The sequence below is a fragment of the Flavobacterium sp. IMCC34852 genome (genome assembly GCF_030643905.1).
GTDB classification, from domain to species: domain Bacteria; phylum Bacteroidota; class Bacteroidia; order Flavobacteriales; family Flavobacteriaceae; genus Flavobacterium; species Flavobacterium rivulicola.
This window is the reverse complement of the sequence record NZ_CP121446.1, coordinates 576,714-634,384: the sequence shown is the minus strand read 5'-3', so window position 1 is coordinate 634,384 and position 57,671 is coordinate 576,714. Positions and strand designations below refer to the sequence as shown.

The window sequence follows — 57,671 nt, the reverse complement described above, 5'->3', positions numbered from 1 at the left end:
CTTCGAACAAATAATAAGGCGTTAAATCTTGTCCGCCACCGAACCAAGAATTAATCACGCTGCCATTATCATCGTACATTTCGAAGTAGCGCCAGTTGGCATGTACTGTAGGTACCATCGGACTTTTTGGATGAATGACCAAACTCAATCCGCAAGCGAAAAAATCAGCTTCGCCAACGCCGAACATTTTTTGCATGGTATCCGGCAATTTGCCGTGAACAGCTGAAATGTTGACACCACCTTTTTCAAAAACTTTTCCGTTTTCGATAACACGTGTTCTTCCGCCGCCGCCTTCCGGTCGTTGCCAAAGGTCCTCGCGGAATTTAGCCTCGCCATCGACTGCTTCTAAAGCTGAAGTGATTTGGTCTTGGAGTTGAAGTATGTATTGATAGAATTTGTCTTTCATTTTGTTAGCTTTTAGCTAAAAGCTGTCAGCCGACAGCTATTTATATTCTTTCACCGCTTCTACAAAAGCTTTAGCGTGATCAACCGGAATGTTAGGTAAAATGCCGTGACCTAAATTTACAATGTAATTGTCTTTACCGAATTCGTCTATCATTTCGTGCACCATTTTTTTGATGGTTGGTATAGGCGATAACAATCGGCTTGGGTCGAAATTTCCTTGTAAAGTGATTTTTCCTCCTGTTAAATAGCGGGCATTTCTTGGCGAGCAAGTCCAGTCAACTCCCAATGCTGAAGCTTTGGATTTCGCCATGTCATTAAGTGCAAACCAACAGCCTTTTCCGAATACAATTACTTTGGTGTCTTCGGCTAGAGCTTCAACGATTTGGTTGATGTATTTCCACGAGAACTCTTGATAATCTACCGGTGATAACATGCCGCCCCAAGAATCAAAAATCTGAATGGCGTTACAACCCGCTTTTACTTTTTCTTTTAAATATAAAATCGTGGTGTCTGTGATTTTTTGTAATAAAGTATGTGCTGCAACCGGGTTGGAGAAACAAAAACCTTTAGCCGTATCAAAACTTTTCGAGCCTTTTCCTTCTACCGCGTAACAGAAAATCGTCCATGGAGAACCGGCAAAACCGATCAATGGCACCTCATCGTTTAGCATTTCTTTGGTGAGTTTTACGGCATCCATCACGTAACCCAAGGTTTCATGGATGTTCGGCACAAAAACCTGATTGACTTGTTCCATCGTACGAATCGGGTTGGGAATGATTGGTCCCAAATTGTCTTTCAATTCCACATGAATTCCCATCGCTCTGGGCACTACCAAAATATCCGAGAACAAAATCGCGGCATCCGGTTTTACAATTCTGATAGGTTGAACCGTGATTTCGGCCGCTAATTCCGGGGTTTCACAACGGGTAAAGAAATCGTATTTGTCGCGTAAAGCTCTGAACTCAGGCAAATATCTTCCGGCTTGTCTCATCATCCAAACCGGTGGACGTTCTACAGTTTCATTGTTTAGAGCGCGAAGGAATAAATCGTTTTTAATCATAATGGTTGTTTGGTTTTGGCGGTGGCCAAATTATATTTTGTTAAAAAATTCTATGCTTTTAATAATGGTACTTTCAATATTGGGCTGATTGGCTATGATTACTTTATTGGTAATTCCTCTCAAAGCCTTGGCTGTGGTACCACCGATACTAAAGCAAACTTCATCTCGGATGGTATTGGTTTTCAAAAAACTTTGCACTCCCGACGGACTGAAAAATAAAATTCCGTTCAAATCATCGGCGGCTTTGTGTGGCGTTAGAACGGTTTCATAAACTTCAATTTCTTCAAAAACCACTTCGGCCAATTGTAAGGAATCGGGTAAAATATCCCTTCTCAAATTCCCGCAAAAGAACGTAAAACTGCTTTTTAAATATTGGTTACAAATGATTGAAGCCAATTCCGAAGCATAATCTGAACTTACGATTACTTCAAAACCGTTTTGTTCCAACAATGCTCTGGTTTTTTCGCCTACACAGAAACACTTTCGGGTCTTGATTTCGGCTATCCTTTCATTCTCTAAAACACTTTCTACCGCATTCTGACTGGTAAAAATTAAATAGTCATTGATGTCTTTTAAATGGAAAGATTTGTTCACCACCTTGATAAAATCAGCTTCTTCAACTGCGAAATTCGCACTCAACAACAATTGCTTTTGGTTATCCGAAAGCTTTTTGGTTGACAATAGGCGAATTTGAGTTTCCATCTTTTATGCTTTAGGTTTGAGCTGTTTTTTGATTTCCGCCATCAATGCACTTCCTCCGTTTTCCAGTATTTCTTGGGCCGAATGAAAGCCTAATTTTTTCCATTCCGAAATGTCCACTGCTTTTTTGATTTCAAATTTTTGTTTTCCATCCAGTGAAAGCAAACATCCGTGAAATGTTATCGTATCATCATGCTGATTGTATTGGGCCAAAGCGCCTATAGGTGCGGTACATCCGCCTTCCAAGGTTCTTAAAAACTGTCTTTCTATATAAGTACAAATTTCGGTTTCAATATCATTTAATTGTGAAACGGCATCAATGGTAAAATTGTCATTCCCCATAGCAACCACAACCATTGCCCCTTGCGCCGGAGCCGGAATCATCCAGTCGAGATTGATAAACGTATCCGGTTTTAGATTGATTCTTTCTAAACCAGCCGCCGCGAAAACCGCTCCACTCCAATCATTATCCTGCAGCTTTTGCATACGCGTATTCACATTACCGCGTAAATCTACTACGGTATGATTGGGATATTTATTTAACCATTGCGCTTGTCGGCGTAAACTTCCGGTGGCAATGGTGGCTTTTTCGTTTAAAAAATCGAGTTGGCCTTTGTGCACCAAAATATCCAAGACATTGGCTCTTTCTAAAACGGCAGCTTGTACAATTCCGGTTGGCAAAGCCGTTGGTACATCTTTCATCGAATGAACGGCTATATCTACATCGCCGTTAATCATGGCGATGTCAAGGGTTTTGGTAAAAATGCCGGTGATTCCTAATTCGTAAAGCGGTTTGTCTAAAATGATGTCTCCTTGTGATTTTACCGCTATAATTTCGGTTTTATACCCTAAATCGTTGAGTTTTTTTTGAACGGTGTGGGCTTGCCAAAGGGCGAGTTCGCTGTCGCGAGTTCCTATTCTGATTGTTTTGGCCATTTTATTTAGAAGAGGTTTCTATCTGAAAAATTTTCTCAATCCATTCAATACTTTCATCTACCATGGTGTTGTCATCTTTTAAATGATTGGCAAAATGATTGGTGATTTTTTGGATGATACGGGCGCTGATTAATTCAGCTTGTTCTTCGTCGAAGTTGGCTATTTTTTTGCGCTGTACATTCAACTCTCCGTCTTTGATAGAATTGAGTTTTTCCTTTAAAGCATGTATGGTTGGAGCAAACTTACGTTGCTTGGTCCAGGCGATGAACTCCTCTTTGATTTCCTCAATGATGGCTTCGGCAGCCGGAATGTGTTTTTTACGGTTTTCCAACGTTTCATCGGTCATTTGCGATAAATGATCCATGTGGACTAAGCTAACGCCTTGAACATTCTGAACATTTTCGTTGACGTTTTTCGGGATGGACAAATCCAAAATCAACAAGGGTTTTTTCAAATTCAAAATCGCTTTGTCTACCGTTGGATTTTGTGCGCCGGTGGCTACGACTAACACATCGGCTTTTTGGATTTCTAACTGTAAATCGACGTAATCTTTCACAATTACATCTAACTTTCTCGCCAATCGTTCGGCTTTGTCTTTGGTACGATTGATTAAAGTAATTTGCTCGTGCTTGGTATGTTTGACCAAATTTTCACAAGTATTTCTACCGATTTTTCCAGTGCCAAAAAGCAGAATATTTTTGTTGGCGATGTCTTCTACATTATTAAAAATGTAACGCACGGCTGCAAAAGAGACCGAAGTGGCACCTGAAGAAATTTCAGTTTCATTCTTGATGCGTTTGCTGGCCTGAATCACAGCATTCACCAATCGCTCCATAAAAGCGTTAGCCAAATGACGGTTTTTGCTTTCTACAAAAGCCGATTTGATTTGACTGATGATCTCAAAATCACCTAAAATCTGACTGTCTAAACCGGTTCCAACACGAAACATATGGGAAACGGCTTCTTGATTTTTATAAACATAAGCGACCTTTTGGAAATCTTCTACGGTGCCTTGACTGTTTTCACAAAGTAATTTGATAAGTTGGAAAGGATGTTGGGCGAAACCGTAAATTTCGGTACGGTTGCACGTTGAAGTTACAATGAGTGCTTCAATACCTTCGGTTTGCGCTTGGCTTAAAACGTTACTTTTGGCGTTATCATCTAAGCTGAATTTACCTCTCATTTCGGCATCGGCTTTTTTATAACTTAAGCCTACCGCGTAAAAAGTACTGTGCTTGGATATGTTTCCGTGTTCCATAAATTGCTCTTTCCCTAAAAGTGAAACAAAGTTATTGCTATCGATTTTATAAAAGTAACGCTAAAAGAACTTTTTATGTCGCTCAATGTTATTTTTAAACTCATTTGTCTTTTTATCGTTATTTCTTTTAAATTTGTAGTGAAATCAAGTGCTCAGAACTGCTTTATGTAGACTCATTCTAAATAACATTTTGATTTCGCTTCCAAAACATATACGAAAAAATATCGCTATGGGTTCTAAAGAAGAAATAAAAATTGACGACGAGTTCATTTTGATTCGTTTTCAAAACGACACCGAGGAAATCACAACCTTTGAAAGGCCTGTGACCATGGGCTTAATTCAATTTCATTTTGGGTTAAAAGGCAGCGCGAAATTTATTTTCAACAAAGGCAATTATACGCTCGATTTGAAAGAGGAAAAATGTTTGCTTTTTTACAATCCGGAGAAAGAGTTGCCGTTGCATGTGGAAATCGAACCCAAATCGTGGTTGATTACGATTTTAGTTTCCATCAAAAAATTCCACGGTCTGTTTACCGATGACGCGGAACACATTCCTTTTTTAAGTAAAGAAAACAAAGACCGCAAATATTATAATGAAAGTGATATCAGTCCGTCAATGGCGATTGTATTGAACCAAATGTTCCATTACAATTTAAATCCGTCCATTAAAAATCTATATTATAAAGGAAAAGGCTATGAATTGTTGAGTTTGTTTTTTAACCGCAATGACGATCCGAATGCTGAGCAATGTCCGTTTTTAATCGATGAAGAAAACGTCTTGAAAATCAAAAAGGCCAAAGAAATCATCATTGCCAATATGGCCGAACCACCGAGTTTAGATGAATTGGCGAATCAAGTAGGTTTAACATTAAAAAAACTCAAAATGGGTTTCAAGCAAATTTACGGCGATACGGTTTACGGGTTTTTATTCGATTACAAAATGGATTATGCTCGTCAGTTACTGGATTCCGGTTCTTATAATGTAAATGAAGTCGGGCTCAAAATCGGCTACAGTACCGGCAGTCATTTCATCGCGGCTTTTAAAAAGAAATTTGCCACTACGCCCAAAAAATATTTAATGAGTTTACAAGCCAATACCTAATCGGATTGATTTCGTATATCTCATTATCGATAAAGAATTTAACAACCCAAAGTCAAAAAAAGAAGTTTCATTACTTTTATAAAAAAAATAAAATTGCCAAAATGAAAGGAGTATTATTAGTCAACCTAGGATCACCGGAAAGTCCAACCCCAAAAGATGTAAAGCCTTATTTAGATGAATTTTTAATGGATAAATACGTGATTGATGTGCCGTATTTGTTAAGAGCGCTTTTGGTTCGCGGCATTATTTTACAAACCCGACCGAAAAAATCGGCGGAAGCTTACAGCCAGATATGGACCGATGAAGGTTCGCCGCTGATTGTGATTTCTAAAAAAATGCACCAAAAAGTATCAAAATTAGTTGATGTTCCCGTGGCTTTGGCCATGCGTTACGGTTCTATGACGATTCAAAAAGGCTTGCAAGAGTTAAAGGACAAAGGCGTAACCGAAGTAATGTTGTTGGCTTTGTATCCGCAATATGCGATGGCTTCGACTACAACCATTTGGGCTTTAGCCGATGAATTGCAACAAAAGCATTTCCCGGAAATGACCATCACCAAAGTGCCTGCTTTTTACAACAAACCCGATTTTATCCAAGCTTTAGCCAACTCGATTAAGAAACATTTGGAAGGCTTTGAATATGATCATTTATTGTTTTCTTACCACGGGATTCCGAAACGTCATATTCGCAAGACTGATGTAACCAAATCCCATTGTACTATCGATAATAAATGCTGCATAACACCATCGCCGGCGCATGAATTTTGCTATCGCCACCAATGTTATGAAACGACTCGACAAGTGGTTGAATTACTCGGAATTCCGGAAGATAAATACAGCCAAACCTTTCAATCCCGTTTGGCCGGTGACAAATGGTTAACGCCTTATACCGATGTTGAAATCAATAAAATGCCAAAGAAAGGAATCAAAAAATTAGCGGTTGTAACACCGGCATTCGTCTCCGATTGTTTAGAAACTTTGGAAGAAATAGCCATGCGTGCCCATGAAGAATTCAAAGAAAACGGAGGAGAAGAATTCTTTGCCGTGCCATGTTTGAATGATGAAGATGAATGGTGTCAAGTCGTGGCGAATTGGGTAAAAGATTGGAGTAAATAATTGTTTACATGGAACTCTACAATTACATTAAATCATTACACCTCATCTTTGTGATCACTTGGTTTGCAGGTTTGTTTTACATTGTTCGCTTGTTTGTGTACCAAATTGAAGCCAACGACAAGCCTTCTCCCGAGCGGGAAATCTTACTCAAGCAATACAAAATTATGACCTATCGCCTTTGGTATATCATCACTTGGCCGAGTGCAGTTTTGGCAACAATTTTTGCTTTGTGGTTGTTACATTTAATGCCTGAATGGATACAGATGCCTTGGATGCAAGTCAAATTGGGTTTTGTGGTTTTATTGTTTGCCTATCATTTCAAATGCCATCAAATTTATAATCAGTTACAAAATAACGAATTCAAATACAACTCCAACTTTATGCGACTGTGGAATGAAGGCGCTACTATTATCCTTTTTGCGGTAGTTTTTTTAGTAATTTTAAAAAACGCTTTCAACTGGATTTACGGCGTGGTCGGTATCGTTTTATTTTCGGTGCTGATTATGCTGGGCTTTAAATTTTATAAAAGAATAAGAGAAAAAAAGTAATTAGTGACTAGTAATTAGTGATTGGCTCAAAGAATGCTTTTACTAATTACTAATCTCTAATTACCAATCACTGAATCAATGCTAAACATCAAACTATCAATGCTTTCCCTTCGCACCAGGATTTTCCTGTCGATGATTATATTGATATTGATTGCCTCGATTTTGATGGCTTCTATTTCGATTATTCAATTTAAGAATGAAGCCAAAGATTACCATCAAGAGCGTTTAGACCGAAAAGAGTTTGCCATCAAAGAACATATCAATTATGTCCTTTCCACTACAACTTATCCGTTGACGCCCGAAAATTTGAAGTTGATTTTTAAAGACAAAATTCACGAGCTTTCGGATATTCACAATTTGGAAATCAATATTTATTCACTCGAAGGAAAATTGGTTAAATCTTCCAAATCTTCTTTTTCCGTTGACAAAGTAGCACCGCCTATTCCGAATTACATTCTCAAACTCGTTCAGTCTTCTGTCGACAAAAGATATGTGGATATCAAGAACATTGACGGTGTAAAAAACCGTTCTTCTTATAGTCAAATCAAAGACGATAAATTCAAACCACTCGGTATTTTGAATATTCCTTATGTAGAAGACGATGGGTTTTATGAAACCGAATTGCGCGAATTTTTATTGCGATTGAGTCAGGTGTATTCCTTTATGTTAGTCATTGCGTTTGCTTTGGCTTATTTCTTGGCGAGTTACATTACCAAATCGCTGAAAACCATCTCAGATAAAATCAACGAAACGAGTTTGAACCAAAAGAACGAGAAAATCGTCATTGAAGCCAACAGCAAGGAAATCAACTCTTTGATTAATGCTTATAATCAAATGGTAGACAAATTAGAAGAAAGTGCCAGCATGTTGGCCCAAAGTGAACGTGAACAGGCTTGGCGTGAAATGGCGAAACAAGTGGCACACGAAATCAAAAACCCGTTGACGCCAATGCGTTTGACGGTACAAAGTTTCCAGCGAAAATTTGACCCGAATGACCCGGAGTTAAAACAAAAACTGAATGACTATTCCAAAACACTGATTCAGCAGATTGATACCATGAGTGCTGTGGCTTCGGCATTTTCTAACTTTGCTTCTATGCCGGCGCAGCAAAATGAGACCTTGAATGTGGTAGAAGTGGTAGAATTTTCATTAGATATTTTTAATGAAGATTTTATTGCCTTCGAAAGCAATTCCGAAGAAATTATTACTGTAATGGATAGAACCCAACTTATCCGTATTATCACTAATTTGGTCAAAAATGCCATTCAGGCCATACCGGAAGAGCAAGCAGAAAAAGCTATTTTGGTTTCTGTTAATGAAGAAGAAGACAACGTAATCATTTCGGTTAAAGACAATGGAATCGGTATTGATGCCGATAACACAGAACATATTTTTGAACCTAAATTCACCACCAAAACAAGCGGTATGGGATTGGGATTGGGAATTATCAAAAACATCATCGAAAATTACAAAGGAACTATTACTTTTGAAACCGAACCGGAAAAAGGCTCAACTTTTATGGTGTCGCTTCCTATTGTTAAATAAAATACACAACCTATGAACTTTGAAAACATAATCGTTGCCACAGACAACGGCATCGGACAAATTACTATCAACCGTCCTTCAAAATTAAATGCTTTGAACAAAGCTACTATTCAAGAATTGCATGATGCTTTTGAGGACTTGGAAAACAATTCAGAAGTAAGAGTGATTATCATTACCGGTGAAGGCGAAAAAGCTTTTGTGGCCGGTGCTGATATTTCGGAATTTGCTAATTTCTCTATTGAAGAAGGTGCGCAATTGGCCGCTCAAGGACAAGAATTATTGTTTGACTTTGTAGAAAAATTGAAAACGCCTGTCATTGCAGCCGTCAATGGTTTTGCGCTTGGTGGCGGATTGGAATTGGCGATGGCTTGTCATTTCAGAGTGGCTTCCGACAATGCCAAAATGGGATTGCCTGAAGTATCATTAGGCGTAATTCCCGGTTATGGCGGAACGCAACGTTTGCCTCAATTGGTTGGAAAAGGACGCGCTATGGAAATGATTATGACTGCTGGAATGATTGATGCAGAAACAGGAAAATCATATGGTTTAGTCAATCACGTTGTCCCTCAAGCCGAATTATTAGAATTCACCAAAGGCATTGCCGGCAAAATAATGCGTAATTCACCGAATGCTATCGGCAAAGCAATCAAAGCGATTAATGCCAATTACAAACACGATGTTGACGGTTATGATGTAGAAATCAGAAATTTTGGTAAATGCTTTGGCACCGAAGATTTTAAAGAAGGCACCACAGCATTTTTAGAAAAGAGAAAGGCTTCATTTACCGGAAAATAATTTTAGTGTTCGGTTTTTTACTGCTTACTAAAAACTGACCACTGACCACTACTTTTCTCCTTCCCATTCGGCATAAAACTGCGACAGGAAGCTTTCCATATATTGGTGTCGGGCTTCCGCTAATTTTTTGCCGGTTGGCGTATTCATTTTGTCTTTCAACAACAATAACTTTTCATAGAAATGATTCAACGTTGGTGAGTCTGAATTCTTGTATTCTTCTTTGGTCATGTTCAGTTTGGGTTGAATCGCCGGATTGTAAAGTGCACGGTTTTTGAATCCTCCATAATTAAAACATCTGGCAATACCTATTGCACCAATCGCATCCAATCTATCAGCATCTTGAACTATTTCGAGTTCAATAGAACAAAATTTCTTTTCGAAGTTTCCGCCTTTAAACGAAATATTTTCGATAATATTTATCACATGAACAATCGTTGCTTCATCAACCTTTTCGGATTCTAAAAAAGTACGAGCGGTTTTCGGACCAACAGTTTCATCTCCATCATGGAATTTACTATCGGCAATATCGTGGAGTAACGCGCCCAGTTTAACTACAGTCAAATCACAAGCCTCTTCTTGGGCAATCCGTAAAGCATTTTTATAAACGCGTTCAATGTGAAACCAGTCATGGCCACCTTCAGCATTTTCAAGTTGTTGCTTTACAAAAAGGATGGTTTTATCAATTACAGACATTTGTTTTTGGAGTTAAAAAAATCCTTTCTTTTCGGAAAGGATTATATTTTATTTATCGGGATAAAGCGGGTTCAACCCATTTGAAAATTTTGGTTTCATCCGGCAACACTAATCTTTCTGAAATCTTGGCCATGCGGTCGGGCAATTTCATCAAATAATCTCTTGCTTTTTCCGCTTCGGCTGTTAGATTAGTAATCTTGTCTATCTCCCATTTTTCGGTTAATTTTCTCAAGATATCCACATAATCTGCTGCTGTGTAGACCCCGATTTTTTGAGCCGAATTAGAAAATTCTTCAAAAGCAGTACTTATTTTTTCTCCTGATTCTCTCAAGAAAACGGCCGGCATGGTGATTTTTTGTTTCATCATGTATTGAAAAGCCAGCATCATTTCACTAGGGTCTACTTTGAAAATTTGGTTTACAAATTCCGAATAAGCATGGTGGTGACGCATTTCGTCTCCGGCAATCATTTTGCACAACTTGGATAATTTTTTGTCGCCGTATTGTTTGGCAATTTGCGAAACGCGATTGTGCGAAATATAAGTTGCCAATTCCTGGAAACTGGTGTAAACAAAGTTCTTATAAGGATCTCTGCCGGTTCCTATGTCAAAACCATCATTGATTAAGTGATGTGTTGTCATTTCCACTTCTCGCATGTTTACTCTTCCGGATAAGTACAAGTATTTATTCAACAAATCACCGTGACGGTTTTCTTCACCGGTCCATTGGCGAACCCATTTTGACCAACCGTTTCTTTCTACATTGTCAACGCCTTCAACATCCATCAACCACGCTTCATAGGTTGGCAATGCTTCTTCGGTAATGGTATCTCCTACCAAAACTACCCAAAAATCATACGGTAAATCTTTAGCTATTTCTCTTAATTCTTTTAATTCATCAAAGAAATGTTCACTTTCTGAATTGGGAAGAAGGTCTGACGGTTGCCATATTTTTTCGACCGGAATTAAGAAATCATCGACAAACTTATCGACATCTTTTTCCAGAAATTGCATCACTTCCAGTCTTACATTTTTTTGAGGCATTGTTTAATTTTTTATAGATTGTATTATTGTTTGTTCTGTTTTTTGCATTAATTCTTCAAATGAAAAATCTTTGACGGCCATGGGTTCATGAATGATAAATTGCAAACTATTCCCTAAACCCATTGGGAAAGCACCAAATTTAACCATTTTCCATGAATTATTAATGGTAATGGGCACAACATAAGCAGACGGAGCGTATTTACATAAGATTTTTAACCCACTTTGAGCAAACTCTTTTGGCTTTCCGTTTTTACTTCGTGTTCCTTCCGGAAAAATAACAGCTGATCTTTTGTGTTTTTCAATATATTCAGATAAGCCTTTGATGACAGGAATAGCTTGTTTCGGATCTTTTCTGTCAATCAAAATAGATCCACCATTTCTTAAATTATAAGAAACACTCGGAATCCCTTTACCTAATTCTTTTTTGCTGACAAACTTGGCATGAAATCTTCTCAGATACCAAATGATTCCGATAATATCAAACAAACTTTGGTGATTGGCTACAAAAATAATCGGAACGCCTTTCGGAATGATTTCTTTGTTTTCAAAAGTATAAGTAGTTCCTAAAATATTGGTGCATTTGGTTAAGAAAAAATTCAAATAGTCTACGCTTTTCTTGTGCGCTTGATAGCCGAAAACATTGAAACAAACCCACTGAATAGGGTGAAAAATGACCAGTGTCAATCCGAAACACAAATAGTAAATCACTGAAATCGGGTACGATATAAGTTTTTCCATACGGTAAAAAATTGTAGACAAAAGTAAGTAAAAATCAAAGCATGAAGCACACTTCAGAATCAAAAACATTATATAATTTTCAGAAAATAGACACTTTTAGTGTACTTGTTAAGTATCAAACTTTTCTACCTTTGAAAACAGAGCATCACAAGAAGCATAATTTGTTCAAAACTCCTCCTTGTTGAATCTTATAACATTAAAAAAAGCGTTATTTTTATGCCACTAAATTTTTAAAAAATGAGTTCAGAAAAAGAAGCCAAATTAAAAGCGTTACAACTAACCCTTGATAAATTAGACAAAGCCTACGGTAAAGGAACCGTGATGAAAATGGGCGATAAAGCGGTTGAAGAAGTTGAAGTTATTCCTTCCGGTTCATTGGGATTGGATTTAGCCTTAGGAGTAAACGGCTATCCGAAAGGAAGAGTCATTGAAATATACGGTCCGGAATCTTCGGGTAAAACAACCCTGACCTTACACGCCATTGCCGAAGCCCAAAAAGCCGGAGGTATTGCGGCATTTATAGATGCAGAACATGCTTTTGACAGACATTATGCAGAAAAGTTAGGGGTTGACATTGAAAACTTAATCATTTCCCAACCCGATAACGGAGAACAAGCCTTAGAAATTGCAGAAAATTTAATTCGCTCCGGAGCTATAGACATTGTGGTAGTTGACTCGGTTGCCGCACTAACTCCGAAAAGTGAAATTGAAGGCGAAATGGGTGATTCTAAAATGGGATTACACGCGCGTTTGATGTCACAAGCTTTGAGAAAATTAACCGGAACCATCAGCAAAACCAACTGTACGGTTTTCTTTATCAACCAGTTGAGAGAGAAAATCGGAGTAATGTTCGGAAATCCGGAAACCACTACCGGTGGAAATGCTTTGAAATTTTATGCTTCCGTTCGTTTGGATATTCGTCGTTCGTCACAAATTAAAGATGGTGAAAACGTAATCGGAAACAGAACCAAAGTCAAAGTGGTTAAAAACAAAGTAGCACCACCTTTCAAAACGGCAGAATTTGATATCATGTACGGAGAAGGCGTTTCTAAAACCGGTGAAATATTAGACTTGGCCGTTGAATTTGAAATCATTAAAAAAGCCGGCTCTTGGTTTAGTTATGGTGATACCAAACTCGGACAAGGTCGAGATGCTGTCAAAGTTTTAATCAAAGACAATCCGGAATTAGCCGATGAATTAGAACAAAAAATCAAAGAAGTCATTAAAGAAAATAATGCCTAAAACAAAAAACGTCTCGATAAAAAACCGAGGCGTTTTTTTATTAATTTAACGCAACCTTTTTAAAGTACATTCATCTTACCCAAAAATTAACTTTATTATGAAAAGAATACTTTTTCTTTTAGTCTCATTTTTTTTATTCAATTCTTGTTCGCCGGAGGATGGTCCTAATTATAGTTATGAGTTAAGACCGATAGTAAGTGTTGATATCCCGAGTGAATTTACATTAGGAGGAGTCTATACTATTACACTGCACTACAATAGGCCTACTACTTGTCATTATTATAATGCAATTTCCTACCACAAATACCTTAACGAAAGAACCATAGCGGTTGAAACCGCCAAAGAAGAAAGAAATGACTGTACAGCAACCCCAAATGATGTTTCAACTTGCTCTTTCGATTTCCAAGTAACCAGTAATGGCTCCTATGTTTTTAAGTTTTGGCAAGGAAAAGACGAACAAGGAAACGATATTTATTTAGAATACGAAATACCGGTACTCGAATAGAACACAACAATCAATTTTTGAAAATTGGATTTAAATCAACTCATAAATGATTGCAAAAACAATGATAGAAAAGCACAAGAACAGTTATATAGAATGTATTCGCCAAAACTGTTTGCTGTATGCTTAAAGTATTCGCGCAATTATACTGAGGCTCAAGACAATTTGCAAGACGGGTTTTTACTGATTTTTAATAAAATTGAACAGTTTTCGTTCAAAGGTTCTTTTGAGGGTTGGCTAAAGCGAATAATGATTAATAACGTGTTACAGCAATACCGAAGCCAAACTTTTTTGAGTTTAGTGAATGAAGATGTAACCGAGGATTTTGAGGTTGAAGTTGAGGACGATTATATTTCTATGGATTATTTGTTAAAAATCATTCAAGAATTGCCCGACAGATACCGATTGGTTTTCAACCTTTATGTAATCGATGGATATTCCCATGCTGATATCGCTGAAATGCTGACCATCAATATCGGTACCTCAAAATCAAACTTGGCACGAGCCAGAATGATTTTAAAAGAAAAAATAGAACAACACAAAAACGAAGAAGCCAAAAAGCTTCCTTCTGCAAAATGAATGATAAAAAGAACATAGACAGACTTTTTCAAGAAAAGTTCAAAGATTATGAAGTCAGCCCTGCTGATGATCTTTGGGGCAATATTGAAGCAAAGCTAGCCGATAAAAAACGCAAAAGAGTAATTCCGTTTTGGTGGAAACTTTCCGGCGTGGCGGTGGCAATCCTCATAGGAATACTACTGACCCAAAACTTTTTTAACAATGATGTTCCCCAAACAAATTCAGTAGTCAATCAAGAGAATTCTAAACAAAATCGTGGGAATAGCGATTTGGAAAAAGGTATTCCAAGCAAAATGGAAAACACTACCGAAGGGGTAACTACTCAAGAAAGTCAAAGCAATCACGTTTTAAAAACAGATAACACTGATGAGGCTCCGACTACCAATTCAAAACAACGAAAATTGGATAGAAACATCTATTCATCGCCTATCGTAAACCATTCAAAAACGACTGTAGCTCAAGGAAAATCAGCTAAAAATAGCGCTTCTAAAAACAAAATAGCTTCAGAAAAAAGCAAGTCTTCAGTTGCAGAGAACATTTTTGTAAAACATGAAACGCCGGTTACGGTGAGCAAAGAGACTTCCAGCCAAACCATTGCTAAAAATGGAATTGCTCAAACTGACAATAATGATTCTAAATCAAAGGAAACCAATACAATTGCAGTTACAAAAGAAATCAATCTTGAAGCGCTAAAAGGTGATAATAATACTATAATCGCTGACAAAGAAGTTGAAAGTAAGGTTAATGACACAACCAATAACAAAAATCAAGAGAATAATCCTTTGGAAGAATTGCTGGCTGAAAAAGAAAAAAAATCTAAACAAGAATCTAAACAAAATAGGTGGCAACTTACCTCAAATGTTGCTCCTATTTTTTTAGGTTCAATTTCAAATGGTTCACCCATTGATTCAACTCTTGTGAACAATTCCAAAACCTATAATACAAGTGTTGGTTTTGGTCTTGGCGTAAGCTACGCCGTCAATTCAAAATTGACTATAAGAACAGGTTTGAACAAATTAAACATGAATTACAACACCAATAATGTATTTTATTATGCCACTATGCAAACGCGATATTTGTCGGGCTTAAGTCCAACCGGTGCCGGTTATACTTTGCAAGTGGAAAGTGCAGTTCCTTCCAATTCTCCGGCAGCTCTTATGCCTTCTGAAAATGATCTTTTGGCATTTGAGGAAGCTATTGTTCACAAAAATGAAGGATACATTCACCAAGAAATGGGCTTTTTAGAAATGCCGTTGGAAATGTCTTATGCCATTGTTGAGAAACGTTTTGGTTTAAAAATTATCAGTGGTTTCAGTACTTTATTTCTACAAGACAATTCCATCTCCATTGTTTCCAACAACCGAACAACTGTTTTGGGTAGAGCCAATAATTTGAATTCGGTTCATTTTAGTACCAATATCGGTTTGGGAATCAAATATGGCTTTATGAAGTCTTTTGAACTTAATGTAGAGCCAACCTTCAAATACCAATTAAATACCTTCCGCGCAGATGACGGAAATTTCAAACCTTACGTGTTTGGCATTTACAGCGGAATAAGTTATAAATTCTAGTTTGTGATTGTTTAAAAATTAGTTAAGTGGTGTTATTGCTTTCGAGTAATAACTAAAAAGAGTTCCGATCCCGAAGCTTCGGGAGGAACTCTTTTTTATTTTAAATCTTCTTCTAAATCTTCTTCTAAATCTTTTAAAAGTAAAGCCCTGACATTGCTTTTTAATGCTTTTTTATAATCTGCCGTTTGATTTTTGGTGTCAAAAAAACGATGCACTTTTGCCCTCATCAATCCGGGACTTCCGCTGAAAAAGGTATAAGAAAAAAGTCTTTTATTATCATAAAAAGTCATAGGAACAATGGGAATTTCGTGTTCAATGGCCAAGCGGAAAGCGCCATCCTTAAATTCATCCAAAACCACACTCTCCTCGGGAACGCCGCCTTCAGGAAAAATGCAAATACTTACGCCTTGATTTAATCTTTTTTGGGCACGCCCAAAAACCGCCATTCTACTTTTAGAACTGCTTCGATCCACCAAAATACAAGTTCTTTTATAGAAAAACCCAAATAACGGAATCTTAGCCAATTCTTTTTTCCCCACAAATACAAAGGGATTTTTAACTATAGAAAGCATCAACATGATATCGGTCATCGAAGTATGATTGGCTACAAACATATAACTTTTACCTTGCTGCGGTTCTTCTTCAAAGGTTACTTTGACCCGAAAACCCATCCCGAAAAGAATAAATTTAGCCCAAATTCTGGCCATCACAAAAAAATACGCATACCATTTTTCCGAAAGAATAGAAACAAACAAAAACGGAAACATGACGATGATGGGAATGGCCATCAAAATGTAAAACCAAATGCGGTAAAGCGTCCAAAAAACAATTTTCAATGCTCTCATGTGGTCAAATGTAATGAAAGGTATGCAATTTTTAATACAAAGGTTTAACTTTGCGATTAGAAAAAAATTAAAGATGTCAAAAATATTAACCGGAATTCAAAGTACAGGAACGCCACATTTGGGAAACCTTTTAGGCGCTATATTACCTGCTATTGAGTTGTCAGAAAACCCAAGCAACGAATCGTTTCTTTTTATTGCCGATTTACATTCGGTGACCCAAATTAAAAATGGTGATGAACTTCGCCAAAACACTTACAGCACAGCAGCTGTATGGCTAGCTTGCGGATTGGATGTGAATAAAGTGATTTTTTACCGTCAAAGCGATGTGCCGCAAACGGCTGAATTGTCTTGGTACTTGAGTTGCTTTTTCCCGTTCCAAAGGTTAACCTTAGCGCATTCTTTTAAAGATAAAGCCGACCGATTGGAAGATGTAAATGCCGGTTTGTTTTCCTATCCGATGTTGATGGCAGCCGATATTTTGTTGTATGATGCCGAATTTGTTCCGGTAGGGAAAGACCAAATGCAGCATATTGAAATTACCCGCGACGTAGCGGCTCGCTTTAACCATCAAATGGGAGAAACTTTTGTTCTTCCGGAAGGCAAAGTTCAAGAAGAAACCATGTATGTTCCGGGAACAGATGGTCATAAAATGAGTAAATCTCGAGGCAATCTCATCAATATATTCCTCGAAGATAAAGCGTTGCGCAAACAAATCATGAGCATCGAAACCGATAGTACGCCATTGGAAGACCCAAAGAATCCGGATACTTGTAAAATATTTGCCCTTTATAAATTGGTAGCCAATGCGGCGCAAATTGCCGAAATGAAAGTAAAGTATGCCAATGCCAATCGTGACTTTGGTTACGGCCATGCCAAACAAGCTTTGTTTGAATTGATCTGTGAACGATTCAAAACCGAAAGAGAAAAATATAACTACTACATGAATAATCAAGCTGAAGTAGATGCTTTACTCAAATTAGGCGCCACTAAAGCCGGGAAAATTGCGGATGGTGTTTTGCAAAAAGTAAGAACCAAACTGGGATTTGAATAACTTAGTCCTCTATCAAACCGCCGTTTTTGTAGTTTAGTTTGACATCGTTTTCAAAAATATGATCTTCTGCTAAAATGGCTTTGGCCCTTGGAGCCAATTCACTGAAACGGTATTCTACAACCGAACCGCCTCTAACAAATAAATGGTTGCTTTCCGTTTGGAAAGTAGCCAATTTTTTTCCCAAATAAACATTAAAAATGGTCTTGGCTTCTTCGCTATTGAAGTTAACATAAAGAAAATCACCTGCTTTTATGTAATGAGCGGTTCGTGGAATTTTGATGCTGTCATATAATACCGCGTTTTCTAATAACAACATGTCATAATCGCTACTGTTTTGTATTCTGATGTTGTTACCGCTTTCGCCTGTGGGCTGGTTTTCGTAGAAGGTTTCAAAAGGGTTTTGCCCGGTTTTAATATCACTGATTTTGGTCAATCGCTTGATTTGATCTTGATTATAATCGACTAAAAAAGTGCGAAAACTGTCAATTTTAAACTTCATGTCAGTATAATAACGGTCTAACTTTCTAGGCTCAGATTCGGTTTCATAATCATCATAATTCTCGTAATCGTCATACTGATTATTCATTTCAGAAATATCGCTGATAAAAAGAGAAACTCTTATCAATATAAACAATCCTACTACGGCATAAATCCAATAATATTTCTTTCGGTTAACCGCAAAAGGTTTGTAATTGATCTCGGCACTTTCTTTTAAGGTTCCTATGTTTTTTGAAAGCTGATCGTCAAGCGCATCATAATTTTTCATTGCGGTAAAAGTCTGCTTTGCCAATTCAGAAGTCTTATCTGCCATATACATATTCATTACCGTGGTAAAAAATAGTTTGATTTTTTCTTCCAACTCTTCGTTTTTTAAACCATTCAGGAAGATAAAGAAATGGGCATCTTTGACGTAAAGTATTTTCGAAAAATCGCCAAATGGTGGCTTTAAAGTCCGATTGGCTAAATCGAGTTTTTCTTTGGCAAAAAAGTAAATTAGATTTGCCATTTCATCCGGCAAGAACTCATGCGCTTCAACCAATAATGCTATCTCCTGAAACTCATTGGCCTGAATTTTATCCAAAACAAACGGATTGAGCTCTTCAATCAAAAATGTTTGAATAAAAGCTTTAATCGCAGTGGTATCTTGCACCTCAACTGCGGTTGGAAACTGTTTTTTGGAATAATTTTTTTGGGCAAAAAAGTTAAACAACGCACGGTTATTCATCACCGCCTGAAATGGTTGAGCATGCTTTTTCAAAGCTTTAAAAAACTGAGCAATGGAGTGGTCCGTCAAATTGGAATGGTTTAGTTTTTCTTGTTCCAATCTGCTTTCCATTTCGGTAAAATCTGCTTTAGTCAATGACCCAAATTGGGTTACATCAACAGACAATAGTGTAGCTATTTGAATAATATTCATAGTTGTTTTTTAAATTGCTTCAAACAATTTTCCGGGCAAAGGTCTTATAATTCCTTTTAATTCCATGGTCAGGAGAATTGAAGAAAGTTTAAAAATAGGAAAATCGCAATCGAGAGCCACAATGTCAAGCAACTGTTTTCCATTTTGCTGCAAGTAATCATAAATTTTTTGTTCCTCAAAATCCAAAGACACAAAAAGTTGTTTTTGAATCACTTTATGGTCTTTTTGTGTCGGCGGATGAATTTCCCAGTTCAAACCGTAAACCAAATCGGCCGCTGACGTAATCAAATTGGCACGCTGGGTTTTGATTAAATCATTGCATCCCTGACTGTATTTATCGGTAGTTCTTCCGGGAACCGCAAATACATCTCGGTTATAATCATTGGCCATATTGGCTGTGATTAGCGAACCTCCTTTTTCGGCACTTTCAATCACAATTGTAGCTTCACTCATACCGGCTACGATTCGATTTCGTTTGACAAAATTTTCTTTATCGGGATTGGAATGGCTCCAAAACTCTGTTAGAAATCCGCCGTTTTGTTCCATTTTTGCGACGTGTTTTTTATGGGTTTTGGGGTAAATTTGGGTCAACCCATGTGCCAAAACACCTATGGTTTGCAAATCGTACTCCATTGCTGCTTGATGCGCTACTATATCTACACCATAAGCAAAACCACTAACAACTACCGGGTTAAAAATGGCTAAATCTTCTATGAGTTTTTTGCAAAATTCTGTCCCGTAAGCCGTAATTTGTCTTGTTCCGACAATGCTAATCATTTTGCGGTTTTGAAAATCAAAATTCCCGGAAGCAAAAAGCAAAACCGGTCCGTCAACGCAATGTTTTAAACGGTCCGGATAATCGTTATCTTGAAAATACAAAACTTTAGTATTTTCGTTTTGGAGGTATGTCAATTCTTGTTCGGCTTTCTCAAAAACAGTTTTGTCTTTTAGGTTTTTAATTAAAACCTCTCCAACGCCGTCAATTGCTTTTAACTCTTTTAGTTTGGCCTTAAAAACATTTTCTGCTGAACCACAGTGATTTATCAGTTTTTTGGCCACAATATCACCTACGCCATCAACGCGTAAAAGAGCCAAAAGGTGAAAAAGTTCGATTGTATTCATATCAATAAATTACTACAAAACTAAATATTTTTCTTTTGGATTGTTAATAAAATTTGTGAATAATTTTTTGATAGTACTATTGTTTCTCTAAATTTGTTGACATGAAGATTGAACCTTACATTTCCCAATTATTATATCGTTATCAGTGCGTTACTGTTCCCGGATTTGGTGCTTTTTTGACCGAATACCAGTCGGCGCAATTGGATGAAAGCGCTCATTCGTTTTATCCGCCAAAAAAAATGATTTCGTTCAATCCATTTATCAAAAACAATGACGGTTTATTGGCCAACCATTTGGCACAAACCGAAAAAATAGCCTATGAAATAGCGGTGAACGTTATTCAAAATGAAGTGTCTGAATGGAAAAACAAAATTCAGGAATTGGGTCGTTTTTCGGTAAAAAATATAGGCGAATTCACCTTGAATGCTGAAAAAAATTTAGTGTTTATTCCGGCTGATCAAGTCAACTACCTTAAAGAATCTTTTGGTTTGAGTTCGTTTGTTTCTCCGGCAGTAAAACGCGAAGAGTACAAACAAGTCATTGAAACCTTAGAAGAAAAAGCACCTATTGCCTTTACTCCGGAAAAGAGAAAAAGCTACAAAGCCTTAAAGTTTGCAGCTGTTTTTACCCTTTCTTTAGGTTTAACCGGCGCTTTAGGTTACAAATTATATGACAATTATTTGACCCAAATCGAGCGAGAAACTTTATTGGTACAATCGAACGTTCAGAAAAAAATCAATCAAAAAATACAAGAAGCGACTTTCTTTATTGAAAATCCGTTACCTAGTGTGACCTTGACCGTACCGAATCAAAAAATGCCCTACCATGTAGTAGCCGGTGTTTTCAGAATCGAAAGCAATGCAGAGAATGCTTACCAATCTTTACTGAAATTAGGTTTTAAAGCCAAAAGACTGCCTGCCAACAAACACGGCATGTTCCCGGTGCTTTACGGAAGTTTTTCCTCCTATACCGATGCGCAGGACACTATGAAAGACATCAAAAAATTAGACAATAAAGACGCTTGGTTGCTGATAGAAGAGTTATAAAAAAGTCCCGAGAAATCGGGATTTTTTGTTTTCAGTAATTACCTTTGCAAAAAAAAACATGACACCTAAACATCCTTCCGATTCCTTAACGGTTTTAACCGATTTAGTGTTGCCTAGCGAAACCAATCCTTTGAATAATCTTTTTGGCGGTGAATTATTGGCTCGTATGGACAGAGCCGCTAGTATAGCAGCCCGCAGACATTCTCGAAGAATTGTGGTAACGGCTTCGGTAAATCACGTGGCATTTAATCGTGCGATTCCTCTAGGAAGTGTTGTTACTGTTGAGGCCAAAGTATCCAGAGCGTTTAATTCATCCATGGAGATTTTTATTGATGTTTGGATTGAAGACAGAGAATCTGGAAACAGAACAAAGGCTAACGAGGCCATTTATACCTTTGTTGCCGTTGATGAAATGGGACATCCGGTGCCCGTACCGCAAATTGAGCCGGAAACAGAGTTGGAAAAATCTAGATTTGATGCAGCTCTTCGCAGAAAACAATTGAGCTTGGTCTTGGCCGGAAAAATGAATCCTCACGACGCCACAGAACTAAAAGCTTTATTTGTTTAACGGTCGTTTTTTATTCAAAAAAGCAGTATATTTCGAAAAATTCCGTACAATGAAAACCTCTCAACTTTGGTTGGGTTTTTTATGCCTTTTTGTGAATACTGTTGTGGCGCAAAAAGGGATTGATCCAACACCTGAAGACATTAGTAAAGCAAAACAATTAAGAGAAAAATATGCTAAAGACGATATTGCTATCCTGGAAAGTAGTGATTTTGTCAGTTTTGATTTGAACAAAAAGGACGGGAAAGTCATTGTCAATCATACGGCACGAGAGAACTTAATGAACATCAACCATCGTGCAGATATTCACAAATATGAGTTTTATGACAGTGAATCGAGCATTCAAACTTTTAGCTTGAAATACCGAAATGATAAGCCGGCACAGTTTAGCGTAACTGATGAATTTTACAAAGACAATGATTTGTTCTATAACGATGCCAAAGTAAAGTATATCGCTGTTGATTTCCCGGTTCAAGGGTACAATTACAAATACGAAATGGAGAAAAAATACGATGACGTAAAATATTTTACGGCCTTGTACTTCAATGATGAATACCCTATTTTAAAGAAAAAAATAGCCTTTGATATTCCGAATTGGCTTGAAGTTGAATTAAGAGAATTCAATTTTGAAGGACATAAAATCACCAAAACATCTACCCAAGAAGGCAATATTACTCACGTTACTTACACCTTTGACGAGGTTCCGGCCATTTATAAAGAAGAAGAAACACCGGGTAGAAGTTACCTCTATCCGCACATTTTAATTTTGGCCAAATCATTTACCAAAGACGGTGTTAAAACGCCTTTGTTCAGAGATTATAACGACTTATACAAATGGTATCGCTCATTGATTTTAATGATGAAAGACGACACCAACGTGCTCAAAGACAAAGTAGCCGAACTGACCGCCAATGCCAAATCCGATGAAGAAAAAATCAAAAATATCTATTATTGGGTTCAAGATAACATTCGATACATTGCCTTTGAAGATGGGATTGCCGGTTTCAAACCCGATGAATCCAACAATGTGTTCACCAAAAGATATGGCGATTGTAAAGGCATGGCCAATTTAATCAAACAAATGCTGAAACTAGCCGGTTTTGATGCGCGACTGACATGGATCGGAACCAAACATATTGCTTATGATTACCGAACGCCTTCTTTGGCAGTAGATAACCACATGATTTGCACTTTATTTCACAAAGGGAAAAAGATTTATCTTGATGGTACAGAAAAATTCAATTCTTTAGGTGACTATGCCGAGCGCATTCAAAACAAAGAAGTCATGATTGAAGACGGCGAAAAATGTATTATTGAAAAAGTACCGGGCGGAACGGCAGAGGCTAATAAAGAGCTCTTCAAAGCTACGCTCAGCATTGAAAATGAAACCATGATCGGCACTTGTAACAAAAGTTTTTTCGGCGAAAGCAAAACCCAATTTTTAAACATTTACAACAGCTTTGAAACCAATAAAAAGAAAGAACGCCTAGACGGATTTTTATCACGTCAAAACAAAAGCATCCAAGTAAAAGAGGTAAAAACCAGTGACTTTAAAGACCGCGATATTCCGTTGACGCTCGACTACGGCATTACCATTTCGAATAAAGTTTCCTCTTTTGACGATGAAATTTATGTCGATTTAGACTTTATGAATGAATATAAAAACTTCGAATTAAAAGACCGAAAAGTGGATTATGAGATGGATTACAAAACCAACTTCAATTCGCTCATAACTTTAAAAATTCCCGACGGTTATAAAGTGACCAAAATTCCTTCTAATCTTGTAATTAAAGAGCCCAATTTTGACATCAACATTAGTTTTGAAAACACCGGAAAGGAAATCGTTTATAAAAAAACATTCCTCTTCAAAAACGGCTGCATCAAGGCCAATGAAATTGAAAAATGGAATGATTTCAACAAAAAACTAATCGAAAATTACAACCAACAAATTACCTTATCCAAATAAAACCAAAGTCAAATGAGAGCCAAACTGTTATTGCTTTTGCTATTAGTTACCACTTCGATAGTAGCACAAGATAAAAAAGAAGTGAAAGAATTTTTTTGGGGCGCCAAAGATGAATTCAAAAAAGCCAATACAGTTCCCGATAAGTGGAAAAATGAATCGGCGGTTATCATTCACAAAAGAGAGCATTACAATTACCATAAGTTTGGTGCCAATGTTACTTACACTTCGGCCATTCGAAAAAGAATTAAGCTTCAAGACCAAGCAGCAGTAACTGAGTTTTCGCAGTTTTCTTATAAAACCAAATTCTATTCCAACAAAGCTTACGGTAGCGGATTTTGGCGCAGAGGAACCAATTTTATTGGTGTAAAAGTGGTTAAACCCGATGGAAAAGAAATTGAAATCGATGCTGAAAAAGAATCAAAGGAAGTTAACGGTGAACAAAAATTAGCCATTTCCAATTTGGAAGTTGGTGACATTATCGATTTTTATTTTTACAGCATTGAACCTTTCAAATCCGTTTATGATTACAGTTTTGAAGCGGTTGAAACACCTTTAGGCGATGTTTATCCAACGATGGATTTAAAGATTACGCTGGAAACCGAAAACGACTTCTTTGTCAACTTCAACACTTATAACGGAGCACCGGAATTGAAGCAAATACCAACCAAAAACAGTGGTGAAAGAAGTTATGAATTGGCCGAGAAAAACATCGAGAAAAATGAATTCCCGCGTTGGTTTTATCCTTTGGCAGAAATGCCTTGTTACAAGTTTCAGGTGATTTTTGCCCGCTCGGGGAAGTTTGAAAAATTAGCAGATGGTTTTTTATCTGAAAGTGAAAAAGAAATCAAGAAAACCGTCGCCAAACAAGACATTTACGACTATTACAACAAAAAGTTTGTCCCTAACGGAAATTTAGACCCTATCAAGGATTTCTTGAAAGGGAAAACATTTACCAGTGACGAAGAAAAGATTCGCGAAGTATATTATTTCTGTCGACACGAATATTATACCCGATATTTGGAAGCCTTTGTTGTTAATGAAGCCAAACTTTTTTATCCGTTTGAATATTACGGCTACAATCCGATATTCTTTAGTAGTGAAGAATCGTTTATCAATTACTTCATGTATTTCCTTAAAAAGAACGAAATTGATTATGACATTATCGTAGCAACGCCAAGATATAATGGTTCTATAGATGATTTGTTAATTCAAGGCAATGTGACCAAATTGATCCGAGTGAATACCAAAAATCCGGTGTATTTACAATATTTTTCGCCTTACACCAGCGCTGATCAAATTGATTATACTGTAGAAAATTCTAAAGCTTATGTGTTGGAAGTTTCTAAAGGGAAAAAAGTAACCGATGCCTCAACAGTTATGCTTCCTTCAAGTACTTATCAGGAAAACAGCTATAAAACCAAAACGACCTTAACGTTGGATAACTTTACCGGTTTTGCTGTAAAAAGAGAATCTTTTTATTTGGGTCATTTGAAAGAAAACGAACAAAAAGACAAGTTCAATTTCTATGATTATGTGTATGAAGATTACAAAAAGTACGGCACAACCCAGCTTTTGGAATACGTTAAAAACAAAAAGAAAAAAGAGCAATACACTAATGAGTTGAACGCTTTGGTCAACAAAATGAAGGACAACCAAAAGGAAGCCTTCGAAAAATCGACCGAAGAAGAATATGAGTTTGACGTTGACGATTACAAGTTTGAAATCAAAAGCACCGGTCGTTACGGCAAAAAATCGGCTTTGGAAACCGAAGAAACTTTTACGGTTAAAAATAATTTAATCAAAAAAGCGGGCGATAAATATTTGATAGAAATTGGCAAAATGTTGACTTCCCAAATTGAAATTGACCAAAAAGAGAAAGACCGAAAAAACAATATTTACATGGTTTATCCGCGTTCTTTTGAGAATGAAATTATTTTGGAAATTCCGGCCGGTTACAGCGTTTCCGGATTGGAAAAACTAAACAAGAAAGTAGAAAATGAAACCGGAGGATTTACGGCTACAGCTGAAGTAAAAGGAAATCAATTGGTCATCAAAACTTTTAAGTACTATAAAAACTACTATGAGACCAATGCCAATTGGAGCAAGATGATTGCTTTCTTAGATGCGGCATATCAATTTACTCAGGAAAAGATTTTATTAAAGAAAAACTAATGCTGAATATCATTCTAAACAAAAAACCGACTTAGTAAATTAAGTCGGTTTTTTTTATCTTGAAGATAACCAAGTGGTCGGATTAAAATAAGTGCTGTTTTGAGAAATCACAAACTTAAGAATGGTGCGTCCATCGGCATCGGTTCTTATCTTTCCGAGTACTTCTTTGGCCGAAACTTTATCTCCGGGTTTAACATTTACCGTGCTTAAATTTTGATAAAGCGTAAAGAAATCACCATGTCTTACCAAAACGGCTTTTTTAAGTGGTGTGACTTGTTGGATTTGAATTACTTCTCCCGAGAATACCGCTCTGGCCGAAGCGCCGCTTTCTGTTGAAATTTCAATACCGCTATTGTGAACTTCGATGGTTTTAAAAACCGGATGTGGTTGATTACCATAACCCAAACTCACAACGCCTTTTTCCACGGGCCAAGGCAATCGCCCTTTGTTGGCTTTAAAATTATCAGAAACTAATTTCCCTTCCGGGGTTAAAACGATATTAGTGGAAGACTCAATCGCTTTTTTCTCGGCGGCTGTAATTTTCGGATTGGCTTTGACATTGGCAGCAGCGGTTTTTTTATTGGCTGCCACAATCGCATCGCGAATCATCTTCTTAATTTGGGCATCTATCTTTTTAGTTTCGGCTTGTTTCTTTTTGATTTCTGCCGTGATTTTACCTTTCTCTTTTTTGATTTGATTGGCAATCTTTTCTTGCTCTTGCTTTTCTTTGACCAATTCCTGCTTTTCCTTTTCGTTCTCGGCTATCAGCTTTTCTTTTTCCGATTTTTGAGCGCCAATTTTTACATTGTAATCTTCGAGCTGTTTGGTTTTGCCTTTAATCTCTTCGCCTTGCATTTTGCGATAGCTTGCATATTGTTTCATATACTGCGCTCTTTTATAAGCCTGAAGGAAGTTTTGAGACGACAATAAGAACATGGCTCTGCTTTGTTCCGAACGGCTCTTATACGACTTTAAAATCATCTCTGCGTAGTCTTTGCGCAGTTGTTCTAAGTCGCGGTTGAGCTGGTTTATTTTGAGTTGGTTGATATAAATATCATTGCTCAACAACTTGGTTTGTTTTTCGGTGGTGCGGATGAGTTTTTCTTTGAGTCCGATTTTCTCTTTTTGAATCAACAACTGACCAACCACTGATTTTTCTTTACTCTTAACCGATTGCAACAACTTTTCTTTCTCCTGAATTTCGAGTTGGATTTTGGCTTTTCTTTGTTCGAGTTCTTCCTGTGTGGGCGGCTGGCTCCACATTGGCATAGCTAAACAAAAGAATAATAAGCAGAAAAGGAATCTTGGCATAGTAAAGTAAATTTTGGCTCGTCTAATTTATAAAAATTCGGTCATATCCATCGGGTACGCTGTAAGGAAATGAAAGTTCTTCGTTAAAAGTAACCGAATTGTAATCAATTGAAATTTCTGTTTTCCCTTTCTTTTGCACCGCATTGATAAACAAACCGGCCGGCAAAATGGCTGAAGTAAACGTCTGAAAATCGGAATAATTCACGGCAAACATTCTTTCTTTTTCGGGTTGAATTACCTCTTGTTTTTTGAGTAGATAATTTTTTGATTCAAAGAAAAAAGTCTTTTCAGTTTTATCTTGAACGCTATTGAGCTTATAAAATTTATCGGTTAATTCTGTAGCGTAGGCTTGTTGGGTCAAATCATCAATGGGTTTCCCTACGAGCATATTTTGAATTTTATTGAAATCCAAATCGGTACCCAACCATTCGCTTAACGAAGCATAATCACCTTCGAAATATGTCCCGTTTATTTTTTCGTAATACTTCACTTCATTGGGTGTTATCAAGGCTTTGGCCATAGTGATTCCCAAAAAACGAATGCTTACTAAAATCTTTTCTCCTTTTTTAATCTTGATTTCGGCAGATACATTTTGAGACTGATTTTCGTCCTTGTATTTGGCACTTGACCTAATGTATAACGTAGAAAAATTGCTTTTATTGTTGTAGTGATTCTCAATGATTTTTTGAGAAGTAAGTTCGTTTTCATTAGTCACCACAACCGGTTTTGCGGAATTAGTATCCACCATTACAGCCTTTGACTTACAAGAAGCAAAAAAAACGACCAACATTATAAAATACCAATACTTCATTATTTCTTTTGTTTGTTAATGAGTTCATTGGCTTTGACAAAATACTTTTCCTTCTTCTTCATATCACCCAAAGCATTATAAGCTTCGCCTAATTGAATGTTGAAATTGATTTCCAAAGCCGTATCATCGATAACAAAATCCAAGCCAGTTTCCAAGATGGAAGCGGCTTTCTTGAAATTTCCGGTTTGATTGTAAGCCAAACCTGCATAATAGTAAAACTGTGGTTGGGTTGGGAACAATTGCGTCAAATCGTCAGCCTTTTTAGACAAGACGTCAAATTGTTGGTTTTCGGTATAAGCCTGAAGCAACAACAAGAGCGTTTCCATGTCTTCAGGATTGCTTTTTAAATGCATCTCAAAATACTTCACCGCTTTGGGCCAAGCGGCTTTTGCGTAATAAAACTTCCCGATTTCTTTGGCGACTTTGACTTCTTTATCGTTGTCAAAATAGGCAATGGCTTTGTCTAAATCGGCTTCGTATTTTGGATTGTTTTTGGCAAAAATCAGAAACTCATTGAGTATTCTGTGTTTGATTTTGGCATCGATTTTTTGACTCGGCAAGACAATATTCATGGCTTTAACCGCATTGTCACCATCATTATTATTTAAGTGAAATTTGAATAAACTCACTTGCGCCCAATCGGAAGTAGGGATTTCTTTCTCTAGTTTTTTAGCAATTTCCAAAGCTTTTTCTTCCTGATTGCTCTGCGAATACATATAAATCAACGCAATATAATTGGATTCTTCTTTGGGGAATTTTTTAATTTGATCTAACAAGTTGTTCTTTTCCGCCGATTGGTATTTGGCGTCTTTGAGAATATCGGCTTTGTACAATTCACGTTTGTCCGACTTTCCGACTTTTTCATTCAGTTCATTAATGAGTTCTAAAGCTTTGTCAAACTGCTGTGTATTCATGTATAGCGAAGTCAAATCTTCTTTGTACTCTGCTTTGAATTCCACTAGTTTTTGCACAATGACAATCGCCTGATTGTAGTCGTGTGTGTCATAACAAACGTCGTACATGCCAACCCAAGCCCAACGATTTTGCGGATCCATTTGGGTTACCTTTTCGAAATTATCGTAGGCGTCTTTGTATTTTTTTTGGGCCAAATAATTTTTCCCCAATTCAAAATAAACCACCGCATTTTCGGGCTGAATTTCTTTGCATCGTTCCAATGACTGAATGGCTTTGTCGTAGTTTTCGATGCTTTTTTGTTTGAGTGCTTCATAGAAATGATCTTGAAATCCATCGTCTATTACGGCAATATTGTTGGGTTCCTCTTGGGCCACAGCAATATTGGGAATGAAGAACATTCCTAGTAACAAACCATAAATTAGAAGTCTTTTCATTTTTTCTTTATTCTAAAACCGAATAATCTCCGATACTTATACTTTTGAATTCACCGTCAAAGGTAGCGTGATTTCCAATCATTGCGTTATCCAATTTAGCATTTTTAATGTGTGCGTGGGTTTGCACCAAACTATTTTGGATTTTGGTATTAGTCACATGAGTTCCTTTGCCTAAAGACACATTGGGTCCAACGATTGAGTTGATGATGGCAACGTCTTCACCGATATAACATGGCGGAATAATGGTAGCATTTTCTAATCGTACTGTTTCGGCAATTAAATTTTCTCCGTCATTGTGCAAAAAGCCTAACATTCTGGAGTTGGTTTCTACCGTAACATCTTTATTTCCGCAGTCCATCCATTCATCCACTTTTCCGGGCACAAATTTCATGCCTTTTGCCATCATTTGTTTGATTCCGTCATTAATTTGGTATTCGCCGCCATGGACAATGTTGTTGTCTAAAACCGATTGGAGTTCGTTTTTCAACACGGCCACGTCTTTAAAATAATAAATCCCGATAACGGCTAAGTCAGAAACAAAATCTTTTGGTTTTTCCACCAATTCGATAATCTCGTTGTTTTCGTTTAAATTGATAACCCCGAAAGCGCTTGGATCTTCTACTTGTTTTACCCAAATCACACTGTCAGCCGTTTTGTCTAAATCAAAATCGGCGCGAATTAAGGTGTCGGCATAAGCAATTACTGCCGGACCGCTCAAAGAATCTTTGGCACACATAATGGCATGTCCGGTTCCTAAAGCTTCGTTTTGGTAGTAAATAGTTCCTCTGGCGCCCAACTTTTTGGCTATCGCTATTAATTCTTCTTCTACTTTTTGGCCAAAACTTTCATGGATGATAAAAGCTACTTCTTCAATTTCCTGGTTTAAAACTCCGGCGATGTCTTCTACCAAACGATGAACGATTGGTTTTCCGGCAACGGGAATTAAGGGTTTCGGAATGGTTAACGTATGTGGACGAAGACGCGAACCGCGACCGGCCATTGGTACTATTATTTTCATTTTTTATTGTATTAAGATTTGAGTATTAAGTATTAAGACTGATTAAATACTCGAATATATTATTTAACTGTTTACTGCCAAAAGAACACTGCTGACTATTTTACGCCTGTACTTCCAAAACCACCTTCGCCCCGGGAAGTTTCGGATAATTCCTGAACTTCAATCCACTCAGCGCGTTCGTGTTTGGCGATGATTAGTTGGGCAATTCTTTCGCCATTTTCAACGACAAAATCTTCTTGGGATAAATTTACTAAAATCACCCCAATCTCTCCGCGATAATCCGCATCTACTGTTCCGGGAGAATTTAAAACGGTGATGCCTTTTTTAGCGGCTAAACCACTTCTTGGTCGAACTTGTGCTTCGTAGCCAATGGGTAATTCTATAAAAAGACCGGTTTTTACAATGGTTCTTTCCAAAGGTTTCAACACGATTGATTCGGTCAAATTGGCTCTTAAATCCATGCCTGCTGAGGCAATGGTTTCATAATTGGGCAATTCGTGTTGGGATTTATTGATGATTTTGATGGTCATTTTATTTGGTTTTTCTTTTGATAATTCGAAGTAAGGTTTCTTTTTCGTTGTGGTAAATAAAGTATAAAAATAACGATAGTAAAATTATTTTTAAAGGATAATTTTCTCTTAAAACCGGAATGTAAAATGAAATCCCCGAAAGCAAGACAGACAATCCGATATAGCCGAAAATCCTTTTAAAGTCATACGGAATCGGATAGTGTTTTTGCCCCAATTGATACGAAATATACATCATACTGCCGTAAGCCGCAATCGTAGCAATGGCCGAACCGTAATAACTCATGGATGGGATTAATAAAAAATTCAATGTCAGTGTTATGGCTGCGCCCACAATGGAAATATAAGCCCCAACTTTAGTCTTGTCCGTTAATTTGTACCAAACGGAAAGATTGGTGTAAATTCCCAAAAAGAAATTAGCAAAGACAATCAGTGGCACGACCTTAATAGCGTCCCAATATTTCGCATCAGGTACAATAGGAAACTTCAACAAATCGACAAAAACAATGACAAACAGGGAAATAAATGACCCGAAAATTACAAAATACTTGGTTATCGTAGCATAGGTTTGCTGTGCATTATCGTTGGCCGCATGGCTAAAAAAGAACGGTTCAATTCCTAAGGTATAAGCGGTTCTGAAAAGTACCATAAACATTCCTATCTTATAACAAGCCGAATAAGCTCCAATGTCAGACATAGGCACCTGCATCCAATCTAAAAGGATTTTGTCAAAGTGTTCGTTGATGGCAAAGGCAATGCCGGCAAATAAAATAGGCAGTCCGTATTTCATCATTTTTTTCCAAAGAACCCTATCAAAATTCCAAGAAATATGAATGTAGTTTGGAATCAAAACCAACAAAGTAAACAAACTGGCCGCAACATTGGCAATAAAAATATACCCTATTGGGAAGTTTTCATAGTAAATCGTGCTTAAAAAACCATTGGGATTATTGGCTACAAGCTTGGGTAAAAAGGCCAAAAAGAAAACGTTTAAGAGTAAGTTTATAGTAACGTTCGCCATTTTAATCACGGCATATTTCATAGGTTTTCGCTCAGCTCTTAATTTAGAAAAGGGAATAATAGCTAAGGCATCAAGTGCTAAAATCCAAATGGTATAGGTAACATATTCTACCCCAATTCCCGACCAACCGGACAATGTTTTTCTAAACAATAAAGCCAAAACCAAAAATCCAATTGAGGACCAAAATAAAGAAATGGTGGCTGTTGAAATGACGCTTTTTTTGTTGTCTTCGCTATTGTAAAATCGGAAGAACGCCGTTTCCATCCCGTAGGACAAGACTACATTGAAAAAAACCAAGTAGGCAAAAATAACCGATACTTCTCCCATATTACTCTTATCGGGCAAATAATAAACAAACAACGGATTCAGAATAAAACTGATAATTCTGGGAAAAACTGTTGCCAGTCCGTATATAAGGGTTTGCTTAAAAAGATTTTTATAGAGACTCAAAGTAATTCGGGTTAGTATAGCAAAAATAGGTTTTTATTGGATTATGAAAATCCATTTTCGTCAATAGTTTTAATAAAATGAAAACCTCTGGGTACATAGCCTAAATTGTAATAGAATTTGTGCGCCGGAAAATTTCCGGTAAACGCATCTAAGACGATACAAGTACACTCTAATTCTTTGGCTTTATTATCGATATAATCAGAAATTATGGTGCCAATACCTTTTTGCCGATGGTCGGGATGCACAATAAAATTATCGATTTCGATGTACTTTCCGGTCCATAATTTCGTGCCAAACCAAAAGCCAGTCAATCCGACACAAACATTGTCTTCGAAAACAGCGGCTTGTTTGTAGCTCTTGGGAATCATATCTTTCAGGAAAGCTTCATAGCGTTCGATGGTCATATTCGGATACAGAAATTGGATGGTGCTGAATTGCTCCAGCATCTCGGGTATGGTGGTGAGTTCTCTGACTTCCATCGGTTAAATTTTATTTTAAAAGTAATAAAAAAGAGCCAATGGTTATTGACTCTTTTGGATTTATGTTGCTATTTTTTATCTACAGAAAAGGAAACCTGCTCTTGGGTGTCTTTGGGTTCCGGAATGTCTTCTTCGGTAAAGGTTTTTAGGGTTTTCTTCGAAATTTTAGTCAACTTAATGATGCGATTGGCCTGATTTTGAACACATTTTTCAAACAAGTTTCGCACTACTCTGGCGTTTCCGAAGCTGTCGTCTTTTTGGTCTACCAAAAGGTCAAATGTGTCTTCCAGTTTTTCTTTGGCACTTTCATCTATGATAAAATCAGATTGCTTGCAGAACGTTTCAAAAATTTGATACAGTTGCTCTGCTGTGAAATGGTCAAAATAAAAAAAGCGGTTAAAACGCGAGCGCAAACCCGGATTTGATTCGACAAATATTTTCATCGGCTCAGTATAACCGGCCACTACCACCGACAAATCATCGCGATGGTCTTCCATTCTTTTCAGCAATGTATTGACTGCCTCGGCTCCGTAGTCATTCCCCATCAGGTTTTGAGTGAGCGCATAAGCTTCGTCTATAAAAAGAACGCCGCCTAGACTTTCCTGAACTACTTTATCCACTTTGGTCGCTGTTTGTCCAACATACCCGGCAATCATTCCTTCACGATCGGTTTCGTAGAGTTGTCCTTTGGATAAAAATCCTAAGTGTTTGTAAATTCGGCTTAACAATCTTGCCACCGAAGTTTTCCCGGTTCCCGGAGGTCCGAGGAATACAGTATGCAAAGTAATATCAATGTTTTTTAATCCTTCGGAATCCCTTCTTTTTTGGATTTCCAAGAGGTTAATTAATTCTTTGACATCGTTTTTAACTTTTTCTAAACCGACTAATTGGTGTAATTCTTCGAGCACTTTTTCGAGCGAATCATTATCGGGAAGATTGTTTACTGCGCTGTTTTTTTCTTTGGATTGGGCAGAGGCCACAATTTGGTCTAAGGCTGCTTTGTCAAAACTGAGGTTAAAAGCCAACGTTGCAAAATTATTCATTGCCTCTAAAGTCTGCTGAAGTTTATCACTCTTGGTTTGTGACAATGCTGTAATCAAAAAACTTTGGTTGCTTTTTTGGTCAATGGAATGCAAAACATTTTGCTTTCTGATATGGTCTAAATTGGCTTTGAAATCAGGATTGGCGACCAACCTATTCAAGGTCTGAATGGCATTAGCATCGGCAAATTGATGGTTTTTCAAAACATCAAAATAATAAGCCAAAACAAACCTTGCCTTTTCATCTTCCTTGGCCGACTGTTGGTTATACACCGTAATTAAATCCGACAGGAAAAAATGTTCGGCTTTGTATTGTATTTCTTTAGTGTTGTTTTGATTAATCAAGGCGTTCAGAGCTTTGATTATTTTTTGATCTGCATTCAGTGTTTCGCACAATGATAAAAGCGAAGTGGTCTCGACTTTTAATTGCAGGATGAATTTTTCATCAAAAAAAGGTTTCTTCGGATTCATTTCTCCTTCCAAGTATTCCTTTATTGATAAAAAAGAATCTTCTAAAAACGATATGGGATTGTTTTTTTTCAAGTGATTTATGCTCTTTTAATTGGCTTAAGAATTCATCATTTGACGCACAATTTCATCATAGAGTTTGTCGTGTTTTTCCCCAACTTCTTTCCATGCCAATCCCATTTCACGTAAATCGTATTTGGCCACTATCGTACCGTAATCTTTCTTTTCTCCATTGATTGTTGGGTGACCAATAACATAAATAGATTGTGCCAATTGCAAAGCCAATTCTATGTCATGCGTGGAAAAAATCACCGTATTGTATTCCGACAAACTGCTTAGCAATTCGAATGATTGTTTAACTTCTTCAATGTTGCCGACATCCAAACCAGAAAATGGTTCGTCGAGCACAATGAATTTATCCGAAGAGAAAAGCTGCTCAATGATGGCCGTTCTCTGACGCTGTCCGCCCGACAATTCATTCGGGTATTTATCGGCGCAGGTTTCTAAACCCCATTGGTGAATGTAATCTTTTATTTTTTTATCTTTTTCAGTTTCTGAAAGTGTGCTTTTTCTCAGGGCAAACCTGAGGGTTTGGGTCACTGTTTTATGTCGGAACAACGTGTATTTTTGGTTTACCAAACCGATGTCACCTTCTTTTACCATTTTGGCGGCTGCCGGATCTTCGCTTTCAAAATCTTTGATTAAAATTTTACCGGTATGCAAAGGCACTAATCCGGTTAAGGCTTTGAAAAAAGTAGATTTGCCTCGGCCTGATCTGCCTACAAAAGCGATTACTTGTCCGGTACAATCCACACCGTTTCTCACAACATCTTTTTCGGTTAGGTTAATATCTTTAATGATTACCGTGTCGTCATAAGCCACGCTTAGATTTTCAACATATAATACTGTTTCTTTAAATGAAAAATCCATAGGTTATATTTTTGAATATCTAAAAAGTGCTTTTCTCAAATAGTTAATGCTCCAATCCAAAAACAATCCAATCAAAAGAATGATAATTTGCAGGGCAATAATTCTGCCGTGGTTCATAAACTTATCCGAGTTTTTGATTAAAAACCCTAAACCTCCTGAAGCCACAACAATTGATTCTACTGTAACCAACATCATCCAAGTAATGGCTAAATTTTGACGGATAGCATCAATTACATAATCGATTCTGCCTAAGACTATGACTTGCCAAAGAACTTCCCATCGGCTGCATTTGAGTGTTTTGGCGTGGTCAAATTCTTCTTCCGGGATATCTTTAATCACAGCAATTAAAGAGGTTGTTAAGAATGTCGTTAAAAAAATAACCATAATCCAGATTTGCATATTTCGGGCATCGTGGATAACCAATGTGATATAGAATGACAAGCCAGTAAAAGGGAGAAATCTAAATTTGGTTACAAATTCCGACACTGGTTTTAATAATGGAATCGGCCAACTGTAAGCAAAAAGCAAAGCAATAGTTATAGCCAAAACAATGGAGATAAAACACAGTTTTAAGGAGTTGAAAATATGCACCACCAATCCTTCGTTATACAATCCTCTGAAACCTTCCAAAACCTGAGAAGGCGAAGGGAAAAGATGTTTTTGCCCAGAAGTTCCTAAGAACCAAATCAGCAGTAAAATAGCAACCCAAACGGCTAGAATGATAGCTTTTTGAGACTTGGCAATTTTTTCAAAAGGCGTGAAGAGTTTTATCATAGTAAGAGATAAAAAGCTGCCATTGCTGACAGCTTTTTGCTTTTTATTATTTCAAGAATGTAATTACTACTCTTCTGTTTTTGGCTTTGCCCGATTCGGTGCTGTTGTCCGCCACCGGTTCGCTGGCGCCTTTTCCGTCGATTAATTGGAAACGACTTTCAGGAATGCCTTTTTGTTTCAAATAATCTACTACAGCTTGCGCTCTGTTTCTGGATAAAGGAATATTTGCCGCATCACCACCAACATTGTCTGTGTGTCCTACTATCGTTAATTTAGAATTTTCGGCTTGTACCAAAAGGTTGTAAATTCTTTCTAAATCTTTGTTAGAATTGCTTTGGATAGACGCGCTACCAGAGCTAAAGTTGATTTTCCATTCTCCGGAAGCCATTACTTCAGTAGCTTGAGCCGTATAGTCCGCTTTGTCAGCTGCAGTTGATTCGATATCGTTGATGTTTTTCATAAAGAAAAGATTCACCGCTTCTTCATAAGGAACCACTCTTCCGACATTTTCGTTGAACCCAAAGGGATTCAATTCGGTTAAATAAGTTCCTACTTGGTTGTATACGGATTTGTATCGGTTAACGCCATCGGTCATTCCGAAGTATTGCATTCCGTCAGCATAGTTAAACACCTTGGAACCACCCATGTTGTAAGTCAAGCCGTTTTTGGTGCCTTGCTGTCCTTGGAACATTTTGTACCAATATTCAGGGCTTTCCATCTTGTAAGTATCTGTAACAGCTTCAGAAGCTCTCACTCTCCAGTCATCGTAGTTTTTCATTTGGTTAGAAGCGGTCAAAGCCGATTTCAAAATGTTTGTCACGATATCCGGATTTTTGGTTGCCCATTCTTTTAAACCAATTAATACCGTTGGCATTTGGTTGTTGAATTCTTTAGTAGAAACAATGTCTACAAAACCAGAAAGTTTGTCGAAAACTAATTTATCTCCGGGTGTCCAAGTGGCACAACCATCGATTTTTCTGTTTACTGATTTTCCGGTTAGTTTACCGTTTATTACTTCTTTCAAAGACACTGACCAACCGGTAGTTTGAGATTTAATCAACTCTTCCGCTGATTTGATATAATCGTCATTTTCTGAAGGATAGATGTTTACGGCATCAGCATCGTAAGTTGTTGGATCAGGATTCACTTTTAATCCGTTAGCAAAACAGTAGTTCACCGTAGTTACCCAGTCACCATCGCCTAAAACGGCAGAGATAACAGCGCCTTTCATGCTTTTCGGATTTGATTTCCAGCTTGGTGGACCGATTAATTTATCTTCTCCGTAGCTCATTCCGACTGCACCCATTACTTGCAAATGGTATTTGTCTTTCCCGTATTTTTCGTCTAATGCTTTTTGTACCGAGCTGATATAGAATGGCGCTCCGTCACCCATGATCATAACGGCGAAAGCACTTTTATCCGAAGACGGGAATTCTGTTCCGCCATCAAATTCTTCAATAAATTTCATTTGCATGTTGCGCAATTCTGATAACCAGTCTTGACGGATGATTTCAAGATTTACTCCATTTTTTTCCATCAAAGAGCCTTTGGTGGTTTTTGGTCCACCATTAGAAACAATCATTCCCGATTGAGCATTCCAAGCATACCCTGCGATTCTCACTAAAGGTTTATTGGAAACTTCGGTAGAAATTTCTTTAGAAGGCAATGCGATTTTCTCCGCATTGGTTACATTATTTACGTCTTGCGTATTAAGTTCTATTCCATTAAGTTGTTTGGAAACGGCTGTTCTTAATCCGGGAGATAAGAAATAAATTCCCGCCAAGATGCCACCAATTCCGACAACTACGATTAAAAATTCTGATAAAGTTGTTAATTTAGTTGTTCTTAAAATTTTTCCCATTTTTATATAAAATTAGTTTGATTTTCAATTAAAAAATATCTCCGAAACCTCCGGCATTTTGTTTGTCCTCTTTAGTCATTTTGTAATTCGGACTGGTATATTTTGTAGAATCCGGAATGGTGTTGTCACCGGTTTTGATTTCATCTGCCAACGAATCTAAGCGCGAATACAATTCATCATTGTCTACCGAATATTTAGACGTTAACGCATCGATATCAATAAGGTTTTCCGAAGTTCTGGCAATGTCTTGTGCGATAGTTGATGTTACGACTTCTAAAGCGTATTCCAATTCCCAGTCTTTGGTAAACATCATGGCGCTTTTGGCACTTTCGGTAGCGGCTTTGGCATTTTTGGCAAATTCATATTCTTTGCGCAACATGGTAATGGTTGTATCGAAATCGGCAATTTTGATGTCGATAGCAGTTCCGGCAAGGGTTAATTTTCTATCCATTTTACCTAAAACATTGGCTCTTACGCCGTATTTTTGGATAAAGCTTTTGCTTTGCTCGTATTGGTTTGATACTCGTTGGGAATCACTTAATTTTTTGGCCAATTCACTTTGAAGCGCTACATATTCGTCAGTGTCTTTGGCTCCGATTCCGTTGATTTTTACCATTTCATCCATGGCTGATTTCAATTTTTCGGATTGACGTTGCAGACTCAAAACATCTTCTTGGAAGTCTTTGGCTTCTTTTTCAGACTTGGCGGCTTCGATTTCCATTTCGTTTTTCAGGCCTTTTAACTTTGCTTTGGTATTTTTAAAAACCTCGCGATTTTTCAGCATCTTTTCTTTTTGCTCTTCCAATTCATTGAATGGATTGCTTTGAATTAAAGCTTTGTGAAGGTTTTTGGTAGCAAATCGGAGTCCTTTCATAATTACCGGAAACATCAAGACTAAAAAAATCAGGAAAACGGCTGTCGCAGATAAGGCAACCACTTGTCCCAACATGGTGAATAATGGCGGAATGATATACGTCCAAATAAGATAGCCGCCAACTCCCATTAAAGCTAAAGCCAGAGCCCAAAAAAGTCCTTTTTCGCCTTTTTTTAAGGTATTGGTGTTTAAGGCAATTTCGCCTTTGGATTCGTCAAAGTGTTTTAATATCGGTAATTCTAATAGTGTACTTTTTTCCTGTTCGTATTTGTTCATCTTACAAGTATTGATTGATTCCTGTTACCACTAAGTTTATTGAGTCTTGAATTTTTTGTTTGGCCATATTATTAGCCTCTATTTTTAATTGCAATTCTGAGAACTCTTGTGCATTGTCGCTGTCAATTCTGCTCAATTCTATTTTTTTGGCTTCCAATTCTTTTTGCAATTGCGCCAGTTGAGCTTCTAAATCACTGATATTCTTGCTCAGATTTTTCTTTTCTTCATTAATCTTTAAGTTTAAATCCGATTTCTTGGAGTTTCCGGTTATATTGTACTTTTCGTAAACCTTTTCGATTTCTGTGGAATAAAACTTTGCTTTCTCTAAAAGAAATTCCTTTGTCAAATTAGGATTGATGGTTTTACCCATGGTAAAAGCCATTTGATAGCTTTGCGGATTGGTAACCCCAACAGCATTAACCGATTTGTACAATTCGAAAAAATCAAAGCCATCAGCATTTAATCCTTCAAATCCCTTTTGGTAAACTTCTAAAACTTCCCCTAAAAAAGGATTAGCATTAAGGTTTACGGGATTCAAATTTGTTTCAGCGTCAGGAAATTTATTGTTTTGAGGAAACGAAGTTGATTTAACTTCTTCATTTTTTGGTTGATTTGTCTCTTCATTAATAAAAAGACTTTTCCAATTAAAACTTTCTATACCCATGTGGTTGCTTTTTAGTTTGCTACGGTTTTACGTATTAATTTATAAAAAGTTACTATTAGTTTATAAAAATATAAAAATTTCCTTATCGATACTGTTTTAAATTCGATATTTTCCAAATAAAAAAGAGCCGACAATAGTCGGCTCTTTTTAAATTTATTTAATTGAAATTTATCCTTTCAAGGCTTCTGCACCACCAACAATCTCTAAGATTTCGTTAGTAATTGCCGCTTGACGCGCTTTGTTGTAAGTTAATTTCAATTGGTTTCTCAATTCGGTTGCGTTGTCGGTTGCTTTGTGCATTGCCGTCATACGAGCGCCGTGTTCAGCAGCAAATGAATCTCTGATGGATTTGTACAATTGTGTTTTTAATGATTTTGGAATCAAGGTCAACACAATCTCTTCTTTTGAAGGTTCAAAAATGTAATCTCCGGTGGAAACAGGTTTGTCTGATTGTACCGGTGCTAATGGCAAAAATTGTTCGGTTTGAACGATTTGTGTAGCGGCATTTTTGAATTGGTTGTATACGATTTCTATTTTGTCGTATTCTCCGGAAACAAATTTGTGAGTTAATACGTCAGCGATTTCGGCCACATTTTCAAACGTTAAGCTGTCAAATACTTCGCTCTTGTTATCGATTACGGTATTGGTTTTTCTGAAAAAATCATTTCCTTTTTTACCGATGGCGAAGAAGTCAACTTGTTTTCCGGCGTAACCATCAGCTACTACTTTTGCTTGCTTAATTACGTTAGTATTGAAAGCACCACACAAACCACGGTTTGAGGTAATGGCCACAACCAACACTTTGTTTACTTCGCGCTGCGTCGTGTATTGTCCACCGGCATCTCCGTCTAAAGTAGCACTTACACTTTGTAATAATTCCGTTAATTTTTCGGCATAAGGTCGCATAGCTGTGATAGCATCTTGTGCTTTTTTCAACTTTGCGGCAGAAACCATCTTCATCGCCGATGTAATCTGCATCGTCGACTGAACGGAAGTAATTCTATTACGGATTTCCTTTAAGTTTGCCATTTATATTATTTTAAATTATAAATTCTGAATTATAAATTATGGAGACCATTTAAAATTTATAATTCAAAATTTAAAATAATTCTTAGTTATATTTCGCTGAAATTTCTTTAGCTGTTTTCTCTAAAACGTCAGTAATGTTATCATCTAACTTACCGGCTTTTAAAGCGTTTAAAACATCTCTGTGTTTGTTATTCAAGTAATCGATATAATCTCTTTCGAATTCTTTTACTTTGTTTACAGGAACGTTTCTCAACAAGTTTTTAGAACCTGCGTAGATAATCGCTACTTGGTCTTCTACAGTGTAAGGATCGTTTACGGCTTGTTTTAAGATTTCAACGTTTCTTCTACCTTTTTCAATTACGTTTAAAGTAACGGCATCCAAATCAGAACCGAATTTTGCGAACGCTTCCAATTCACGGAATTGCGCTTGGTCTAATTTCAAAGTACCGGCTACTTTTTTCATCGATTTAATTTGAGCGTTACCTCCAACACGTGATACCGAAATACCTACGTTAATTGCCGGACGAACCCCTGAGTTGAATAAATCTCCATCTAAGAAGATCTGTCCGTCAGTAATCGAAATTACATTGGTTGGGATATACGCAGAAACGTCACCCGCTTGAGTTTCAATAATTGGTAAGGCCGTTAATGAACCACCCCCTTTTACGATTGGTTTCAAAGAATCCGGTAAGTCATTCATGTTTTTCGCGATATCGTCATCCGCAATTACTTTACAAGCTCTTTCTAATAAACGGCTGTGTAAGTAGAATACGTCTCCAGGATAAGCTTCACGTCCCGGTGGTCTTCTTAACAACAAAGACACCTCACGGTAAGCCACCGCTTGTTTTGATAAATCATCATAGATAATCAAAGCCGGACGCCCTGAATCTCTGAAATACTCTCCGATAGCAGCACCTGCCATTGGAGCATATACCTGCATTGGCGCAGGATCTGAAGCGTTAGCAGCAACGATTACCGTATAAGCCATAGCGCCTTTTTCTTCTAATGTTTTTGCAATTCCTGCTACTGTAGAAGCTTTTTGCCCAACAGCAACATAAATACAGAATACCGGTTGCCCAGCATCGTAGAATTCTTTTTGGTTCAAGATAGTATCGATACAAACGGTAGTTTTACCGGTTTGACGGTCACCAATTACTAACTCACGTTGACCTCTACCTACAGGAATCATCGCGTCGATTGACTTGATACCTGTTTGTAATGGCTCAGTTACCGGTTGACGGAAAATAACTCCTGGTGCTTTTCTTTCCAATGGCATTTCGTATAAGTCACCACCGATTGGTCCTTTACCATCGATTGGATTACCCAAAGTATCTACAACACGACCTACGATTTGCTCACCTACTTTTAAGGAAGCAATACGTTGTGTTCTTTTTACGGTTGAACCTTCTCTAATTCCGGTAGATGGTCCTAAAAGTACCACACCCACATTGTCTTCTTCTAAGTTCAAAACGATGGCCTCTAACCCGTTATCGAATTGTACTAACTCGCCGTATTGTGCGTTTGACAAACCATAAACACGAGCGATACCATCACCCACTTGAAGAACAGTTCCTACTTCTTCTAACGTAGCACCGGATTGAAATCCTTCTACTTGTTTCTTTAATATTGCTGAAATTTCAGCAGCTTTAATTTCCGCCATTTTGATATATCTTTAATGGTATTAATTACTAAATTCTCTTCTTAATTCTTGCAATCTGTTCGCCACAGAAGCGTTGTATTGTTTGTCTCCTATTCTCAAAATAAATCCGCCAATGATGGATGGATCTACGATGTTTTCAATAGTTATCTTTTTGTCTGAAATGGTCGCAATCTTAGCCAATACTTTGTTTTGTAAATCCGCCGTGATTGGGAAAGCAGTGGTTACTTTGGCTAATTCTACCCCATTCATTTCGTCGAATTGGGCGTTGAATTGCATAGCAACATCAGCTAAAATTTCAAATCTTTTGTTTTCCTGAAGCAATCTGAATAAAGAATTGGTTTCCGACTGAACAGCAGCAAAAACTTCTTTCAAGGCACTCATTTTCACTTCTGAAGAAATGATTGGGCTTGATAGAAATTCGCTTAGTTCAGCGCTTCCGGCCACTGAAGCAACGATAGACGACATGTCGTCATTTACTTTAGCAGCGTTTCCGCTTGAAACGGCAGTTTCTAAAATTGCTTTCGCGTATCTAATCGCAGCTCTTGACATAACGATTAATTTAATTTTACATCACCTAACATTTTCTCTACCAATTTGGTTTGAGCTTCTTTGTTAGATAATTCGTCTTTTAATAATTTTTCAGCAATGTCTAATGACAAAGAAGAAACTTGAGATTTCAATTCAGCTAACGCTGCATTTTTCTCGCTTTCGATAGAAGCTTTAGCTTGCTCAATCATTTTTTGACCGGCCACTTGTGCTTCTGCTTTAGCATCGTTAATCATTTTTTCTTTGATTTCACGAGCTTCTTTCATCATGGTATCACGCTCTAATCTTGCTTCAGCTAATAATTTCTCATTATCTGATTTCAAGTTTTGCATTTCTTTTTTAGCATTTTCAGCTGAAAGCAACGCGTTTCTGATTCCTTCTTCTCTTTCGTTTACGGCATCAAGAATGGGTTTCCAAGCAAATTTTTTCAATAAGAAAATCAATCCTACGAAAATCAAAAATTGCCAGAAGAACAATCCTAATGAAAAATCATTTATTAACTTTTCCATATTATAAAGTAATTATATAGTCTTTTAATTTAATTTTTAAACAAAAGCTACAACCAACCGTTGCAGCTTTTTGTTTTGTTTGAATTATACTGCGAATAAAGCAGCAAATCCGATACCTTCAATAAGCGCAGCAGCAATAAGCATAGCTGTTTGGATTTTACCAGTAGCTTCCGGTTGACGTGCAATAGCGTCCATTGCAGAACCACCAATTCTTCCGATACCGATACCAGCTCCGATTACTACTAATCCAGCTCCAATGATTTTAGGAATTTCCATAAAAATATGTATTAAAAATTAAACATTAATATTAATGGTGAGCTTCATCGTGGTGATGCTCTTCTACAGCCGAACCAAAATAAAGGGCCGACAACATAGTAAATATATAAGCTTGCAATAAAGCAACTAATATTTCAATTAAAGAAATCGCAAACGAAAGGAAGAAAGACAAGCTGCTTCCGATCCAGTTTTTGAAAACAAACATCAACCCTATCAAACTCATCAATACGATGTGACCCGCTACAATGTTTGCATAAAGACGAATCATTAATGAGAATGGTTTGATAATCGTTCCCAACAATTCAATTGGTGCTAAGATAAATTTCATCGGTACAGGAACTCCCGGCATCCAGAAAATGTGACCCCAATAATCTTTTTTAGCGGTAAAAGTTGTGATTAAGTATGTGATTAATGCCAAACAAGCAGTAACGGCAATGTTTCCGGTTACGTTGATTCCAAGTGGTGTTAATCCGAAGATATTTAAGAACCAAATAAAGAAAAATATGGTCAATAAATAACTCATGTATCTTTTATAGTGTTTCTCTCCAATGTTAGGAATAGCAATCTCGTCTCTAACATAAAGAACAATCGGTTCGAAAATACGTCCAACTCCGGAAGCAATTCCGCCGTTTTTAATATATGATTTGGCCAAACTTTTAAACAACAAGAACATGATTAAAGCTACTACAAAAATCATGAATACGTTTTTGGTAATCGAAAAATCAAGCGGCTTTTCATTGGTAGCATGGTGGTGCTCATCCATAGTTACTTCGCCTTGAGCGCTGTCAACTTTATAAATTTTACCGTGGTGCAATTTGTAGAAAGTTCCGTTAACCTCAGCCACTTCATGATCGTTATGGAATTTTGAAGAAGAGAAAACCTTTAAACCATTGTCAACCAAAATTACCGGTAGGGGAAATCCAACATGGTGTTGTTTTCCGGCTTCGTCTTTGTAGCCAAAAATATTAAAGTCATATGAGTCTTTCAAGTGGTGATCTATAAACTCTTTGATTTCGGTTTTGACGTCTTTTGGTTCAGCTGATTCTCCATGAGTAGCTTCCACTGCATGAGTTGCTTCTGTTGAAACATGGGTTGAATCAACTGTAGGGTTTGCCGAACTTACTAATGGTAAAAAAGCTACTAAGGTAGCGATGATAAAACGGAGTGGTTTTTTTGAAAACACCATATCTGATAATTATCTAAATTTTATTTTCTCAAATTTGGTGCAAAAGTACAATATTAATTAATATTAAAAAGTATATGTTTTATTTTTTTTGACAGAATTGTCAATTTAAAACTCTTTTATTGTTTATTATTTAAAATTCTGATAGTTACAAAGGTTTCTATTGCCAAAAAGTAAATAAAAATGATAAAAAAACTCATTTTTTCGGTTGGTGTTTTAGGCAGGTTTCCGGCCAAGATTGGCTTCAAAAAAACAAAAGCGATTCCCATTTTTAAAGTAGTGAGTAATAAAAAGGTGTAACCTACTGAGTTAATGCTCTTTTCTTTAACCTTATCCAAGGCCAAAATCAACATTGCCGAAAAGAAGAAAAAGAACAAATACAATAGTTCAATCGAATAGATAAATCCTGCCTCGTAAGCTTTGGGCACCAAAAAATGAAACAAGATTTTATGAACAATAAAACCGATTATGCCTAAAACTAAAACGGTAAAAATGGATTTGAATTTATCTAAATTCATACTACTGATTATCTGATTTATTAATTTCTTTCAATTGACGATTGAGATTGTAAAAAGCTATAGCGACACCTACCAGGGTTGAGATTTTTACATAAATGTGGTGTGGATTATCATATTTTTCGTCAAGCCATCGACCCAAATAAGCAAACAAAAAAACAATGACACCCATTTTGATGGGAATGTTGATAAGTGTCAGCCACTTGTTACGCGCTCTTTTCTTCTGCGGATTGTCCATTATTGGGAAGGTTTTTCACATGAGGCTTCATTACGCAAGTGGCGCTGAATTCGGCTCCGGGTTCGACGGCTAATTTGCCGCAAATTACTTCTCCTGTAATGTGGGATTTTGATTTTACATTGAGGATTTCCTGGACTTGAATTTTCCCTTCAAAAGTGCCTTCGATATCCGCATTTTTGCAAACAATATCGCCTTTTACACTTCCGGCCGGACCGATGACAATTTTACCTTTCGACTGAAAGTTACCAATCAAATGGCCGTCTAAACGAAAGTCTGCCGGAGAAATAATATCGCCGGTAATGGTTGTACCCTCGACAATTCGGTTGGTTTTCCCTAAAAGATCGGTATATGATTTTTGGCTTTTTTCAAACATGATATTATCCTTTTTTGCCTGACTTTTGTGATTGAGGTGATGGCGGTAAACCAATAGGGCCGCTACTTTCTTCTACTCCTTTGGTTGGGTTTATGGGTTGAGGATTGATTGGGTCTTTAGATTCCTTTGCAGGCTTCTCTTGATTTGGAGCAGGCTGTTCTTGTTGAACCACCGTTTTTTCTATGGTTCCGTCCCAATTGGGTTGGGTTGGGTTATCCGTTAAATTTCCGGCCAAAAACTCGTCAATGTTTTTTTTGATTTGAACAATCGTATAATTTTCAGTAGAGATAATTATCGGTGTGTCTTGTATTTTATAATCTTTGTAATCCTTTAAAATAGAGGTAATTCCAACCGCCAAATCGTTAGAATTCAACCCGTGAATCACCACAAAATTATCGGTCATCGTGTATATGTCTAAGGAAACCGACAACCTGTCTAAGCTTCTGTCCTTGATGAATTTACCGATTTTTTCTCTTAGAATTTTTGTGTTTTTATCTTCAAAATCTTTGGTTCGGTAAAGAATTTTCCAATTTTTAGAATCCAAACTTGACAATTGTAACGCATTTAATTTAGGCATGTCAACCGTTAACATTTTTTCGGCTCTTTTACCTTCTTCTACGTTCGGATAATTGAGTGCTACAAAATTCAGAGCTTTACCATATTCCTCCAATCCGGCTAATTTTCCAATAATATTGGCTTTTAACAATTCTAATTTGGGAACAATCTCATCTCCGGTAAACCTATCAATAGCCGCAGTTGTAGCCATTAAAACCGCTTTATAATCTCCGGCGAGGTATTGTTTGTAAAGACTTTCATAAACAGCTTTAGGAGAATCATCCGATTCGGCAAACTCATTGTTAGGATTGCTTAATATTTGGGCGTATCTCGAATTCGGATACAAGGAAATTATTCTCGCTTTCATGCTTTCGGCTTTGTTCTTATCGATGATTTCGTAGATTTTGAACAAATTGTACATTGAAGGTAAAACCAATCTTTCTTCCGGACTGTTTTTTAACAATTGCTCCAATTTGTTGGCGGCCAATTGGTATTCTTTGAATTTCTCTTTGTAAATAACGCCCAATTGATAGTAGGCAAAGTTTCTCTCTTTGCTCAAACTGTCAATGAGTATTTGGCTTGTCGGCAATTGTTTGATATAAAAATCAGGCGTAAATCGGGCTTCAACAACTTCTTCTTTAGAGTCTTTTGAGGTTTCTTTTTCGGTCAGGTCATCCTCTTCTTTTTCACTGTTTTTACCTGACCCGGATTCAGATTTCCAATTGTCCTGAAGGGTTCTTTTGCCCCAAATTTTTTCAAATTCCTTTTTCCCGTAAGCAACGGTTGTTGGGTTGTAAAAATAAAACGAATTGTCTTTGCCTTCCGTTTTTGATGTAGCGTCGGTTTTCTTGGCATTCGAAGCATCTTTAGAATCGATTTTGCCTTCGTTTCTGTCTTGGTTTTCTTTAATTTGGGCTTCTTTTTCAGCCAACTTTTGAGCGGCTTCTTCTGCTTTTTTTAGTTTCTCTATGTGCTTTTCAAAATAAGCGGTTCGCTCATCACCCGACATAGCATACAAGGCTATAATGCTGTCGTTTCTTTGTGCAATGCCTTCATACTTGATGACATCTTCGAGATTTTCTCTTTTCTTTTTAATCGAATTGAATTCGCGGGTTCTTGGCTTTAATTGCACAAGTGTACTGTCGAAATATTTTCCCGCAGTGACATATTTGGCCGAATTAAAATAAATATCTGCCAGATTTCTGTAATTAGAAGCCGTTAAGTAAGTGTCTTGTGTTTTCTTTTTAAGCGAAAGATTGTAGTGCTTTTTAGCTTGGGAGAAGTTTTTATTTTTATCATAAAACAATGCCACTTGGTGGTGTAAAACGTCTAAGAAAGGACGATTTTCTCTGTCTTCAATTAAATCATTAAATTTTTTCAAAAAGGTAATCGAGTCTCCTTTTTCGTAATCAAACTGACCGGCCTGTTTGGCATGCGCCTGAACGATGTATTGTCGAGATGACTTTCTGTTCATGTCGATGACCTCTTGGTATTTGGCATAAGCACTGTCTTTATAGCCTAATTGTTCGTACAACTGTGCCAATATGAATCGGTATCTTGCTTTTTCCTCGTTGGATTTGGTGAATTCTGTGGCCAATTTGATTTTGGCCACTGCACTGTCTTTTTCTTCTAAATTTAAAAAAGCTTGTGCTAAAGCCGCATTAGCGTCGGCATAAATTTGGTCTTTGAATTTGATTTCTTGTAAAAGTTTGGTCAAATTGTTAACGGCGATGGCATCATTTTCCAAACGCATATTGGTTTTTTCACGCCAAATTTTTACTTCGTAGATTTTGTCACTTTTCGGATATTTATAAAGCACATAATTGAAGGCTTCCAATGCCGGTACAAATCTTTGTTCGTAATATCTTGATTTTCCTAACAGCAAATGTGCTTCGTCCATTTGGGGATTCTTTTCTGAACCCTGAATATTCATGGAGTGTTTTTGAATTGCTTTGGTGGCTTTGGTTTCCGCTCTTTCAAAATTGGCGTTTCGGTTTTCTCCAGGAAGCATTCGGTCTTCTGTGACCTGCATTCTTTCGATAGGCAACATTTCCCAAAAATTGTCTTTGTTTTGCAACTTCACATCCTCAATACCTTTATCTAAAGCCAATTGACCATTATAAAGAATGTTGTATTCAGTACTGAGTGCGTGGGAATTTCTGGAAAGAAAAGTATTTTTCTTGGTAGAACAAGCTATCAAAAAAAAGAGTAATCCGGTGAAAATAAAATATTTAGTAGTATTGGTTTTCAAAACGAAACGTATTTTTATAATAACGTGAAAATGTTATAAATAGTATAACTAACTGGTAAAAATACGTTTCTTTTTGATATGGCAAAAAATTAGACTGCAAAAAATGCCTCTAACTCTTTCAAAGTTTCGGGTGAGGTTTGGATGTCTTTCACAACTTCGCCCAAATGCAAAGCAACAATTCGGTTACAAACCTCAACTGTATGAACTAAATCGTGGCTCGAAACCAAAACTGTTCGGTTAGGATCATCGGCCAATTCTTTGATGATTTTTTTCAATCGATTCACAGTGGTTGGATCTAAATTGGCAAAAGGCTCATCTAAAATAACTACTTCAGGATTACCGATTAAAGCCGCAATAATGCCCACTTTTTTCATGTTTCCTTTAGACAAATCTCGAAGATATTTTCGGCTGTTCAAAATTTCTCCGTTGAAGAATTCTTCATGCTTTTTTAACAAGGCATCTACATCGGCTTTGTTCTGTCCGCGTAAATCTCCTATGAAATAAAAATATTCTTCGGCCGTCAAATAACCAATTAAAAAGCTTTCATCAATAAACGCAGCTGTTAGAGGTTTCCAAGCTTCACTGGTATTTACCTGAATGCCGTTGTTTAAAATAAATCCTGAACTCGGCTGAATCAAATCGAGCAACAAACTGAAAAAAGTGGTTTTTCCGGCGCCGTTGTTTCCGACTAATCCGAAACTTTGTCCTTTTGGAATTTCAAGATGTTCGATATTTAACACGCGAACACCGTTGGCATAGGTTTTTGAAAGATTGGTAACTTGTATCATTTTTCGTGTGATTAGTAATTAGTGAATAGTAATTAGTTTTTTTGCTTGTAAGCTGCGATGGTCTCGTACTTTTGGGTTTTGTATATTTTCTCTATCTGATCGAACACATAATTTCGGAACGCAAAGCCCAAAACACCGGCTGCTGCCACCATAATCAACCCAACGTTTGGTGAAAAAAGATAGTAGCCCAAAGTATACAATCCCATGGGAACCAACATTTTGGGTAACGAAATCAACATGGTTTTAACGTTAAAAGCTTGCTTATCGCCAAAAGCTTGTTTGGAAGTTGTTAAATCGATAGGCGTTTTTACAAAAGCACCGCCAAGCATAACCAAATGCGAATTGACCCCAATATTAAAAATAGCACCAACCACGATAATCAAATAGGTATGCAACCCAAAATACAAATAAAAAGAAGCCAACAATGTTGAAATTACTGTACCAATCACCATCAGCCACCATTTGGAGCTGATGTATTCTCTGTATTGGATATTTTGACTCATCATCAATTGGTAATAGGCGCTGTCCCAACTTGGTACAAACTGCCCGAAAGTGAATAAAAATCCTCCGGAAACAAAAATGCCGGCAAAAACCTTCATCCACGGATTATCGTAAGATTCTATCGATTGGGTAAAGAAAAGCAATCCGTAAAAGATAAATATAAAACTCATTACCAAAGTAGTTCTTGAGCGTTTATTGCGTTTCAACAAGCGAATGTCGTTTTTGAGAAAAGTCCCTAAAGTGCCAAACTGATCCAACCAAGTGAAATTTTCGGTCTTCGCCACATCACTTTTCTTGGCCAATCCATCGTCGAGATTTAGTCTATTTTTAAAATAATTAAATGAACAATAATAAGTTGTGGCCAACAAAGCAATGGCAATAACAAACATATAAACGGTGTCATACATGCCTTGAAAGAAAATCTTTGAGTAAACTGTAAAATCAAAAATCTCATAATATTGCGATGCAGCTAATGTGACCAACAAAGACAAAACCGTGTAAAAAACAACATTTTTACTGTTGACCAAAATATTAAGAAAATTGTTAGCGTATATCAAAGCCGTCATTCCTAAAAACCACAAAAATGCCTGGAAGCCATAACCTTGAACCAATAACACTATGGTAAACGGAATAAAGAAAAAAGCATGCAGCACATTGAAAAAAGAAATGATTGTTTTCCCCAAAGAATAATGGACTATTGTGCTTCTTTTGATAGGCAAAATCAATAGCGGTTTAATATTCGTTACCGGCATTTTTTGAAGAAAATAACGAATGACCAAATCAAAAAGCACATAATAAATCATAAATTTATTAATGGCTGCCAATGGTTCTAATCCTTGGTCTTTCAAAATAAAAAAGACGGCAGTTCCCAAAATGGCAAAGCAAGCCATAAAGTATAAAGCGCCCAATCCCATGATGATTTTCAGCGCAAGATTGGTTCCAAAGGAAGCCGAACGCAAAAAGGATTTCCACTCGAGCCTGATGAAATGTTTGAACATAGTTGGTGGTTTTAGGTTTCGAAATTAGTTCCTAAAGATAGAAAATTGTTACAATTTAATTTACAAATTCATATTCAGGATAAGTTTGTTTGAGAAATGTTTCGGCTTTTGAAGGAATTAAAACCAATATAATATATTCGCATAAAGCCATAAAAATCAACAGAAAACTGAATCCCAATAATGCCCAATCGCTGTAGCTTTCGCTTCTTATATTAAGGGCAAGCTGAATCGGTAAATTCATCAAGCCGGTAAACGAACCATAGCCGAAGATTATCTCTTTAAGCAGCCATTTCTTGCCGGTTTTTTGATGGTTCCTTTTGTTTTTTCCGGAAAGGATAAAAATCCCGACAAAAAAGAAAACTACCAAAGCCAAAAAAACCAATTGTACAATTAACACATCTTCTTGGAAATACTTCAACAAGTAAAAAACGATTCCGATCGTAGCAAAAGTTCCTATGATTTTAGGCAAACGGAAGAAGGATTTCAGTTCATTCCATACCAATTTATTGTACTTCTTGTTAAGGGCAGCTTGCCTTTTTTCAACGACCTCCATGAATCCGAATACACCAAACTTTTTGAATTCCTTTTGCAAAGCTTCTTCAAAAGACAATTTTGGGTTTTGCTGCCATTGTTCTTCGATGGCATTGGCCAAATGGTCGACCAATTCGGTTTGCAAATCGTAGTATTCTACATAATGTTGGCGCGTGAAAGCATAAAGTCTTTCAATTTGTTCGGCGGAGAGTTTCATACTTAATTCGCTAATTTAGGTTGAACCAAAGTTTGCATGTTTCGTATAAAATCTTCCAATTCGGCCAATCTATTCAAAGTTTCTGCCGAACCCTTTTCTGTAAGCTTATAATATTTCCTCAACCGATTGTCTACATGTTCGACTTCTACTTCTAGAACGCCATCGGCTTCGAGTTTATGCAACGCCGGATACAATGCGCCTTCTGTTATTTTTAATTCTCCTTTGGTAATTTCTTTTACTTTTTGGGTAATTTCATACCCATACATTCTGCCGTTTTCTTCTAAAAGTTTCATCACTATGGTGGTTAAACTTCCTTTGTATAATTGCGAATTTTTCATGAGCATTGATTTTTGAAATTCAAATATACATAAGTTTTATATGTATATAAAATTCTTAGGTATAAATTATTATTTTCTCAAAAGTGTAACGTTCGCTACCTTTGCAAAAACAAACTATATGTCTTCATTTTATAAATTACATATCAAAGAAGTTAAGCGCGAAACGCCAAGTGCGATTTCTGTTGCTTTTACCGTTCCGGCCGAATTAAAATCGGCTTATCAATTTACCGCCGGTCAATACGTGAACTTAAAACTAACCCTTGATGGTCAAGAAGTACGCCGCGCATATTCGGTTTGTTCTTCGCCTAGTAGTGGTGAATTGCGCATCGCTATCAAATCGGTAAAAAGTGGTCATTTTTCCAAATTTGCCAATGACAATTTGAAAGTGGGTGATATTTTAGAAGTCAGCCAACCCGAAGGAAGATTTACTTTTGAGCCTTCTTTTTCCAACTTAAAAAACTATGCCGCTTTTGCGGCAGGAAGCGGAATTACACCGGTGATGTCGATCTTAAAATCGGTTTTAGAGAGTGAGCCCAACAGTTCTTTTGTATTGGTTTACGGTAATAAAACGCCGGAAGAAACCATCTTTCACGATGAACTTCACGACTTGCAATTGAAATATGTCGGCCGTTTTTTTGTGCATTTTGTATACAGTCAAGCCAAAGTAGAAAACGAACTTTTTGGTAGAATCGATAAGTCAACCGTAAACTTTGTCTTGAACAACAAACACAAAGAAAAAGAGTTTGACAAGTTTTATTTGTGTGGTCCGGAAGACATGATTAATTTGGTTTCCAATGTATTAAAAGAGCACAACATTCCTGAGAAAAATATCAAATTCGAATTGTTTTCGACCTCGACCGCTGCCGAAAATACAGCCGCAGCTTCTCATGAAGGCCACACGAAAATTACTGTGATGGTAGATGACGAAGAAACCACTTTTGAAATGTCGCAGAAACAAACGGTTTTGGAAGCTGCTTTGAAACAAGGCATTGATGCACCTTATTCTTGTCAAGGTGGAATCTGCAGTTCTTGCTTGGCACGAATTACCAATGGTTCGGCTGAGATGAAAAAGAATTCCATCCTAACAGATGGCGAAGTTGCCGACGGATTAATTCTAACTTGCCAAGCCCATCCGACTTCTTCGGAAATCTATGTAGATTTTGATGATGTATAGTTTTTAAAATTCCAACATAACAATTATAAATTCCAATTTTGTCTAAGCGAGATTGGAATTTATTTTTTCGACTACATTGTCAACAGTAATGGTTCGCATAGCATCTTCGTAACCCGGAATATTTTTATTTCCGTAAACTGAGGTTGGCAATAACGGATACTTTTCTCTATCGGAAACCAAACAGTTTTCCATGGGTTGATTGAATGGTTTGAAACCGGCATAAGGATGTGTGGCACCCCAAAGTGTGATGACCTTTATGCCGAGCATGGCCGCAATATGAGCATTTCCGGAATCCATGGAAAGCATTAAATCGAGATTAGAAATCAAATGAAGTTCTTGAGGTAACTTTAATTTTCCGGCTACTACTATTATATTTTCTTTATTGGCTGCTAAAGTCTTCAGTTGCTCTGTTTCTTTCTGTCCGCCACCGAAAAGGAAAATTTTATTGGCGTTGATATTGGCCAATTCGTTGATCACTTTTTGCATCAAATCGAGAGGATAAACTTTGCTGTCATATTGAGCAAATGGTGCTATACCTATCCATTTTTGATTTTCTTTTTCACCTGAAATTTTTAAAATTTCGGCAGACAAAATGGCTTTTTCCGGAAAAATCGGATTGGATAAATCGACCTGAAAACCCAACTTTTTAAAAGTATCAACATGGCGCTCGACCATTAATTTTAAGGGTTGAAAGATTTTGTTTTTGGCTCGGGTCAAGGCTTTTTTATCGGCTCTGCCCTTGGCTGTGTAAGCTACTTTTTTACCGCTCAAAGCGAATAAATTTCTAATAACTATTGATCGCAAAACGTTGTGCAAATCAGCTATAGCATCAACTTGCAACTTTTTGATATCCGAATACAATCGAAATAAACCCGGAAAACCTTTATGTCTTCCATTGACATCAACAGCAAAAAATTCCACATTCGGAATTCCGACAAAAAAAGGTTGGAAGAACGGTCGAGAAACTACTGTAATTTTCGCGTTCGGATTTTGATTTAGAAAAGCTCGCAAAACAGGAACCGTCATTGCAACATCGCCCATGGCAGACAATCGGATGACGGCTATATGTTGGATTGGATTTGACAAATGCGGCCTATTTATTTTTTATTTTGGTACAACACCGGATTCAAATCGTCATCGTTGTACATTTTCATTTGCTTGTAGACTTTCATGAATTTGTCTCCGTTTTCAATATCGGTCAACAAATCATTAATAGAGATAAACATATCACTTTTTTGGTCTAACAATACATTTAATTTCTCCTGACATTTGGCTCTGTGTTCGGCAGTGGCTTCGGCACGATTGGCTTCTTCACTCATATGGTAAATTTTCAAGGCCAAGATAGACAAACGGTCGATAGCCCAAGCCGGACTTTCAGTATTGATTTTGGCGTTTGGTTTTACTTGAACATCTTTGTGTTTTTGGAGAAAATAGCTGTCGATATACTCTACCATATCGGTACGAACTTGATTGGAAGCATCAATTTTTCTTTTCAAATCTAAGGCTGCTACCGGGTCAATATTAGGATCGCGGATGATGTCTTCATAATGCCATTGTACAGTATCTACCCAGTTTTTGGCATACAATAAATATTCGATAGTTCCTTTAGTATAAGGATTTAACGTAGGTTGATACACATCGTTTATTATATGATAATCATTGATACTTTGCTCAAAAATAGGAAAGGCAAATTCTGAAAACATAGTTGCAGTTTTTATTTTATTTGATACTATTCAACCGAAAGGTCTTGGGTGCAAAGATAGTTTTTATACTTTTACCTCAACATACAAAATTAAAGTCGTCCATGCACATTCATTACATTTCCGAGCAGAATAGTATTCTCAATCATTTTTTGGCACAAATTCGCGATGTTACCATCCAAAAAGACAGTATGCGTTTTCGCAAAAACATTGAACGCATTGGGGAAATTATGGCTTATGAATTGAGTAAAACTTTGGAATATAAAAACATTGATGTACAGACGCCTTTAGGTATCAAACATACTACTACGATTGCTGACCATGTGGTTTTGTGTTCTATACTTCGTGCCGGATTGGCTTTACATACCGGGTTTATGAACATTTTTGACAATGCCGAAAACGGATTTGTTTCTGCCTATCGCCATCATTATGACAACGATGATAAGTTTGAAATTTTAGTCGAATACCAAGCCGCGCCTTCTTTTGAAAATAAAAATCTGATTCTAATTGACCCAATGTTAGCCACCGGACAATCAATAGTAGCGGTTTTGCACAAATTACATTTGGAACAAAAACCCAAAGAAATTCACATTGCGGTAGTAATTGCTGCGCCGGAAGGCATAGCTTATTTACAAGAAAACCTGCCCGAAAACTGTCATCTTTGGGTAGCGGCTTTAGATGATAAACTCAACGAGAAAAACTACATCATTCCGGGTTTAGGTGATGCCGGAGATTTGGCTTATGGTAGTAAATTATAGTTGGGCAAAAAACGCAAAAAAGCTTCCTGTAATCAATAACATTAGTACAATTTCCTGATACATTTGACTCTGGGAATACTCTATATTGTTGGTCGTCATCACTGCTAAAGGGAAAAAAGTAAACAACAACATTGCATTATTTTTATCAGGCGAAAGGATAAAAACAACACTTCCGATTAAAAATCCGAAAATCATTTTCTTATAAGACGCCTGTAGAATCAAAGGTCTGTTGGTTAATGAAATAACCATCGAAAACAGAAAATACAGCGCAACAACCACATAAAATGAAAGCGCGGCATTTTGGTAATTATTGGTAAAATAATCGAGTTCAAAATGGGTTTGGGTTTGGGTCAAAATATGGTCAATCCAAGTCTTGTCAAAATATAATGCAGCTCCCAAAAATACCACGGTTGTAGTCACAAAAGCCACAAAAGGCAACAACCAATTTCTATAATCTCTGGAAACATGAAAGATGATAGAGATGTAAACCAAAACAATAAAAAGAATACACCAAAAGTGAAACAAACTGGCAATGAAAATCCACATCGAAGCGTCAAATATTTTCTCTTTAGGCGCTTTTAAAGTTTGGAGTGAAATTAATCTTCGCATGGCCAGCAGCAGGAAGAAATTGGCAAACAAAAGATTAGTATGACTAAAGACGATAGGGAAAATCATTAAAAACAACAGAAAAAATAAAATGGTGTAACTGCTGTTTTTAGTCAACCCATTTTTTTTAACCATAAAGTTGACCAAAAAAAATGAGCTGAGTAAAAGTGTGATTAATAACAACTTATCCGATAAATCCGTTGGCGTTGAAAGTTGGTTTGACTGACCGCTTTGATGTAAAAAAAAGGCAGCCAATAATAAAATTACCACCAAAGCATAATTAACAATGCTCGATTTTTTAAAAATGCTTGTAATCATACGGATATTTTATACATTTGTGCTGTAAATATAACATTTTATACAATGAGAGCATTTTTTGAAGGTATTCAAACTTTATTTGTAGATTTTCTTTTCAAACCATTAGATTGGTTAAGAGCACTTGAGCTAAATGGTTCCATTGGTTGGTGGTTAGCCAACATCGTTAGCTGGACATTAATCATTGTATGTAGCTATTACATCGTTTACTGGTGTAAAGAATTGAAAAAGCACCAAGACAATAACGAAGAAAACCAAGATACTACGGCACACTCTTTCTTAAGCTAGATCGAATCCGATATCTTTTCTGAAATACATCTTATCAAAATGTAGCTTGTCTATGTTTTGGTAAGATTTTTTTATGGCCTCTTGGAAATTATTGCCATAAGAAGTCACCGCCAATACTCTTCCACCGTTGGTTACAACTTTGCCGTTTTCCAATTTGGTTCCGGCATGAAAAACAATCGAATCTTGCACGTTTTCAATTCCGGTAATCTCAAAACCTTTGTCATACTCTTCAGGATATCCGCCCGAAACCACCATAATGGTTGTGGCACTTCTTGGGTCAATTTCTAAAGTAACTTCGTCTAGTTTTTGATTGGCCACTGCTTGAAACAATTCTACCAAATCGGATTGGATTCTTGGCATCACTACTTCGGTTTCCGGATCGCCCATTCTGACGTTGTATTCAATTACCATCGGTTCGCCTTTGACAATAATAAGTCCGATGAAAACAAAACCTT

At 37.0% G+C, this 57,671-nt stretch carries 59 protein-coding genes (2 of these 59 cut by a window edge); 17 read left to right on the top strand and 42 right to left on the bottom strand.

Annotated elements, in window-relative coordinates; genetic code table 11:
- The 5 genes in view from hemF to hemA are tightly spaced (at most 36 nt apart) and all read right to left on the bottom strand, a layout consistent with a single transcriptional unit that may run on beyond the window.
- Positions 1-406, bottom strand: partial view of an oxygen-dependent coproporphyrinogen oxidase gene (hemF, locus tag P7V56_RS02855; protein WP_171221181.1) — the beginning only. It extends 512 nt beyond the left edge of the window; the window shows 406 of its 918 coding nt (coding positions 1-406); the start codon lies at positions 404-406; its stop codon lies off the left edge, out of view.
- A gap of 36 nt (positions 407-442) precedes the next feature.
- Positions 443-1,465: a uroporphyrinogen decarboxylase gene (hemE, locus tag P7V56_RS02850; RefSeq protein WP_171221182.1), complete on the bottom strand. Its 1,023-nt coding sequence runs from the start codon at positions 1,463-1,465 to the stop codon at positions 443-445.
- 30 nt (positions 1,466-1,495) lie between these two features.
- Positions 1,496-2,167, bottom strand: a complete 672-nt coding sequence (locus P7V56_RS02845) for a uroporphyrinogen-III synthase (RefSeq protein ID WP_171221183.1) — start codon at positions 2,165-2,167, stop codon at positions 1,496-1,498.
- Between the two features lie 3 nt (positions 2,168-2,170).
- Entirely contained in the window at positions 2,171-3,100 is a 930-nt protein-coding gene (gene hemC / locus P7V56_RS02840; RefSeq protein WP_171221184.1) for a hydroxymethylbilane synthase, read from the bottom strand.
- Position 3,101: 1 nt separating this feature from the next.
- Positions 3,102-4,358: a glutamyl-tRNA reductase gene (gene hemA, locus P7V56_RS02835; RefSeq protein WP_171221185.1), complete on the bottom strand. Its 1,257-nt coding sequence runs from the start codon at positions 4,356-4,358 to the stop codon at positions 3,102-3,104.
- Positions 4,359-4,587: 229 nt separating this feature from the next.
- On the opposite strand from hemA, the gene P7V56_RS02830 reads away from it, so the two are divergent.
- The 5 genes from P7V56_RS02830 to P7V56_RS02810 all read left to right on the top strand — a co-directional run bounded on the left by P7V56_RS02830 (position 4,588) and on the right by P7V56_RS02810 (position 9,463).
- Positions 4,588-5,460: a helix-turn-helix domain-containing protein gene (locus P7V56_RS02830; RefSeq protein WP_171221186.1), complete on the top strand. Its 873-nt coding sequence runs from the start codon at positions 4,588-4,590 to the stop codon at positions 5,458-5,460.
- A gap of 101 nt (positions 5,461-5,561) precedes the next feature.
- Complete coding sequence (gene hemH, locus P7V56_RS02825; protein ID WP_171221187.1) at positions 5,562-6,575, top strand: ferrochelatase; 1,014 nt, start codon at positions 5,562-5,564, stop codon at positions 6,573-6,575.
- A gap of 8 nt (positions 6,576-6,583) precedes the next feature.
- Positions 6,584-7,123, top strand: a complete 540-nt coding sequence (locus P7V56_RS02820) for a CopD family protein (RefSeq protein ID WP_171221188.1) — start codon at positions 6,584-6,586, stop codon at positions 7,121-7,123.
- Positions 7,124-7,255: 132 nt separating this feature from the next.
- The gene (locus tag P7V56_RS02815) at positions 7,256-8,668 is read left to right on the top strand and encodes a sensor histidine kinase (protein WP_171221586.1); all 1,413 of its coding nucleotides are present in this window, start codon (positions 7,256-7,258) and stop codon (positions 8,666-8,668) included.
- 12 nt (positions 8,669-8,680) lie between these two features.
- On the top strand, positions 8,681-9,463 hold the full coding sequence (locus P7V56_RS02810) for an enoyl-CoA hydratase/isomerase family protein (RefSeq protein WP_171221189.1): 783 nt from the start codon (positions 8,681-8,683) through the stop codon (positions 9,461-9,463).
- Positions 9,464-9,511: 48 nt separating this feature from the next.
- On the opposite strand, the gene P7V56_RS02805 is transcribed toward P7V56_RS02810, so the two are convergent.
- The 3 genes from P7V56_RS02805 to P7V56_RS02795 are packed head-to-tail and all read right to left on the bottom strand — an operon-like array spanning position 9,512 to position 11,936.
- Entirely contained in the window at positions 9,512-10,156 is a 645-nt protein-coding gene (locus P7V56_RS02805) for an HD domain-containing protein (RefSeq protein ID WP_171221190.1), read from the bottom strand.
- 52 nt (positions 10,157-10,208) lie between these two features.
- A complete protein-coding gene (locus P7V56_RS02800; protein WP_171221191.1) occupies positions 10,209-11,198 on the bottom strand; it encodes an acyl-ACP desaturase in 990 nt (329 codons plus the stop codon).
- A 3-nt stretch (positions 11,199-11,201) separates the two neighbouring features.
- The gene (locus P7V56_RS02795; RefSeq protein ID WP_171221192.1) at positions 11,202-11,936 is read right to left on the bottom strand and encodes a lysophospholipid acyltransferase family protein; all 735 of its coding nucleotides are present in this window, start codon (positions 11,934-11,936) and stop codon (positions 11,202-11,204) included.
- Positions 11,937-12,173: 237 nt separating this feature from the next.
- Between P7V56_RS02795 and recA the strand changes: the two genes are divergently transcribed.
- The 4 genes from recA (at position 12,174) to P7V56_RS02775 (ending at position 15,830) form a co-directional block, all read left to right on the top strand.
- A complete protein-coding gene (gene recA / locus P7V56_RS02790) occupies positions 12,174-13,178 on the top strand; it encodes a recombinase RecA (protein WP_171221193.1) in 1,005 nt (334 codons plus the stop codon).
- A gap of 97 nt (positions 13,179-13,275) precedes the next feature.
- Complete coding sequence (locus P7V56_RS02785; protein WP_171221194.1) at positions 13,276-13,683, top strand: hypothetical protein; 408 nt, start codon at positions 13,276-13,278, stop codon at positions 13,681-13,683.
- Positions 13,684-13,707: 24 nt separating this feature from the next.
- Positions 13,708-14,259, top strand: a complete 552-nt coding sequence (locus P7V56_RS02780; RefSeq protein WP_171221195.1) for an RNA polymerase sigma factor — start codon at positions 13,708-13,710, stop codon at positions 14,257-14,259.
- Complete coding sequence (locus P7V56_RS02775; RefSeq protein ID WP_171221196.1) at positions 14,256-15,830, top strand: hypothetical protein; 1,575 nt, start codon at positions 14,256-14,258, stop codon at positions 15,828-15,830. Before P7V56_RS02780 ends, P7V56_RS02775 begins: the two co-directional genes overlap by 4 nt.
- Positions 15,831-15,925: 95 nt before the next feature.
- Here P7V56_RS02775 and P7V56_RS02770 read toward each other — a convergent pair whose 3' ends face one another.
- A complete protein-coding gene (locus P7V56_RS02770) occupies positions 15,926-16,675 on the bottom strand; it encodes a lysophospholipid acyltransferase family protein (protein WP_171221197.1) in 750 nt (249 codons plus the stop codon).
- A gap of 73 nt (positions 16,676-16,748) precedes the next feature.
- Here P7V56_RS02770 and trpS point away from each other — a divergent pair, with 73 nt between their 5' ends.
- Positions 16,749-17,726, top strand: coding sequence for a tryptophan--tRNA ligase (trpS, locus tag P7V56_RS02765; protein WP_171221198.1), 978 nt, complete (start codon positions 16,749-16,751; stop codon positions 17,724-17,726).
- 1 nt (position 17,727) lies between these two features.
- On the opposite strand, the gene P7V56_RS02760 is transcribed toward trpS, so the two are convergent.
- Together P7V56_RS02760 and dprA are read right to left on the bottom strand one after the other, a co-directional pair.
- The gene (locus P7V56_RS02760; protein WP_171221199.1) at positions 17,728-19,143 is read right to left on the bottom strand and encodes a hypothetical protein; all 1,416 of its coding nucleotides are present in this window, start codon (positions 19,141-19,143) and stop codon (positions 17,728-17,730) included.
- Between the two features lie 9 nt (positions 19,144-19,152).
- Positions 19,153-20,265, bottom strand: a complete 1,113-nt coding sequence (gene dprA, locus P7V56_RS02755) for a DNA-processing protein DprA (RefSeq protein ID WP_171221200.1) — start codon at positions 20,263-20,265, stop codon at positions 19,153-19,155.
- 101 nt (positions 20,266-20,366) lie between these two features.
- On the opposite strand from dprA, the gene P7V56_RS02750 reads away from it, so the two are divergent.
- Genes P7V56_RS02750 through P7V56_RS02735 form a run of 4 tightly spaced genes read left to right on the top strand, consistent with a single transcriptional unit; the run spans position 20,367 to position 26,014 of the window.
- Complete coding sequence (locus P7V56_RS02750; RefSeq protein ID WP_171221201.1) at positions 20,367-21,311, top strand: HU domain-containing protein; 945 nt, start codon at positions 20,367-20,369, stop codon at positions 21,309-21,311.
- A 58-nt stretch (positions 21,312-21,369) separates the two neighbouring features.
- A complete protein-coding gene (locus P7V56_RS02745; protein WP_171221202.1) occupies positions 21,370-21,879 on the top strand; it encodes an acyl-CoA thioesterase in 510 nt (169 codons plus the stop codon).
- A 49-nt stretch (positions 21,880-21,928) separates the two neighbouring features.
- Positions 21,929-23,842, top strand: coding sequence for a transglutaminase-like domain-containing protein (locus P7V56_RS02740; protein ID WP_171221203.1), 1,914 nt, complete (start codon positions 21,929-21,931; stop codon positions 23,840-23,842).
- 12 nt (positions 23,843-23,854) lie between these two features.
- Positions 23,855-26,014: a DUF3858 domain-containing protein gene (locus P7V56_RS02735; protein WP_171221204.1), complete on the top strand. Its 2,160-nt coding sequence runs from the start codon at positions 23,855-23,857 to the stop codon at positions 26,012-26,014.
- A 54-nt stretch (positions 26,015-26,068) separates the two neighbouring features.
- Here P7V56_RS02735 and P7V56_RS02730 read toward each other — a convergent pair whose 3' ends face one another.
- The 27 genes from P7V56_RS02730 to P7V56_RS02600 form a co-directional block, all read right to left on the bottom strand.
- Entirely contained in the window at positions 26,069-27,325 is a 1,257-nt protein-coding gene (locus P7V56_RS02730) for a murein hydrolase activator EnvC family protein (protein WP_171221205.1), read from the bottom strand.
- A gap of 22 nt (positions 27,326-27,347) precedes the next feature.
- On the bottom strand, positions 27,348-28,136 hold the full coding sequence (gene lolB1, locus P7V56_RS02725) for a lipoprotein insertase outer membrane protein LolB1 (RefSeq protein WP_171221206.1): 789 nt from the start codon (positions 28,134-28,136) through the stop codon (positions 27,348-27,350).
- Positions 28,136-29,485 (bottom strand): tetratricopeptide repeat protein, encoded by a 1,350-nt coding sequence (locus P7V56_RS02720; protein WP_171221207.1) that lies wholly within the window; start codon positions 29,483-29,485, stop codon positions 28,136-28,138. The genes lolB1 and P7V56_RS02720 overlap by 1 nt, the downstream gene beginning before the upstream one ends.
- 7 nt (positions 29,486-29,492) lie before the next feature.
- Positions 29,493-30,503: a sugar nucleotidyltransferase gene (locus tag P7V56_RS02715; protein WP_171221208.1), complete on the bottom strand. Its 1,011-nt coding sequence runs from the start codon at positions 30,501-30,503 to the stop codon at positions 29,493-29,495.
- Positions 30,504-30,598: 95 nt separating this feature from the next.
- The gene (dut, locus tag P7V56_RS02710) at positions 30,599-31,033 is read right to left on the bottom strand and encodes a dUTP diphosphatase (protein ID WP_171221209.1); all 435 of its coding nucleotides are present in this window, start codon (positions 31,031-31,033) and stop codon (positions 30,599-30,601) included.
- A 1-nt stretch (position 31,034) separates the two neighbouring features.
- Positions 31,035-32,501, bottom strand: a complete 1,467-nt coding sequence (locus P7V56_RS02705; protein WP_171221210.1) for a lipopolysaccharide biosynthesis protein — start codon at positions 32,499-32,501, stop codon at positions 31,035-31,037.
- A gap of 41 nt (positions 32,502-32,542) precedes the next feature.
- Complete coding sequence (locus tag P7V56_RS02700) at positions 32,543-32,980, bottom strand: GNAT family N-acetyltransferase (RefSeq protein ID WP_171221211.1); 438 nt, start codon at positions 32,978-32,980, stop codon at positions 32,543-32,545.
- A gap of 68 nt (positions 32,981-33,048) precedes the next feature.
- On the bottom strand, positions 33,049-34,563 hold the full coding sequence (locus P7V56_RS02695) for an AAA family ATPase (protein WP_171221212.1): 1,515 nt from the start codon (positions 34,561-34,563) through the stop codon (positions 33,049-33,051).
- A gap of 24 nt (positions 34,564-34,587) precedes the next feature.
- Entirely contained in the window at positions 34,588-35,418 is an 831-nt protein-coding gene (locus tag P7V56_RS02690) for an ATP-binding cassette domain-containing protein (RefSeq protein WP_171221213.1), read from the bottom strand.
- Positions 35,419-35,421: 3 nt separating this feature from the next.
- The gene (locus P7V56_RS02685; protein ID WP_171221214.1) at positions 35,422-36,192 is read right to left on the bottom strand and encodes an ABC transporter permease; all 771 of its coding nucleotides are present in this window, start codon (positions 36,190-36,192) and stop codon (positions 35,422-35,424) included.
- A gap of 46 nt (positions 36,193-36,238) precedes the next feature.
- Positions 36,239-38,053 carry an OmpA family protein gene (locus tag P7V56_RS02680; protein ID WP_205959306.1) on the bottom strand — a complete coding sequence of 605 codons (1,815 nt, stop codon included), beginning with the start codon at positions 38,051-38,053 and terminating at the stop codon, positions 36,239-36,241.
- A gap of 28 nt (positions 38,054-38,081) precedes the next feature.
- Entirely contained in the window at positions 38,082-39,203 is a 1,122-nt protein-coding gene (locus P7V56_RS02675) for a coiled-coil domain-containing protein (RefSeq protein WP_171221215.1), read from the bottom strand.
- Between the two features lies 1 nt (position 39,204).
- A complete protein-coding gene (locus tag P7V56_RS02670) occupies positions 39,205-39,867 on the bottom strand; it encodes a hypothetical protein (RefSeq protein WP_171221216.1) in 663 nt (220 codons plus the stop codon).
- A 168-nt stretch (positions 39,868-40,035) separates the two neighbouring features.
- The gene (gene atpG / locus P7V56_RS02665; RefSeq protein WP_171221217.1) at positions 40,036-40,896 is read right to left on the bottom strand and encodes an ATP synthase F1 subunit gamma; all 861 of its coding nucleotides are present in this window, start codon (positions 40,894-40,896) and stop codon (positions 40,036-40,038) included.
- An 82-nt stretch (positions 40,897-40,978) separates the two neighbouring features.
- Positions 40,979-42,556 carry a F0F1 ATP synthase subunit alpha gene (atpA, locus tag P7V56_RS02660; RefSeq protein WP_171221218.1) on the bottom strand — a complete coding sequence of 526 codons (1,578 nt, stop codon included), beginning with the start codon at positions 42,554-42,556 and terminating at the stop codon, positions 40,979-40,981.
- A gap of 21 nt (positions 42,557-42,577) precedes the next feature.
- Complete coding sequence (atpH, locus tag P7V56_RS02655) at positions 42,578-43,111, bottom strand: ATP synthase F1 subunit delta (RefSeq protein WP_171221588.1); 534 nt, start codon at positions 43,109-43,111, stop codon at positions 42,578-42,580.
- On the bottom strand, positions 43,111-43,611 hold the full coding sequence (locus tag P7V56_RS02650) for a F0F1 ATP synthase subunit B (protein WP_171221219.1): 501 nt from the start codon (positions 43,609-43,611) through the stop codon (positions 43,111-43,113). Before P7V56_RS02650 ends, atpH begins: the two co-directional genes overlap by 1 nt.
- A gap of 84 nt (positions 43,612-43,695) precedes the next feature.
- On the bottom strand, positions 43,696-43,887 hold the full coding sequence (atpE, locus tag P7V56_RS02645; RefSeq protein WP_171221220.1) for an ATP synthase F0 subunit C: 192 nt from the start codon (positions 43,885-43,887) through the stop codon (positions 43,696-43,698).
- A gap of 31 nt (positions 43,888-43,918) precedes the next feature.
- Positions 43,919-45,073: a F0F1 ATP synthase subunit A gene (atpB, locus tag P7V56_RS02640; RefSeq protein WP_171221221.1), complete on the bottom strand. Its 1,155-nt coding sequence runs from the start codon at positions 45,071-45,073 to the stop codon at positions 43,919-43,921.
- A 116-nt stretch (positions 45,074-45,189) separates the two neighbouring features.
- The gene (locus P7V56_RS02635; protein WP_171221222.1) at positions 45,190-45,588 is read right to left on the bottom strand and encodes a hypothetical protein; all 399 of its coding nucleotides are present in this window, start codon (positions 45,586-45,588) and stop codon (positions 45,190-45,192) included.
- Position 45,589: 1 nt separating this feature from the next.
- Positions 45,590-45,823 carry an AtpZ/AtpI family protein gene (locus tag P7V56_RS02630; protein WP_171221223.1) on the bottom strand — a complete coding sequence of 78 codons (234 nt, stop codon included), beginning with the start codon at positions 45,821-45,823 and terminating at the stop codon, positions 45,590-45,592.
- Entirely contained in the window at positions 45,792-46,196 is a 405-nt protein-coding gene (locus tag P7V56_RS02625) for a bactofilin family protein (RefSeq protein WP_171221224.1), read from the bottom strand. Before P7V56_RS02625 ends, P7V56_RS02630 begins: the two co-directional genes overlap by 32 nt.
- A gap of 4 nt (positions 46,197-46,200) precedes the next feature.
- Positions 46,201-49,002 carry a type IX secretion system periplasmic lipoprotein PorW/SprE gene (porW, locus tag P7V56_RS02620; RefSeq protein ID WP_240976560.1) on the bottom strand — a complete coding sequence of 934 codons (2,802 nt, stop codon included), beginning with the start codon at positions 49,000-49,002 and terminating at the stop codon, positions 46,201-46,203.
- Positions 49,003-49,091: 89 nt separating this feature from the next.
- A complete protein-coding gene (locus tag P7V56_RS02615; RefSeq protein WP_171221225.1) occupies positions 49,092-49,790 on the bottom strand; it encodes an ABC transporter ATP-binding protein in 699 nt (232 codons plus the stop codon).
- A gap of 32 nt (positions 49,791-49,822) precedes the next feature.
- Positions 49,823-51,289, bottom strand: a complete 1,467-nt coding sequence (locus P7V56_RS02610) for a DUF5687 family protein (RefSeq protein ID WP_171221226.1) — start codon at positions 51,287-51,289, stop codon at positions 49,823-49,825.
- 55 nt (positions 51,290-51,344) lie between these two features.
- Positions 51,345-52,037 carry a hypothetical protein gene (locus P7V56_RS02605; RefSeq protein ID WP_171221227.1) on the bottom strand — a complete coding sequence of 231 codons (693 nt, stop codon included), beginning with the start codon at positions 52,035-52,037 and terminating at the stop codon, positions 51,345-51,347.
- A gap of 2 nt (positions 52,038-52,039) precedes the next feature.
- On the bottom strand, positions 52,040-52,375 hold the full coding sequence (locus tag P7V56_RS02600) for a PadR family transcriptional regulator (RefSeq protein ID WP_171221228.1): 336 nt from the start codon (positions 52,373-52,375) through the stop codon (positions 52,040-52,042).
- A gap of 118 nt (positions 52,376-52,493) precedes the next feature.
- Between P7V56_RS02600 and P7V56_RS02595 the strand changes: the two genes are divergently transcribed.
- Positions 52,494-53,549 (top strand): ferredoxin--NADP reductase, encoded by a 1,056-nt coding sequence (locus P7V56_RS02595; RefSeq protein ID WP_171221229.1) that lies wholly within the window; start codon positions 52,494-52,496, stop codon positions 53,547-53,549.
- A gap of 42 nt (positions 53,550-53,591) precedes the next feature.
- Here P7V56_RS02595 and P7V56_RS02590 read toward each other — a convergent pair whose 3' ends face one another.
- Positions 53,592-54,590 (bottom strand): glycosyltransferase family 9 protein, encoded by a 999-nt coding sequence (locus tag P7V56_RS02590; protein WP_171221589.1) that lies wholly within the window; start codon positions 54,588-54,590, stop codon positions 53,592-53,594.
- Between the two features lie 56 nt (positions 54,591-54,646).
- Positions 54,647-55,252: a DUF4254 domain-containing protein gene (locus P7V56_RS02585; RefSeq protein WP_171221230.1), complete on the bottom strand. Its 606-nt coding sequence runs from the start codon at positions 55,250-55,252 to the stop codon at positions 54,647-54,649.
- 101 nt (positions 55,253-55,353) lie between these two features.
- On the opposite strand from P7V56_RS02585, the gene upp reads away from it, so the two are divergent.
- Complete coding sequence (gene upp, locus P7V56_RS02580) at positions 55,354-56,007, top strand: uracil phosphoribosyltransferase (protein WP_171221231.1); 654 nt, start codon at positions 55,354-55,356, stop codon at positions 56,005-56,007.
- Here the strand turns inward: upp and P7V56_RS02575 are convergent.
- Entirely contained in the window at positions 56,002-56,931 is a 930-nt protein-coding gene (locus tag P7V56_RS02575) for a DUF6427 family protein (protein ID WP_171221232.1), read from the bottom strand. The two genes, upp and P7V56_RS02575, sit on opposite strands and share 6 nt — an antisense overlap.
- 45 nt (positions 56,932-56,976) lie before the next feature.
- Here P7V56_RS02575 and P7V56_RS02570 point away from each other — a divergent pair, with 45 nt between their 5' ends.
- Positions 56,977-57,216, top strand: a complete 240-nt coding sequence (locus P7V56_RS02570) for a DUF6341 family protein (RefSeq protein ID WP_171221233.1) — start codon at positions 56,977-56,979, stop codon at positions 57,214-57,216.
- On the opposite strand, the gene purD is transcribed toward P7V56_RS02570, so the two are convergent.
- Positions 57,208-57,671 carry the end of a phosphoribosylamine--glycine ligase gene (gene purD / locus P7V56_RS02565; RefSeq protein ID WP_171221234.1) on the bottom strand. 811 nt of this gene lie beyond the right edge of the window, so 464 of the gene's 1,275 nt are visible here — the last part of the coding sequence; its start codon lies beyond the right edge, outside the window; the stop codon is at positions 57,208-57,210. The two genes, P7V56_RS02570 and purD, sit on opposite strands and share 9 nt — an antisense overlap.

What these genes read in the sequence shown, in the direction of transcription:
- lolB1 (WP_171221206.1), bottom strand. Translation starts at nt 28,136, where the DNA reads ATGAAGTATTGGTATTTTATAATGTTGGTCGTTTTTTTTGCTTCTTGT.
- recA (WP_171221193.1), top strand. Translation starts at nt 12,174, where the DNA reads ATGAGTTCAGAAAAAGAAGCCAAATTAAAAGCGTTACAACTAACCCTT.
- P7V56_RS02750 (WP_171221201.1), top strand. Translation starts at nt 20,367, where the DNA reads ATGAAGATTGAACCTTACATTTCCCAATTATTATATCGTTATCAGTGC.
- hemE (WP_171221182.1), bottom strand. Translation starts at nt 1,465, where the DNA reads ATGATTAAAAACGATTTATTCCTTCGCGCTCTAAACAATGAAACTGTA.
- P7V56_RS02650 (WP_171221219.1), bottom strand. Translation starts at nt 43,611, where the DNA reads ATGGAAAAGTTAATAAATGATTTTTCATTAGGATTGTTCTTCTGGCAA.
- P7V56_RS02635 (WP_171221222.1), bottom strand. Translation starts at nt 45,588, where the DNA reads ATGAATTTAGATAAATTCAAATCCATTTTTACCGTTTTAGTTTTAGGC.
- P7V56_RS02760 (WP_171221199.1), bottom strand. Translation starts at nt 19,143, where the DNA reads ATGAATATTATTCAAATAGCTACACTATTGTCTGTTGATGTAACCCAA.
- P7V56_RS02800 (WP_171221191.1), bottom strand. Translation starts at nt 11,198, where the DNA reads ATGCCTCAAAAAAATGTAAGACTGGAAGTGATGCAATTTCTGGAAAAA.
- P7V56_RS02715 (WP_171221208.1), bottom strand. Translation starts at nt 30,503, where the DNA reads ATGAAAATAATAGTACCAATGGCCGGTCGCGGTTCGCGTCTTCGTCCA.
- P7V56_RS02575 (WP_171221232.1), bottom strand. Translation starts at nt 56,931, where the DNA reads ATGATTACAAGCATTTTTAAAAAATCGAGCATTGTTAATTATGCTTTG.
- P7V56_RS02740 (WP_171221203.1), top strand. Translation starts at nt 21,929, where the DNA reads ATGAAAACCTCTCAACTTTGGTTGGGTTTTTTATGCCTTTTTGTGAAT.
- P7V56_RS02770 (WP_171221197.1), bottom strand. Translation starts at nt 16,675, where the DNA reads ATGAGAGCATTGAAAATTGTTTTTTGGACGCTTTACCGCATTTGGTTT.
- P7V56_RS02775 (WP_171221196.1), top strand. Translation starts at nt 14,256, where the DNA reads ATGAATGATAAAAAGAACATAGACAGACTTTTTCAAGAAAAGTTCAAA.
- P7V56_RS02700 (WP_171221211.1), bottom strand. Translation starts at nt 32,980, where the DNA reads ATGGAAGTCAGAGAACTCACCACCATACCCGAGATGCTGGAGCAATTC.
- P7V56_RS02805 (WP_171221190.1), bottom strand. Translation starts at nt 10,156, where the DNA reads ATGTCTGTAATTGATAAAACCATCCTTTTTGTAAAGCAACAACTTGAA.
- P7V56_RS02600 (WP_171221228.1), bottom strand. Translation starts at nt 52,375, where the DNA reads ATGAAAAATTCGCAATTATACAAAGGAAGTTTAACCACCATAGTGATG.
- P7V56_RS02820 (WP_171221188.1), top strand. Translation starts at nt 6,584, where the DNA reads ATGGAACTCTACAATTACATTAAATCATTACACCTCATCTTTGTGATC.
- dprA (WP_171221200.1), bottom strand. Translation starts at nt 20,265, where the DNA reads ATGAATACAATCGAACTTTTTCACCTTTTGGCTCTTTTACGCGTTGAT.
- P7V56_RS02605 (WP_171221227.1), bottom strand. Translation starts at nt 52,037, where the DNA reads ATGAAACTCTCCGCCGAACAAATTGAAAGACTTTATGCTTTCACGCGC.
- P7V56_RS02785 (WP_171221194.1), top strand. Translation starts at nt 13,276, where the DNA reads ATGAAAAGAATACTTTTTCTTTTAGTCTCATTTTTTTTATTCAATTCT.
- P7V56_RS02730 (WP_171221205.1), bottom strand. Translation starts at nt 27,325, where the DNA reads ATGCCAAGATTCCTTTTCTGCTTATTATTCTTTTGTTTAGCTATGCCA.
- dut (WP_171221209.1), bottom strand. Translation starts at nt 31,033, where the DNA reads ATGACCATCAAAATCATCAATAAATCCCAACACGAATTGCCCAATTAT.
- P7V56_RS02815 (WP_171221586.1), top strand. Translation starts at nt 7,256, where the DNA reads ATGATTATATTGATATTGATTGCCTCGATTTTGATGGCTTCTATTTCG.
- atpE (WP_171221220.1), bottom strand. Translation starts at nt 43,887, where the DNA reads ATGGAAATTCCTAAAATCATTGGAGCTGGATTAGTAGTAATCGGAGCT.
- hemA (WP_171221185.1), bottom strand. Translation starts at nt 4,358, where the DNA reads ATGGAACACGGAAACATATCCAAGCACAGTACTTTTTACGCGGTAGGC.
- atpB (WP_171221221.1), bottom strand. Translation starts at nt 45,073, where the DNA reads ATGGTGTTTTCAAAAAAACCACTCCGTTTTATCATCGCTACCTTAGTA.
- P7V56_RS02830 (WP_171221186.1), top strand. Translation starts at nt 4,588, where the DNA reads ATGGGTTCTAAAGAAGAAATAAAAATTGACGACGAGTTCATTTTGATT.
- trpS (WP_171221198.1), top strand. Translation starts at nt 16,749, where the DNA reads ATGTCAAAAATATTAACCGGAATTCAAAGTACAGGAACGCCACATTTG.
- P7V56_RS02685 (WP_171221214.1), bottom strand. Translation starts at nt 36,192, where the DNA reads ATGATAAAACTCTTCACGCCTTTTGAAAAAATTGCCAAGTCTCAAAAA.
- P7V56_RS02625 (WP_171221224.1), bottom strand. Translation starts at nt 46,196, where the DNA reads ATGTTTGAAAAAAGCCAAAAATCATATACCGATCTTTTAGGGAAAACC.
- P7V56_RS02745 (WP_171221202.1), top strand. Translation starts at nt 21,370, where the DNA reads ATGACACCTAAACATCCTTCCGATTCCTTAACGGTTTTAACCGATTTA.
- P7V56_RS02610 (WP_171221226.1), bottom strand. Translation starts at nt 51,289, where the DNA reads ATGTTCAAACATTTCATCAGGCTCGAGTGGAAATCCTTTTTGCGTTCG.
- atpA (WP_171221218.1), bottom strand. Translation starts at nt 42,556, where the DNA reads ATGGCGGAAATTAAAGCTGCTGAAATTTCAGCAATATTAAAGAAACAA.
- P7V56_RS02795 (WP_171221192.1), bottom strand. Translation starts at nt 11,936, where the DNA reads ATGGAAAAACTTATATCGTACCCGATTTCAGTGATTTACTATTTGTGT.
- P7V56_RS02570 (WP_171221233.1), top strand. Translation starts at nt 56,977, where the DNA reads ATGAGAGCATTTTTTGAAGGTATTCAAACTTTATTTGTAGATTTTCTT.
- P7V56_RS02680 (WP_205959306.1), bottom strand. Translation starts at nt 38,053, where the DNA reads ATGGGAAAAATTTTAAGAACAACTAAATTAACAACTTTATCAGAATTT.
- P7V56_RS02845 (WP_171221183.1), bottom strand. Translation starts at nt 2,167, where the DNA reads ATGGAAACTCAAATTCGCCTATTGTCAACCAAAAAGCTTTCGGATAAC.
- atpG (WP_171221217.1), bottom strand. Translation starts at nt 40,896, where the DNA reads ATGGCAAACTTAAAGGAAATCCGTAATAGAATTACTTCCGTTCAGTCG.
- P7V56_RS02590 (WP_171221589.1), bottom strand. Translation starts at nt 54,590, where the DNA reads ATGGGCGATGTTGCAATGACGGTTCCTGTTTTGCGAGCTTTTCTAAAT.
- P7V56_RS02595 (WP_171221229.1), top strand. Translation starts at nt 52,494, where the DNA reads ATGTCTTCATTTTATAAATTACATATCAAAGAAGTTAAGCGCGAAACG.
- hemC (WP_171221184.1), bottom strand. Translation starts at nt 3,100, where the DNA reads ATGGCCAAAACAATCAGAATAGGAACTCGCGACAGCGAACTCGCCCTT.
- P7V56_RS02690 (WP_171221213.1), bottom strand. Translation starts at nt 35,418, where the DNA reads ATGGATTTTTCATTTAAAGAAACAGTATTATATGTTGAAAATCTAAGC.
- upp (WP_171221231.1), top strand. Translation starts at nt 55,354, where the DNA reads ATGCACATTCATTACATTTCCGAGCAGAATAGTATTCTCAATCATTTT.
- P7V56_RS02585 (WP_171221230.1), bottom strand. Translation starts at nt 55,252, where the DNA reads ATGTTTTCAGAATTTGCCTTTCCTATTTTTGAGCAAAGTATCAATGAT.
- P7V56_RS02670 (WP_171221216.1), bottom strand. Translation starts at nt 39,867, where the DNA reads ATGGGTATAGAAAGTTTTAATTGGAAAAGTCTTTTTATTAATGAAGAG.
- hemH (WP_171221187.1), top strand. Translation starts at nt 5,562, where the DNA reads ATGAAAGGAGTATTATTAGTCAACCTAGGATCACCGGAAAGTCCAACC.
- P7V56_RS02675 (WP_171221215.1), bottom strand. Translation starts at nt 39,203, where the DNA reads ATGAACAAATACGAACAGGAAAAAAGTACACTATTAGAATTACCGATA.
- P7V56_RS02615 (WP_171221225.1), bottom strand. Translation starts at nt 49,790, where the DNA reads ATGATACAAGTTACCAATCTTTCAAAAACCTATGCCAACGGTGTTCGC.
- P7V56_RS02735 (WP_171221204.1), top strand. Translation starts at nt 23,855, where the DNA reads ATGAGAGCCAAACTGTTATTGCTTTTGCTATTAGTTACCACTTCGATA.
- P7V56_RS02630 (WP_171221223.1), bottom strand. Translation starts at nt 45,823, where the DNA reads ATGGACAATCCGCAGAAGAAAAGAGCGCGTAACAAGTGGCTGACACTT.
- P7V56_RS02810 (WP_171221189.1), top strand. Translation starts at nt 8,681, where the DNA reads ATGAACTTTGAAAACATAATCGTTGCCACAGACAACGGCATCGGACAA.
- P7V56_RS02720 (WP_171221207.1), bottom strand. Translation starts at nt 29,485, where the DNA reads ATGAAAAGACTTCTAATTTATGGTTTGTTACTAGGAATGTTCTTCATT.